This window comes from Streptomyces sp. NPDC001108 (assembly GCF_053598535.1).
Genome location: NZ_JBSFKL010000007.1, coordinates 226,811 through 283,183, shown reverse-complemented (window position 1 = coordinate 283,183; position 56,373 = coordinate 226,811). Strand labels below are relative to the sequence as shown.

The 56,373-nt window shown below is 73.7% G+C and carries 51 protein-coding genes and 1 tRNA gene (2 of these 52 only partly in view); 26 read left to right on the top strand and 26 right to left on the bottom strand.

Annotated features, from left to right (window positions below; all coding sequences use genetic code 11):
• The 7 genes from ACWC97_RS18540 to ACWC97_RS18510 all read left to right on the top strand — a co-directional run.
• Positions 1-1,768, top strand: the 3' portion of a protein-coding gene (locus ACWC97_RS18540; RefSeq protein ID WP_450650306.1) for a right-handed parallel beta-helix repeat-containing protein. Its footprint begins 293 nt before the window's first position; 1,768 of the gene's 2,061 nt are visible here — the last part of the coding sequence; its start codon lies off the left edge, out of view; its stop codon occupies positions 1,766-1,768.
• Entirely contained in the window at positions 1,765-2,580 is an 816-nt protein-coding gene (locus ACWC97_RS18535) for a hypothetical protein (RefSeq protein ID WP_450650305.1), read from the top strand. Before ACWC97_RS18540 ends, ACWC97_RS18535 begins: the two co-directional genes overlap by 4 nt.
• Complete coding sequence (locus ACWC97_RS18530) at positions 2,577-3,860, top strand: hypothetical protein (RefSeq protein WP_352279256.1); 1,284 nt, start codon at positions 2,577-2,579, stop codon at positions 3,858-3,860. The genes ACWC97_RS18535 and ACWC97_RS18530 overlap by 4 nt, the downstream gene beginning before the upstream one ends.
• Before the next feature lie 51 nt (positions 3,861-3,911).
• Positions 3,912-4,535, top strand: a complete 624-nt coding sequence (locus ACWC97_RS18525) for a TetR/AcrR family transcriptional regulator (RefSeq protein ID WP_352279254.1) — start codon at positions 3,912-3,914, stop codon at positions 4,533-4,535.
• Positions 4,536-4,608: 73 nt separating this feature from the next.
• Positions 4,609-6,531, top strand: a complete 1,923-nt coding sequence (locus ACWC97_RS18520) for an ABC transporter ATP-binding protein (protein WP_352279253.1) — start codon at positions 4,609-4,611, stop codon at positions 6,529-6,531.
• A gap of 64 nt (positions 6,532-6,595) precedes the next feature.
• Positions 6,596-7,984 (top strand): aldehyde dehydrogenase family protein, encoded by a 1,389-nt coding sequence (locus ACWC97_RS18515; protein WP_450650302.1) that lies wholly within the window; start codon positions 6,596-6,598, stop codon positions 7,982-7,984.
• A 74-nt stretch (positions 7,985-8,058) separates the two neighbouring features.
• Positions 8,059-9,144: a zinc-binding dehydrogenase gene (locus tag ACWC97_RS18510; RefSeq protein WP_352279251.1), complete on the top strand. Its 1,086-nt coding sequence runs from the start codon at positions 8,059-8,061 to the stop codon at positions 9,142-9,144.
• 14 nt (positions 9,145-9,158) lie between these two features.
• Here ACWC97_RS18510 and ppk2 read toward each other — a convergent pair whose 3' ends face one another.
• The 4 genes from ppk2 to ACWC97_RS18490 are packed head-to-tail and all read right to left on the bottom strand — an operon-like array spanning position 9,159 to position 12,543.
• The gene (gene ppk2, locus ACWC97_RS18505; RefSeq protein WP_352279249.1) at positions 9,159-10,145 is read right to left on the bottom strand and encodes a polyphosphate kinase 2; all 987 of its coding nucleotides are present in this window, start codon (positions 10,143-10,145) and stop codon (positions 9,159-9,161) included.
• Positions 10,108-11,082, bottom strand: a complete 975-nt coding sequence (locus tag ACWC97_RS18500; protein WP_352279248.1) for a DMT family transporter — start codon at positions 11,080-11,082, stop codon at positions 10,108-10,110. The genes ppk2 and ACWC97_RS18500 overlap by 38 nt, the downstream gene beginning before the upstream one ends.
• Positions 11,083-11,131: 49 nt before the next feature.
• Complete coding sequence (locus ACWC97_RS18495; protein WP_385210489.1) at positions 11,132-11,854, bottom strand: ArsR/SmtB family transcription factor; 723 nt, start codon at positions 11,852-11,854, stop codon at positions 11,132-11,134.
• Positions 11,855-11,868: 14 nt separating this feature from the next.
• The gene (locus ACWC97_RS18490; protein ID WP_352279246.1) at positions 11,869-12,543 is read right to left on the bottom strand and encodes a TetR/AcrR family transcriptional regulator; all 675 of its coding nucleotides are present in this window, start codon (positions 12,541-12,543) and stop codon (positions 11,869-11,871) included.
• 64 nt (positions 12,544-12,607) lie between these two features.
• Between ACWC97_RS18490 and ACWC97_RS18485 the strand changes: the two genes are divergently transcribed.
• The 3 genes from ACWC97_RS18485 (at position 12,608) to ACWC97_RS18475 (ending at position 14,865) form a co-directional block, all read left to right on the top strand.
• On the top strand, positions 12,608-13,759 hold the full coding sequence (locus ACWC97_RS18485) for an acyl-CoA dehydrogenase family protein (RefSeq protein WP_450650299.1): 1,152 nt from the start codon (positions 12,608-12,610) through the stop codon (positions 13,757-13,759).
• Positions 13,760-13,857: 98 nt separating this feature from the next.
• The gene (locus ACWC97_RS18480) at positions 13,858-14,148 is read left to right on the top strand and encodes a YiaA/YiaB family inner membrane protein (protein WP_352279242.1); all 291 of its coding nucleotides are present in this window, start codon (positions 13,858-13,860) and stop codon (positions 14,146-14,148) included.
• 90 nt (positions 14,149-14,238) lie between these two features.
• Positions 14,239-14,865, top strand: coding sequence for a TetR/AcrR family transcriptional regulator (locus ACWC97_RS18475; RefSeq protein WP_450650296.1), 627 nt, complete (start codon positions 14,239-14,241; stop codon positions 14,863-14,865).
• 41 nt (positions 14,866-14,906) lie between these two features.
• Here ACWC97_RS18475 and ACWC97_RS18470 read toward each other — a convergent pair whose 3' ends face one another.
• Positions 14,907-15,368, bottom strand: a complete 462-nt coding sequence (locus tag ACWC97_RS18470; protein ID WP_352279238.1) for a MaoC family dehydratase — start codon at positions 15,366-15,368, stop codon at positions 14,907-14,909.
• Between the two features lie 132 nt (positions 15,369-15,500).
• On the opposite strand from ACWC97_RS18470, the gene soxR reads away from it, so the two are divergent.
• Positions 15,501-15,974: a redox-sensitive transcriptional activator SoxR gene (soxR, locus tag ACWC97_RS18465; protein ID WP_352279236.1), complete on the top strand. Its 474-nt coding sequence runs from the start codon at positions 15,501-15,503 to the stop codon at positions 15,972-15,974.
• Between the two features lie 47 nt (positions 15,975-16,021).
• Here the strand turns inward: soxR and ACWC97_RS18460 are convergent, their stop codons facing one another.
• A complete protein-coding gene (locus ACWC97_RS18460; protein WP_352279234.1) occupies positions 16,022-16,633 on the bottom strand; it encodes a hypothetical protein in 612 nt (203 codons plus the stop codon).
• A 229-nt stretch (positions 16,634-16,862) separates the two neighbouring features.
• On the opposite strand from ACWC97_RS18460, the gene ACWC97_RS18455 reads away from it, so the two are divergent.
• Positions 16,863-19,694 (top strand): penicillin acylase family protein, encoded by a 2,832-nt coding sequence (locus ACWC97_RS18455; protein ID WP_352279233.1) that lies wholly within the window; start codon positions 16,863-16,865, stop codon positions 19,692-19,694.
• 67 nt (positions 19,695-19,761) lie between these two features.
• Here ACWC97_RS18455 and ACWC97_RS18450 read toward each other — a convergent pair whose 3' ends face one another.
• Positions 19,762-21,021 (bottom strand): exo-beta-N-acetylmuramidase NamZ family protein, encoded by a 1,260-nt coding sequence (locus ACWC97_RS18450; protein WP_450650293.1) that lies wholly within the window; start codon positions 21,019-21,021, stop codon positions 19,762-19,764.
• Between the two features lie 184 nt (positions 21,022-21,205).
• Between ACWC97_RS18450 and ACWC97_RS18445 the strand changes: the two genes are divergently transcribed.
• Genes ACWC97_RS18445 through ACWC97_RS18435 form a run of 3 tightly spaced genes read left to right on the top strand, consistent with a single transcriptional unit; the run spans position 21,206 to position 24,248 of the window.
• Complete coding sequence (locus ACWC97_RS18445) at positions 21,206-21,970, top strand: SDR family oxidoreductase (protein WP_450650291.1); 765 nt, start codon at positions 21,206-21,208, stop codon at positions 21,968-21,970.
• Positions 21,967-23,625, top strand: a complete 1,659-nt coding sequence (locus ACWC97_RS18440) for a class I adenylate-forming enzyme family protein (RefSeq protein ID WP_450650289.1) — start codon at positions 21,967-21,969, stop codon at positions 23,623-23,625. Before ACWC97_RS18445 ends, ACWC97_RS18440 begins: the two co-directional genes overlap by 4 nt.
• Before the next feature lie 29 nt (positions 23,626-23,654).
• A complete protein-coding gene (locus tag ACWC97_RS18435; RefSeq protein WP_352279226.1) occupies positions 23,655-24,248 on the top strand; it encodes a TetR/AcrR family transcriptional regulator in 594 nt (197 codons plus the stop codon).
• On the opposite strand, the gene ACWC97_RS18430 is transcribed toward ACWC97_RS18435, so the two are convergent.
• Positions 24,187-25,116 (bottom strand): LysR family transcriptional regulator, encoded by a 930-nt coding sequence (locus ACWC97_RS18430; protein WP_450650287.1) that lies wholly within the window; start codon positions 25,114-25,116, stop codon positions 24,187-24,189. The genes ACWC97_RS18435 and ACWC97_RS18430 overlap by 62 nt on opposite strands.
• Positions 25,117-25,190: 74 nt before the next feature.
• On the opposite strand from ACWC97_RS18430, the gene ACWC97_RS18425 reads away from it, so the two are divergent.
• A complete protein-coding gene (locus tag ACWC97_RS18425; protein ID WP_450650285.1) occupies positions 25,191-25,370 on the top strand; it encodes a hypothetical protein in 180 nt (59 codons plus the stop codon).
• Positions 25,371-25,437: 67 nt separating this feature from the next.
• Complete coding sequence (locus ACWC97_RS18420) at positions 25,438-30,117, top strand: HEAT repeat domain-containing protein (RefSeq protein ID WP_450650283.1); 4,680 nt, start codon at positions 25,438-25,440, stop codon at positions 30,115-30,117.
• A gap of 93 nt (positions 30,118-30,210) precedes the next feature.
• On the opposite strand, the gene ACWC97_RS18415 is transcribed toward ACWC97_RS18420, so the two are convergent.
• A complete protein-coding gene (locus ACWC97_RS18415) occupies positions 30,211-31,425 on the bottom strand; it encodes an acyl-CoA dehydrogenase family protein (protein WP_450650281.1) in 1,215 nt (404 codons plus the stop codon).
• 3 nt (positions 31,426-31,428) lie between these two features.
• Positions 31,429-32,478, bottom strand: coding sequence for a phosphotransferase family protein (locus ACWC97_RS18410; RefSeq protein ID WP_352279217.1), 1,050 nt, complete (start codon positions 32,476-32,478; stop codon positions 31,429-31,431).
• Positions 32,479-32,642: 164 nt separating this feature from the next.
• Between ACWC97_RS18410 and ACWC97_RS18405 the strand changes: the two genes are divergently transcribed.
• Positions 32,643-33,932, top strand: coding sequence for a glucarate dehydratase family protein (locus tag ACWC97_RS18405; protein WP_450650279.1), 1,290 nt, complete (start codon positions 32,643-32,645; stop codon positions 33,930-33,932).
• A 28-nt stretch (positions 33,933-33,960) separates the two neighbouring features.
• On the opposite strand, the gene ACWC97_RS18400 is transcribed toward ACWC97_RS18405, so the two are convergent.
• From ACWC97_RS18400 to ACWC97_RS18375, 6 genes are all read right to left on the bottom strand, one after another.
• Positions 33,961-34,272 carry a DUF202 domain-containing protein gene (locus ACWC97_RS18400; protein ID WP_450650277.1) on the bottom strand — a complete coding sequence of 104 codons (312 nt, stop codon included), beginning with the start codon at positions 34,270-34,272 and terminating at the stop codon, positions 33,961-33,963.
• Positions 34,269-34,664 carry a YidH family protein gene (locus tag ACWC97_RS18395; protein WP_352279212.1) on the bottom strand — a complete coding sequence of 132 codons (396 nt, stop codon included), beginning with the start codon at positions 34,662-34,664 and terminating at the stop codon, positions 34,269-34,271. Before ACWC97_RS18395 ends, ACWC97_RS18400 begins: the two co-directional genes overlap by 4 nt.
• A 46-nt stretch (positions 34,665-34,710) precedes the next feature.
• Positions 34,711-35,232, bottom strand: a complete 522-nt coding sequence (locus ACWC97_RS18390; protein WP_450650275.1) for an NUDIX domain-containing protein — start codon at positions 35,230-35,232, stop codon at positions 34,711-34,713.
• A gap of 34 nt (positions 35,233-35,266) precedes the next feature.
• Positions 35,267-36,040 carry a glucose 1-dehydrogenase gene (locus tag ACWC97_RS18385; protein ID WP_352279209.1) on the bottom strand — a complete coding sequence of 258 codons (774 nt, stop codon included), beginning with the start codon at positions 36,038-36,040 and terminating at the stop codon, positions 35,267-35,269.
• Between the two features lie 62 nt (positions 36,041-36,102).
• On the bottom strand, positions 36,103-36,732 hold the full coding sequence (locus ACWC97_RS18380; protein WP_352279208.1) for a TetR/AcrR family transcriptional regulator: 630 nt from the start codon (positions 36,730-36,732) through the stop codon (positions 36,103-36,105).
• A 57-nt stretch (positions 36,733-36,789) separates the two neighbouring features.
• A complete protein-coding gene (locus tag ACWC97_RS18375) occupies positions 36,790-37,683 on the bottom strand; it encodes a DMT family transporter (protein ID WP_352279206.1) in 894 nt (297 codons plus the stop codon).
• A 200-nt stretch (positions 37,684-37,883) separates the two neighbouring features.
• On the opposite strand from ACWC97_RS18375, the gene ACWC97_RS18370 reads away from it, so the two are divergent.
• A complete protein-coding gene (locus ACWC97_RS18370) occupies positions 37,884-39,539 on the top strand; it encodes an FAD-binding dehydrogenase (RefSeq protein WP_352279204.1) in 1,656 nt (551 codons plus the stop codon).
• A 9-nt stretch (positions 39,540-39,548) separates the two neighbouring features.
• Here the strand turns inward: ACWC97_RS18370 and ACWC97_RS18365 are convergent, their stop codons facing one another.
• The 3 genes from ACWC97_RS18365 to ACWC97_RS18355 form a co-directional block, all read right to left on the bottom strand.
• Positions 39,549-40,046, bottom strand: a complete 498-nt coding sequence (locus tag ACWC97_RS18365; RefSeq protein ID WP_352279202.1) for an ASCH domain-containing protein — start codon at positions 40,044-40,046, stop codon at positions 39,549-39,551.
• A 184-nt stretch (positions 40,047-40,230) separates the two neighbouring features.
• On the bottom strand, positions 40,231-41,628 hold the full coding sequence (locus tag ACWC97_RS18360) for a GntP family permease (RefSeq protein WP_352279200.1): 1,398 nt from the start codon (positions 41,626-41,628) through the stop codon (positions 40,231-40,233).
• A gap of 11 nt (positions 41,629-41,639) precedes the next feature.
• Positions 41,640-42,149 (bottom strand): gluconokinase, encoded by a 510-nt coding sequence (locus ACWC97_RS18355; protein ID WP_352279198.1) that lies wholly within the window; start codon positions 42,147-42,149, stop codon positions 41,640-41,642.
• A gap of 143 nt (positions 42,150-42,292) precedes the next feature.
• Between ACWC97_RS18355 and ACWC97_RS18350 the strand changes: the two genes are divergently transcribed.
• Entirely contained in the window at positions 42,293-42,994 is a 702-nt protein-coding gene (locus tag ACWC97_RS18350) for a FadR/GntR family transcriptional regulator (protein WP_352279196.1), read from the top strand.
• 76 nt (positions 42,995-43,070) lie between these two features.
• Here the strand turns inward: ACWC97_RS18350 and phsA are convergent, their stop codons facing one another.
• On the bottom strand, positions 43,071-44,960 hold the full coding sequence (phsA, locus tag ACWC97_RS18345; protein WP_450650271.1) for an O-aminophenol oxidase PhsA: 1,890 nt from the start codon (positions 44,958-44,960) through the stop codon (positions 43,071-43,073).
• Between the two features lie 273 nt (positions 44,961-45,233).
• Between phsA and ACWC97_RS18340 the strand changes: the two genes are divergently transcribed.
• Positions 45,234-46,319 (top strand): S-(hydroxymethyl)mycothiol dehydrogenase, encoded by a 1,086-nt coding sequence (locus ACWC97_RS18340; protein ID WP_450650269.1) that lies wholly within the window; start codon positions 45,234-45,236, stop codon positions 46,317-46,319.
• On the top strand, positions 46,319-46,948 hold the full coding sequence (locus ACWC97_RS18335) for an MBL fold metallo-hydrolase (RefSeq protein ID WP_450650267.1): 630 nt from the start codon (positions 46,319-46,321) through the stop codon (positions 46,946-46,948). The genes ACWC97_RS18340 and ACWC97_RS18335 overlap by 1 nt, the downstream gene beginning before the upstream one ends.
• Before the next feature lie 16 nt (positions 46,949-46,964).
• Here ACWC97_RS18335 and ACWC97_RS18330 read toward each other — a convergent pair whose 3' ends face one another.
• From ACWC97_RS18330 to ACWC97_RS18315, 4 genes are all read right to left on the bottom strand, one after another.
• Complete coding sequence (locus tag ACWC97_RS18330) at positions 46,965-47,900, bottom strand: RluA family pseudouridine synthase (protein ID WP_385210569.1); 936 nt, start codon at positions 47,898-47,900, stop codon at positions 46,965-46,967.
• A 205-nt stretch (positions 47,901-48,105) separates the two neighbouring features.
• A complete protein-coding gene (locus tag ACWC97_RS18325) occupies positions 48,106-49,299 on the bottom strand; it encodes a hypothetical protein (protein WP_450650264.1) in 1,194 nt (397 codons plus the stop codon).
• Entirely contained in the window at positions 49,296-50,381 is a 1,086-nt protein-coding gene (locus tag ACWC97_RS18320; protein ID WP_450650262.1) for a hypothetical protein, read from the bottom strand. The genes ACWC97_RS18325 and ACWC97_RS18320 overlap by 4 nt, the downstream gene beginning before the upstream one ends.
• Positions 50,382-50,511: 130 nt before the next feature.
• Positions 50,512-50,599, bottom strand: a tRNA-Leu gene (locus tag ACWC97_RS18315).
• Positions 50,600-50,783: 184 nt separating this feature from the next.
• Between ACWC97_RS18315 and ACWC97_RS18310 the strand changes: the two genes are divergently transcribed.
• The 3 genes from ACWC97_RS18310 (at position 50,784) to ACWC97_RS18300 (ending at position 53,388) form a co-directional block, all read left to right on the top strand.
• A complete protein-coding gene (locus ACWC97_RS18310) occupies positions 50,784-52,109 on the top strand; it encodes a M20/M25/M40 family metallo-hydrolase (protein WP_352279187.1) in 1,326 nt (441 codons plus the stop codon).
• A 164-nt stretch (positions 52,110-52,273) separates the two neighbouring features.
• On the top strand, positions 52,274-52,507 hold the full coding sequence (gene chpH, locus ACWC97_RS18305) for a chaplin ChpH (protein ID WP_450650260.1): 234 nt from the start codon (positions 52,274-52,276) through the stop codon (positions 52,505-52,507).
• 137 nt (positions 52,508-52,644) lie between these two features.
• Positions 52,645-53,388 (top strand): chaplin, encoded by a 744-nt coding sequence (locus ACWC97_RS18300; RefSeq protein ID WP_450650258.1) that lies wholly within the window; start codon positions 52,645-52,647, stop codon positions 53,386-53,388.
• 69 nt (positions 53,389-53,457) lie between these two features.
• On the opposite strand, the gene ACWC97_RS18295 is transcribed toward ACWC97_RS18300, so the two are convergent.
• The gene (locus ACWC97_RS18295; RefSeq protein ID WP_352280641.1) at positions 53,458-53,646 is read right to left on the bottom strand and encodes a DUF5703 family protein; all 189 of its coding nucleotides are present in this window, start codon (positions 53,644-53,646) and stop codon (positions 53,458-53,460) included.
• A 47-nt stretch (positions 53,647-53,693) separates the two neighbouring features.
• Here ACWC97_RS18295 and ACWC97_RS18290 point away from each other — a divergent pair, with 47 nt between their 5' ends.
• Entirely contained in the window at positions 53,694-54,347 is a 654-nt protein-coding gene (locus tag ACWC97_RS18290; protein WP_352280639.1) for a hypothetical protein, read from the top strand.
• Positions 54,348-54,447: 100 nt separating this feature from the next.
• On the opposite strand, the gene ACWC97_RS18285 is transcribed toward ACWC97_RS18290, so the two are convergent.
• Positions 54,448-56,373 carry the 3' portion of a helix-hairpin-helix domain-containing protein gene (locus tag ACWC97_RS18285; RefSeq protein WP_450650256.1) on the bottom strand. The gene runs 279 nt beyond the window's last position, so only the last 1,926 of its 2,205 coding nucleotides appear in the window; its start codon lies off the right edge, out of view; the stop codon is at positions 54,448-54,450.

Here is a 56,373-nt window from a genome sequence, read left to right as displayed (position 1 = left end):
CGACCGGCCCGGCATGAACATCGCCGTCCTGCCCGGCCTGTACGAGGAGGAGCCCTCGCTGCCGAAGCCGACGGGGGAGTGCGCCCGGCTGAAGGCCCCCAACTCCCAGCTCGGCTACCAGATCCTCACGTACGCGCAGCAGAAGCGCTGCCCGCACAACCAGAACCTGGTGGCGATCCTCGGCAAGAAGGACCTCCAGATCGAGGGCACCGGCGCCGAACGCACCGACGTGATCATCGACGCCAAGTACCAGAAGCTCAACGCGATCCGCTCGGACGCCTCCGACGGCATCTACTTCAAGAACTTCACCGCCCAGCGCACCACCTTCAACTCCCTCTACGTCCTCGCCCAGGACGGCTTCGTCATCGACGACGTCCTCACCCGGTGGAACGACGAGTACGGCTTCCTGACCTTCGCCAGCGACCACGGCCTGTACAAGAACTGCGAGTCGTACGGCAACGGCGACTCCGGCATCTACCCCGGCAGCGCCTCCAACATCAACGACCGCTACGGCTACGACGTACCGCGCTACTCCATCGAGATCACCGGCTGCCGCAGCCACCACAGCATGGTCGGCTACTCCGGCACGGCGGGCGACTCCGTCTACGTCCACGACAACGAGTTCGACCACAACATGGGCGGCGCCTCGATGGACAGCGCCTTCCCCGGCCACCCCGGACTGCCGCAGAACCACGCCCGCTTCGAACGCAACCTGATCCACGACAACAACGCCGACTACTACCCCAACGTCGCCGACGGCACCTGCGCCAAGCCGCCCGTGGACCGGGGCTACGAACAGGGCGTCGTCTGCCCGCAGATCTCCATGCCCCCCGGCTCCGGCATCATCACCGCCGGCGGCAACTGGAACCTGTACGAGAACAACTGGATCTACGGCCAGAAGCGCGCCGCCTTCGTCCTGACCGCCGTCCCCGCCTTCATCCGCGGCGAGGGCGCGCTCGCCAAGCAGGCCGACACCTCCCACCACAACCGCTACGCGGGCAACCACCTCGGCGTCGACAAGGCCGGCAACCCCCGCCCCAACCGCACCGACGTCTGGTGGGACGGCCAGGGCGAGGCCAACTGCTGGCAGGGCGACACCAAGGCCTCCACCCCGCGCACCCTGCCCGTCTGCGGCGACGAACGCGGCGACGTCTCCGTCCGCACCGACCGGCTGATCGGCGAACCCGTCAAACTCGCCCAACTCCTGGTCTGCGCCGACTACAACGTCCAGGCGCGCCGCCTCCCGGCCGGCTGCGACTGGTACGGGGCCACGGGCATCGAACGGATCGAGATGCAGGCGGCCCTGGTCGTCGCGGTGGTGCTCGTGCTGGTCGGCGGGGTGCTGTGGTGGCGCCGACTGCGCGGCAGCCGGCTCGCCACCGCGGCCGCGCTCCTCGGCGTGACCGGGCTCGGGCTCGACGTGGCCGGGGCGACGACGGGGCTCACCCCGACCCATGTGCCCGCGCTGGCGCTGCTGCTGACGGGGCTGTGGTGGATCGGCACCGGGCTCGTGCTCCGCGGGGAGCGCCCGTGGCTCGGCCGGACCACGGTGGTGCTGGGGGCGCTGACCCTGCTCGACGCCGTGGACAAGGCCGTGTACATGATCCCGTGGACACCGGTCGGCCCGGCCTGGATACGCGGACTGCTCGGCGTGGTCTGGGTGGTGTGGGCGGTGATCGCCGCCGCCCGCCACGGGGACCGCGAGGACCCGGCACCGGCCGCCGCCCCGTCCCCCGTCCCCGTCGCCCCGCAAGGAGGCACGGCATGACCCGCGCCCGCACCCGGCCCGCCCTCGCCCTGCTCACCGCGGCCGCCCTCGCCCTCGGCGCGGGCGCCTGCGGCGGGCGGGCCACCACCCACCACAAGCCCGGCACCAGCCACGAACAGGCCGGCGGCAGCGTCGGCCGGCTGCTCACCGCCGACGACGGCTCCGGCAGCCGCCTGCGCCAGGTCGACGCCGACGGCGCCCCCTCGCTGACCCTCGCCGTGCGACCCGACTCGGAGGACGGCTGGAACGTCCACCTCGCCGTACGGAACTTCCGGTTCACCCCGGACAGCGTCGGCGGCGCCGCCCTCCTCGGGCGCGGTCACGCCCGGCTGTTCCTGGACGGCCGCCCGCTCGCCCGCCTCTACGGACCCTGGTACCACCTCCCCGCCGCCCTCGTCCGCGCCGCCGGCGGCGGCGACGGGCTCACCGCCCGCCTCTACGCCGACGACCACACCGCCTGGGCCGTGGACGCCGCCCCCGTCCAGGCCACCGCCTCCCTCGCCGCCCCGGCCGGCAGCCCCGCACCCGACCGGAGCCCGAGCCCCCGGCCCGGCACCACGGTCACGATCGAGGTCGACGAGGGCAGGGTCAGCCCCCGCCCCGGCCGCACCGAGGTCGACAAGGGCACCACCGTCGAACTCCGCGTCCGCAGCGACCGCGCCGACACCCTCCACGTCCACGGCTACGACAAGGAGGCCCGGCTCCCCGCCGGAAAGACCGTCACCCTCGCCTTCACCGCCGACCGGACCGGGCTCTTCGAGGTCGAGACCCACGAGTCCGACCTGCTCCTGACCCAGCTCGTCGTACGGTGACCGCCCTCGCCCACGGCATCGGTGCCCAGCACGACCTGCCGCTGTCCCCCTTCTACGCCTTCGCCGGGGCCTTCGCGGCGCTCTTCGTCTCCTTCCTGGCGCTCGGACTGCTCTGGTCCGCCTCCCGGTTCCGCGGCGACGCGGCCGGACGCCCGCTGCCGCACGCCCTCCAGCGCCTCGCCGACGCCCGCCCCACCCGGACCGCGCTGCGCGCCCTCGGGCTCGCCGCCGCCCTGTACGTCGCGCTCTTCCTCCTCCTCGGCCCCGACGACCCGGACCGCAACCCGGGGCCCGGAGCCGTCTACGTACTGCTGTGGGTGGGGCTCGTCCCCGCCTCGCTGCTGCTCGGGCCCGTCTGGCGGGCCCTCAACCCGCTGCGCACCGTCCACCTCCTCGCCTGCCGGGCGCTGCGGCGCGACCCCGCCGAGGGCCGCCCGCTGCCCGCCCGGCTCGGCCTGTGGCCCGCGGCCGCCGGACTCCTCGCCTTCACCTGGCTCGAACTCGTCTCGCCCGACCCCGCGTCCACCGGCCACCTGCTGCTCTTCCTCGCCCTCTACGCCGCACTGCACCTCGCGGGCGCCGCCCGCCACGGCGCCGGATGGTTCGACCGGGCCGACGCCTTCGAGGTCTACTCCGCGCTGCTCGCCCGGCTCTCCCCGCTCGGCCGCCGCCCCGCCGACCACCGCCTCGTGCTCCGCTCACCGTTCAACGGACTCGACGCCACCCCGCAGACCCCCGGACTCGTCGCCACCGTCTGCGTCATGCTCGGCTCCACCGCCTACGACGGCTTCTCCGACTCCCCGTCCTGGATCACCACCGTCCAGACCTCGCCCCTGGGCCGCACCACCGCGGCCACCCTCGGACTCCTCGGCGCCGTCGCGCTCGTCGCCGCCCTCTACGCCCTGTGCGCCGGGGCCGTCCGGCTGATCTCCGGGCGGATCGACCACCCGCTCACCGCCTTCGCCCACTCCCTCGTCCCGATCGCCCTCGGCTACCTCGTCGCCCACTACTTCACGCTCTTCGTCACCGAGGGCCCCCGGACCCTCATGGTGGCGGCCGGCGCCGACGGCCCCGCCCCGCCCGAACCGCTGCTCGGCCCCGGCGGCGTCGCCACCCTCCAGGTCGCCTCGATCGTCGTCGGACACGTCCTCGGCGTCGTCGCCGCCCACGACCGGTCCGTACGGCTCTTCCCGCCCGGCCGCGCCGTCGCCGGCCAGCTCCCGCTGCTGGTCCTGATGGTCACGTACACCATCGGCGGGCTGTCGCTGCTCATCGCCTGACCACCGCGCCACGACCACCGGCCGACCGCCGCGGAGGAGGCCCACGGCATCATGGAGCCCGTGCCCCATGCGAACACGAACCTCCGCCGCGCCCCGGTACAGCAACGCAGCGCCGAACGGCTCGCCCGGATACTCGACGCCTGCGCCGAACTCCTCGACGAGACCGGCTACGACCAGCTGTCCACCCGGGCCGTGGCGCTGCGCGCCGGGGTGCCCATCGGCTCCGTCTACCGCTTCTTCTCCAACAAGCGCGCCCTGGCCGACGCCCTGGCCCGGCGCAACCTGGACAGCTATGCCGAACGCATCACCGCCCGGCTCGCCGAGATCCCGGGGGACGACTGGCGCAGCGCCATCGACGCCGTCCTGGACGAGTACCTGGCGATGAAGGGCTCCGTGGCCGGCTTCGCCCTGGTGGACTTCGGTGCCCCGCCCCCCGACGACCAGGACGACGACCCCAACCTGCGGGTCGCCGGCCGGCTCACCGAACTGCTCTGCGGCCACCTCGGCCGCACCTCCGACGAGGCCCTGACCCGCACCGTCCTGGTCTGCGTCGAGGCCGCCGACGCCCTCCTGCGGCTCGCCTTCCGCACCGACCCGGCCGGCGACCGGGCCATCGTCGACGAGACCCGCGTCCTGCTCCGCGCCTACCTGGCCCGCGCCCTGGACGGAACCTGAACCGTCCCGGAGTCGTGGCACCGCGCCGACCGGCCGTTGACCTCAAGCCCACTGGAGGTCGTACGTTCCTCGCATGAGCATGGAAACCACGGCATGGACGCAGCTCCACAACGTCATGAACGCCCAGGCGGACAGACGTCCCTTCGACCGGAACACCCTGCGGCGCATCGCGGCCTTCGCCCGCCCGCACCGCCGCAGGGTCGCCCTCTTCCTGCTGGTCGGCGTGGTGACGGCGCTCCTCGCCGTCGCCACCCCCGTCCTCGCCGGACGGGTGGTGAACGCGATCGTGGCCGGCCGGGACCCGGGCGCCGTCACCCGGCTCTCCCTCCTCATCGCCGTCATCGCCGTCGCGGAGGCCGCCCTCGGGCTGGTCGGCCGCTGGCTCTCGGCCAACCTCGGCGAGGGCCTCATCCTCGACCTGCGGACCGCCGTCTTCGACCATGTGCAGCGGATGCCGGTCGCCTTCTTCACCCGGACCCGCACCGGCGCGCTCGTCAGCCGCCTCAACAACGACGTGATCGGCGCCCAGCGCGCCTTCAGCAACACCCTGTCCGGCGTCGTCAGCAATGTGGTGACCCTGCTGCTGACCCTCGTGGTCATGCTCTCCATCTCCTGGCAGATCACCGTGCTCGCCCTGGTGCTGCTGCCGGTCTTCGTCCTGCCGGCCCGGCGCACGGGCGCCCGGATGGCACGGCTCCAGCGGGAGGCCGCGGCCCACAACGCCGCGATGGGCAACCGGATGACCGAACGCTTCTCCGCCCCCGGCGCCACCCTGATCAAGCTCTTCGGCCGCCCCGCCGACGAGTCCGCCGAATTCGCCGTCCGGGCCGGGCGGGTGCGCGACATCGGTGTCCGTACCGCCATGGCCCAGTCCACGTTCATCACCGCCCTCACCCTGGTCTCCGCGCTGGCCCTCGCCCTGGTCTACGGACTCGGCGGCTACTACGCGCTGCACGGGAGGCTGGACGCGGGCGCGGTCGTCGCCCTGGCCCTCCTGCTCACCCGGCTCTACGCCCCGCTCACCGCGCTCGCCGGGGCGCGCGTCGAGGTGATGAGCGCCCTGGTCAGCTTCGAGCGGGTCTTCGAGGTCCTCGACCTCGAACCGCTCATCGCCCAGAAGCCGGACGCGCGGACCGTCCCGGACGGCCCGGTCTCCGTCGAGTTCGACGGGGTCCGGTTCGGCTACCCGTCCGCCGACAAGGTCTCCCTCGCCTCCCTGGAGGACGTCGCGAGCCTGGACACCCGGGGCGGCGACGAGGTGCTGCGCGGCATCTCCTTCCGCGCCGAACCCGGTCAGACGGTCGCCCTCGTCGGCTCCTCCGGCGCCGGGAAGTCGACCATCGCCCAGCTCCTGCCCCGGCTGTACGACGCCGACGAGGGCGCGGTACGCGTCGGCGGCGTCGACGTACGCGACCTGACCGCCGACACCCTGCGCGACACCCTGGGCATGGTCACCCAGGACGGCCACCTCTTCCACGAGTCGGTCCGCGCCAACCTGCTGCTCGCCCGCCCCGGGGCCGGCGAGGAGGAACTCTGGGACGCGCTGCGCCGCTCCCGGCTGGACGGCCTCGTCGCCTCGCTGCCCGACGGGCTCGACACCGTCGTCGGCGAACGCGGCTACCGGCTCTCCGGCGGCGAGCGCCAGCGGCTGACCATCGCCCGGCTGCTCCTGGCCCGGCAGCGCGTCGTCATCCTCGACGAGGCCACCGCCCACCTCGACAACACCTCCGAGGCGGCCGTCCAGGAAGCCCTCACCGAGGCCCTCGCCGGACGCACCGCCGTCGTCATCGCCCACCGGCTCTCCACGGTGCGCACCGCCGACCTCATCCTGGTGGTGGAGGACGGCCGGATCGTCCAGCGCGGCACCCACGACGAACTCCTCGCCGCCGGCGGCCGGTACGAGGAGCTGTACCGCACCCAGTTCGCGGACCCGGAGGGCGGGGAACCCGACCCCCGGCCTCTGGAGCGACAGGTCTCCCTGGCGCCCGAAAACTAACAGCGCTAGTTTGGTCGCGGACGGCGGCGACCCCCGTCCGCAACGGCGTTCGGGAGGCACAGCGATGAAGGCGCACGACGGCATGTACCTCGACGGGGCCTGGCGGCCCGCCGTCGGGAAGGACACGATCGCGGTCGTGAACCCGGCGGACGAGCAGGTCATCGCCGAGGTCCCGGCGGGCACCGCCGAGGACGTCGACGCCGCGGTACGGGCCGCCCGCGCCGCCCTCCCCGGCTGGGCCGCCACCGCGCCCGGCGAGAGGGCGGCCAGGATCGCCGCCCTGCGCGACGCGCTGGCGGCCCGCGAGGACGAGATCGCCGAGACCGTCACCGCCGAGCTGGGCGCGCCGCCGCGCTTCGCCCGGGCGGTGCACACGGGCCTGCCGATCGTGGTCGCGGGCTCGTACGCCGAGCTGGCCGCGAGCCACCCCTTCGAGGAGCGGGTCGGCAACTCCACGGTCTACGCCGAGCCGGTCGGCGTCGTCGGTGCGATCACCCCGTGGAACTACCCGCTGCACCAGATCGTCGCGAAGGTCGCCCCGGCCCTCGCGGCGGGCTGCACCGTCGTCCTCAAACCCGCCGAGGACACCCCGCTGACCGCCCAGCTCTTCGCGGAGGCGGTCCACGCGGCGGGCGCCCCCGCGGGCGTCTTCAACCTGGTGACCGGTCTCGGGCCGGTCGCCGGACAGGCCCTGGCCGAGCACGAGGGCGTCGACCTGGTCTCGTTCACCGGCTCCACCGCCGTCGGCAGCCGGATCGGCGCCGTGGCCGGGGCCGCCGTCAAGCGCGTCGCCCTCGAACTGGGCGGCAAGTCCGCCAACGTCATCCTGGAGAGCGCGGACCTGGCCCGGGCCGTCGCGGTCGGCGTGGCCAATGTGATGGGCAACTCCGGCCAGACGTGCAGCGCCTGGACCCGGATGCTGGTGCACACCTCCCGGTACGACGAGGCGGTCGCGCTCGCCGCCGAGGCCGCCGCCACGTACGCCGACCGCATCGGCCCGCTGGTCAGCGCCAGGCAGCGGGACCGGGTGCGCGGCTACATCGAGCGGGGGATCGCCGAGGGCGCCCGGCTCGTCGCGGGCGGTCCTGGGGCCCCGCGCGAACACGGTTACTTCGTCAGCCCCACGGTCCTCGCCGACGTCACCCCGGAGATGACCGTCGCCCAGGAGGAGATCTTCGGCCCGGTCCTCTCGATCCTCCGCTACGAGGACGAGGAGGACGCCCTGCGCATCGCCAACGGCACCGTGTACGGCCTGGCCGGGGCGGTCTGGGCGGGCGACGAGGCGGAGGCGGTGGCGTTCGCCCGGCGGATGGAGACCGGCCAGGTCGACATCAACGGCGGCCGGTTCAACCCGCTCGCCCCGTTCGGCGGCTACAAGCGGTCCGGCGTCGGCCGGGAACTCGGCGCGCACGGGCTCGCGGAGTACCTCCAGACCAAGTCCCTCCAGTTCTGAACCCGCTTCCCCCCTCCGAAGCCCCACGCCCCGCCCCGCCCCGCCCCCGCCGTCGTCCGTCAAGGAGTCCGCTCGTGGTCCGCGCCGCCGTACTGCCCGCCGTCGGAGCCCCGCTGGAGATCACCGGCATCGAGCTTCCCGAGCCCGGCCCCGGCCGGGTGCGGGTCGCCCTCGCCGCCGCCGGGGTCTGCCACTCCGACCTCTCGCTCAGCGACGGCACCATGCGGGTGCCCGTGCCGGCCGTCCTCGGCCACGAGGGCGCGGGCACCGTCCTCGCGGTCGGCGAGGGCGTCGGCCATGTCGCACCCGGCGACGGCGTCGTCCTCAACTGGGCTCCCTCCTGCGGAAGTTGCCACCACTGCGGGATCGGCGAGGTCTGGCTGTGCGCCCACGCGCTGACCGGCGCGGGATCCGTGCACGCCCGGCGCGCGGACGACGGCACCCAGCTCCACCCCGGGCTGAACGTGGCCGCGTTCGCCGAGGAGACCGTCGTCCCCGCCGACTGCGTCCTGCCCGCCCCGGACGGCATCCCGCTCACCGACGCCGCCCTGCTCGGCTGCGCCGTCCTCACCGGATACGGCGCGGTCCACCACAGCGCCCGGGTGCGCGCCGGGGAGTCCGTCGTCGTGTTCGGCGTCGGGGGCGTCGGCCTCGCGGTGCTCCAGTCGGCCCGGATCGCGGGCGCCGGAAAGGTCATCGCGGTGGACGTGTCGCCGGAGAAGGAGGAGCTGGCCCGGCGGGCCGGTGCCACGGACTACGTCGTCGCCTCCGACACCACCCCGCGCGCGATCCGCAGGCTCACCGGCGGCCAGGGCGCCGACGTGGCGATCGAATGCGTCGGCCGGCCGGTCACCATCCGGGGCGCCTGGGAGTCCACCCGCCGCGGCGGCCGCACCACGGTCGTCGGCATCGGCGGCAAGGACCAGACGGTCTCCTTCAACGCCCTGGAGATCTTCCACTGGGGCCGCTCGCTGACCGGCTGCGTCTACGGCAACAGCGACCCGGCCCGGGACCTCCCGGTCATCGCCGGACACATCCGCTCCGGCGCGTTCGACCTCTCCGCGATGGTCACCGGCCGGATCGGCCTGGAGGACATCCCGGCCGCCTTCGACGCCATGCTCGCGGGCCGGGGCGGCCGCGCGCTCGTCGTCTTCGACTGACGTCCGTACGGTTCTCAGCCCGTCGTCGGCCCCGGCTCCGCCCGCTCCGTGGTGAGCAGCCGGGCATCCATCTCGCCCCGCTCGAAGAGCCGGGAGGCCGGGCCGACGATCAGCGGGTCGGGCTCGCCCGCCACGTCCACGTCCTTGTCCGGGTAGTCGAAGCGGTGCAGCACGTGCCGGATCGCCTCCAGCCGGGCCCGCTTCTTGTCGTTGCTCTTCACCACCGTCCAGGGCGCGTCCGCCGTGTCGGTGTGGAACAGCATCAGCTCCTTGGCCTCGGTGTACGCGTCCCACTTGTCCAGCGAGGCGAGGTCCACCGGGCTCAGCTTCCACTGCCGCACCGGGTCGATCTGCCGGATCATGAACCGGTTGCGCTGCTCGTTGCGCGAGACCGAGAACCAGAACTTCACCAGGTGGATGCCGTCCCGGGCCAGCATCCGCTCGAACCCCGGCGCCTGGTGCATGAATTCGAGGTACTCGCGGGTGGTGCAGAAGCCCATCACCCGCTCCACGCCCGCCCGGTTGTACCAGGACCGGTCGAACAGCACGATCTCCCCGGCGGACGGCAGATGGGCCGTGTACCGCTGGAAGTACCACTGGGTGCGCTCGCGTTCGGTCGGCTTCTCCAGGGCCACCACCCGGGCGCCACGGGGGTTGAGGTGCTCGGTGAACCGCTTGATCGTGCCGCCCTTGCCCGCGGCGTCGCGCCCCTCGAAGAGGATCACGATGCGCTCGCCGCGCTCCTTCACCCAGTACTGGAGCTTGAGCAGCTCGATCTGGAGGGAGCGCTTGGACTTCTCGTACGCCCGCCGGCCGAGCTTGACCGAGTACGGGTAGTCCTCGCGCCAGGCGTCCCGGGGCCGCCCCTCGGGCGTCACCAGGACCGGGTCGTCGTCGCCGCTGTCGGTCACGCGGAACCCTTCGAGCCCGGACGCGTCGGCCCCGGTCGCCGCCCGCTTCGCGCTACCGCGACCGCTCGCCCGCCTGGCGCTCCGTGTCATCTCGGCGTCCTTCCACCGGCTGTGCCCGACCCCCGCGTGTCCGCCCAGTCTGCTCACCCGACCGGGAGACCGCCACCCCGGCCAGGCAGAGCAGCCCCCCGCCCACCGCGAGCGGCGCGGGCACCTCGTCCAGCAGCAGCCAGGACATCACCACGACCAGCGCGGGCACGGCGTACGTGGTGGCCCCCAGCCGCCCGGCGGTCGTCCGGGCGAGTGCGTAGGCCCAGGTGGTGAAGGCCAGCGCGGTCGGGAAGAGCCCCAGGTAGACCATGTTCAGGGTGGCGGACAGGGGGGCCTCGGCGGCCTCGGAGACCAGCGTTCCGGCGAACGGCAGACAGGCCGCCGCGCCGATCAGGCAGCCGAAGGCCGTGACCTGGAGCGCCGAGCCGTGCCGCAGCGCCGGCTTCTGGGAGACCACCCCCGCCGCGTACGCCGCCGCGGCCAGTACGCACAGCGCCACCCCGAGCACCGAGGCGTCCCCCTGCCCCGACAGCGAGAGCCCCACCACGACGGCGCCCGCGAACGACACCGTCATCCCCGCGACCAGCCGGCCGGGCAGCACCTCGCCCAGCATCCGGGCCCCGAGCAGCGCGATCAGCAGGGGGCCGATGTTCACCACCATCGCGGCCGTACCCGCGTCCACCTCCCGCTCGCCCCAGTTGAGGACCACCATGTAGAGCCCGAACCAGAGCAGCCCGGACCACAGGATGCCCGGCCACGCGGCCCGCGGCGGCAGCCCCTCCCGCCGCAGCACCAGCAGGGCGCCCAGCGCCAGGCCGCCCGCCAGCAGCCGGCCGAGGGCGAGCGCCCCGGGGGAGTAGGCGTCCCCGGCGCTGCGGATGGACACGAAGGCGGAGGCCCACAGCAGGACGCTGGTGCAGGCCGCGGCGGGTGTCCGCCAGTCACGGGCCGCCGCGGGGGCGGGTGTCGTCGTCATGCGTCGACCGTAGGGCCGGGACCGTTCGGCGCCCGCCGAACGGTCCCGGTCACCGCAGGGCCTCCGGCTCGATGCCGAGGTGCGCGCGCAACTCCCGTTCGCCCTGCCCGGTCGCCTTCACCGCGCGCCCGGAGCCGATCCGCACGCACCACCCCGACTCCAGCACGTGCCGGCACAGCGCGGCGCCCGCCGTGCCCGCCAGATGCGGCCGGCGTTCCGTCCAGTCCAGGCAGCCCCGCGCCAGCGGACGCCGCGACGACGGCTCCAGGGCGATGCCCAGCCCGGCGAACCAGCTCAGCCCGTCCTCGGTCAGGGCGAATCCGGTGTCCTGCCGGAGCAGCCCCCGCGCGGTCATCGCGTCGGTGACGGCCAGGCCGAGCCGCCCGGCGAGGTGGTCGTAGCAGGTGCGGCCGCGGGCCGTCGCGCGGTCGGCGCCCGACGCGCCCAGGCTCCGGGGGCGCACCGGTACGGGGCCGGGGACGGCGTGCGCCGCCAGGTCCTCGACCAGTTGCGCGGCCCGTGCGTCGGCGAGCCGCAGATAGCGGTGGCGGCCCTGCCGCTCCTCGGCGAGCAGCCCGCCGGCGACGAGCCTGCCCAGATGCTCGCTGGCGGTCGACGGGGCCACGGAGGCGTACCGGGCCAGCTCCCCGGCGGTCCAGGCGCGGCCGTCGAGCAGGGCCAGGCAGAAGGCGGCGCGGGTCTCGTCGGCGAGGAGCGCCGCCAGGGCGGCCAGCCGGGGCGCGGCCGGATCGGGGTGTGCCATGCGTGCCATGCACCCAGGATGCGTCAGGGACGGTTCGGCCCCCGCCGAACCGTCCGGTCGGACGCCAGCAGCTCGTACTGGGCCGACAGGCCGTCCACCAGGGCCCGCAGCCCGGTCTCGAAGGCCCCGTCGTCGATCCGCCGCCCGCGCTCGGCCAGCAGATGGGCCTGGCCGAGGTGCGGGTAGTCGGCCGGGTCGTACGCCGTCTCGTCGTCCACGAAGCCGCGGGCGAAGGAGCCCAGCGCCGAACCGGTGATGAAGTACCGCATCAGGGCCCCGATGTACGTCGCCTGGGCGGGCGGCCAGCCGGCCCGGACCATCGCGCCGAACACCGCGTCGGCGACCCGGAGCCCGGCCGGTCTGCGGCCCGGTCCCCGGGCGAGCACCGGGACGATGTGCGGGTGCTCGGTGAGTGCCGCACGGTAGGAGACGGCCCAGTCGTGCAGGGCGGCCCGCCAGTCCCGGGTGTCCGACTCCTCGAACATCGACAGGTCGACCTGGGCGGAGACCGCGTCCGCGACCGCGTCCAGGATCTCGTCCTTGTTGCGGAAGTGGTTGTAGAGGGAGGGGCCGCTGACCCCGAGCTCGGCCGCGAGACGGCGGGTGGAGACGGCGCCGAGTCCCTCGGCGTCCACGAGCGCGCCCGCCGCCTCGACGATGCGGTCTCTGCTGAGGAGGGGCTTGCGCGGTCGGGCCATGCGGCACATAGTAGGGCCTGCGAACTGAAAACTAGCAGTGCTAATTAATGCGGGGAGCCGAAGGATGAACCTGGAACTCGGTGAGGAGCAGGAAGCCGTCCGGCGGCTCGCCAGGGACTTCGTCGCCCGGGAGATCTCCCCGCACGTGGTGGCCTGGGACCGCGCGGAGAGCGTCGACCGGTCGATCGTGAGGAAGCTCGGTTCCGTCGGGTTCCTCGGGCTGACCGTGGACGAGGAGTACGGCGGCTCGGGCGGCGACCACCTCGCGTACTGCCTGGTCACCGAGGAGCTGGGGCGCGGAGACTCCTCGGTGCGCGGCATCGTCTCCGTCTCCCTCGGCCTGGTCGCCAAGACGATCGCCGCCTGGGGCGACGAGCGGCAGAAGCGCCGCTGGCTGCCCGCGCTCACCTCCGGCGAGGCGGTCGGCTGCTTCGGCCTCACCGAGCCCGGCACCGGCTCGGACGCCGGGAACCTGACGACGAGGGCGGTCCGCGACGGCGACGCGTACGTCATCGACGGCAGCAAGATGTTCATCACCAACGGCACCTGGGCCGATGTGGTGCTCCTCTTCGCCCGCACCGGCGAGGCCCCGGGCCACCGGGGCATATCGGCCTTCCTGGTCCCCGCCGACACCCCCGGCCTCACCCGCCGCCCCATCCACGGCAAGCTCGGCCTGCGCGGCCAGGCCACCGCCGAACTCGTCCTCCAGGGCGTCCGGGTGCCCGCGTCGGCCCTCATGGGGCCGCCCGGCAAGGGCTTCTCCGTCGCCATGTCCGCCCTGGCCAAGGGGCGGATGTCGGTCGCGGCCGGCTGCGTCGGCATCGCGCAGGCCGCGCTGGACGCCGCCGTGGGCCACGCGACCGAGCGCGAGCAGTTCGGCAGGCCCATCGCCGGCCACCAGCTCGTCCAGGAGCTGATCAGCGACATCGCCGTGGACGTCGACGCCGCCCGGCTGCTGACCTGGCGGGTGGCCGACCTGATCGACCGGGGCCGGGACTTCGCCACCGCCGCCTCCCAGGCGAAGCTCTTCGCCTCCGAGGCCGCCGTCCGCGCCGCCAACAACGCCCTCCAGGTCTTCGGCGGCTACGGCTACATAGACGAGTACCCGGTCGGCAAGCTGCTGCGGGACGCCCGGGTGATGACGCTCTACGAGGGCACCAGCCAGATCCAGAAGCTGATCATCGGCCGCGCGCTGACGGGGGTCTCCGCCTTCTGAGCCCGGACGGGTGCGGCGTCGCTCGAACGGGCGTATGAGTACCTGCTGAGTATGCGAACGGATGTGGTGTGCGCCACGTCCCCGCGATGCTGGGCGCCATGAGTGAGACACCATCGGTCAAGCAGCAGGGCACCGCGGCCTTCTACGGCCAGGCCGTCGCCTCCTTCGGGGTGGCGATCGGCGCGGTGACCCTCGGCATCTACTGTCTGGACGCCGACGCCTGGGTCCGCGGATTCCTCGCGATCGGCGTCCTCTACCTCGTCACCTCCTGCTTCACCCTGGCCAAGGTCGTCCGCGACCGGCAGGAGGCCGGGCAGCTCGTCAGCCGGGTCGACCAGGCCAGACTGGAGAAGATCCTCGCCGAGCACGACCCCTTCCAGAAGCTCTGACGGCCCCGGCCCGACCGCCGGACGCACCCTAAGCGCTTGCTCAGGTTCGGGGTATGGTGTTCGTCCTGCCGAGGAGAGGGGCGAGCGACGATGAGCACGGCGGAGGAGAGCGACGACGGCGCGCCGTGGGCCGAAGTGACGCCCGAGGCCGCCCGGCGGCTGCTCGTCGCCGCCGTCGACGCCTTCGCCGAGCGGGGCTACCACGCCACCACCACCCGTGACATCGCGGGCCGGGCGGGCATGAGCCCCGCCGCCCTCTACATCCACTACAAGACGAAGGAAGAGCTGCTCCACCGGATCAGCCGGATCGGCCACGACCGCGCCCTGTCCGTCCTGGAGGCGGCCGCCGACGGCGACGGCACGGCGGGGGAGCGGCTGGCCGAGGCCGTCCGGTCCTTCGTCCGCTGGCACGCCGAGCGGCACACCACCGCCCGCGTGGTCCAGTACGAGCTCGACGCCCTCGGCGAGGAGCACCGCGCCGAGATCGTCGAACTGCGCCGCCGGAGCGACGCGGTGGTCCGGCGGATCATCGGCGAAGGGGTGCGGGCGGGGGAGTTCGACGTGCCCGACGTCCCGGGCACGACGCTCGCGGTGCTCTCGCTCTGCATCGACGTGGCGCGCTGGTTCAACACCCGGGGCAGCCGGACGCCGGACGAGGTCGGCGAACTCTACGCCGGTCTCGTCCTGCGCATGGTCGGGGCGGACCCGTGCGCGTGACGGGCCGCCGGAGGCGATGAGGGGCCGCCGGCGGCGCGCGGTCAGAAGTAGTAGCGGGACACCGACTCCGCCACGCACACAGGCTTGTCGCCGCCCTCCCGCTCGACCGTGACGACGGCGGTGACCTGCACCCCGCCCCCGGCCTCCTCGACGCTCTTCAGCACGGCCGTCGCCCGCAGCCGTGAGCCCACCGGCACGGTGGCGGGGAAACGCACCTTGTTCGTCCCGTAGTTGATGCCCATCCGCATGCCCTCGACCCGCATGATCTGCGGTACGAACGTGGGCAGCAGCGACAGCGTCAGATAGCCGTGCGCGATCGTCGTGCCGAAGGGTCCGGCGGCGGCCCGCTCCGGGTCCACATGGATCCACTGGTGGTCGCCGGTGGCCTCCGCGAACAGGTCGATCCGCTTCTGCTCGACCTCCAGCCAGTCGCTGTGCCCCAGCTGCTCGCCCACTCCGTCGCGCAGCTCCTGCGCGGACGTGAAGATCCTCGGCTCCGCCATGTCCCTGGTCCCTGCCTTCCGCTCCGGCCCGTCTCTCGGCGCATCCTGTCTAAGCGCTTGCTCAGGATGGTCGGCGGTGCGGTTCCTGTCAACGATGGATCGGCCGGGGTGCGGGCCAGTAGGGTGGGAGGGGTGCCCCAGATCCCACAGACACTCCATGAGCTCACGGTCGGGCAGCTCTCCGCGCGCAGCGGCGCGGCGGTCTCGGCCCTGCACTTCTACGAGGCCAAGGGCCTGATCAGCAGCCGTCGCACCAGTGGCAACCAGCGCCGCTACACCAGGGACGCCCTGCGCCGGGTCGCCTTCATCCGCGCGGCGCAGCGGGTCGGCATCCCCCTCGCCACCATCCGGGAGGCCCTCGCGGAACTGCCCGAGGAGCGCACCCCGAACCGGGAGGACTGGGCACGGCTCTCCGCCGCCTGGCGCTCCGAACTCGACGAGCGCATCGAGCAGTTGGGGCGGTTGCGGGACCACCTCACCGACTGCATCGGCTGCGGCTGCCTCTCCCTGGAGACCTGTGTGCTCTCCAACCCGGACGATGTCTCCGGCCGGCGGAGCAGCGGTTCGCGCCTGATGCCGGAGCGGCCGCGGTCCGAGCGTACCTAGCCGGGGCGCCCCGGTCCGTGCGGGCGCGGTGAGGCCGGTGGCGTCGCTCAGCCCACCGGGGCGAGGTCCCGCCGCCGCGCTCCCCGCGCCCTGGCCAGTGCCTCCGGGGTGAGCACCGGTCGGGGCACCACGATCCCGCACTCCGCGCAGACCGGGCCCGTCCAGGGTTCGTGCGACAGGTCCCGCCGCCAGTGGACCTCGGTGCCCGCGCACACCGGGCAGGCCGTGCCGGGCGCCGACTCCAGTGCCGTGATCAGCCGGTGCAGCACCTCGGCGAGCGGGGCCGACGGATGCACCGCCGGGTCCTCGCACCGGGCCACCCCGTTGCCGCCCCAGGTGAGCCGGTGCCAGTCGTCGAAGCTGCCGGGACGGCGTCGGCCGCCGTGCTTCTCCCGCCTGCGGCGCTCGGCGAACCCGGCCTCGTAGCCGAGCCAGACAGCCCGTGCCGCCTCCAGCTCCTCCAGCGCGCGCACCAGGCGCGCCGGGTCGGGGGACCGGTCCTCGGGGTCCAGTCCGTGCCGGACGCACAGATGGTCCCAGGTCGCCCGATGGCCGTAGGGGGCGAACCTCTCCAAACACTTGCGCAGCGAATACCGCCGCAGCGCCAGATCGTTCCTCGGATCGCGCACCTGTCTCGCAAGACTCCGGAATCCTGCCACCGCTCCGTCACCTCCGTCGCTCGTACTTCGGCGTCATGAAAGGGACGTACGGCCGCCTCCAGAGGATCCCGTGAGGCGGGACGTTGTCCGGAATTAGACCGTCCGCCGGTCGGTACAGCCGTCGCGAACCTGCTCATGTGATGATTCGGAAAAAGTGACGGATGTTCATCTTACCGAGGAGTCCTACCGCCAGTAACCTCCGGCGCACCGGCCTCCCCGAGGAGCATCCATGCCCCCACGCACCGTCCTGTCCAGAGCCGCCACCGCCGCGGCGGTCCTCGCGCTCGGCGCCACCCTGCTGGCGGCCGCGCCGCAGGCGTCCACCGCCGCCGCGGCGGAACCCGCCCCCGTCACCGACTACTGCCGAGGGCAGTGCGACGACATCCTGCCGCCCGGCGAGAACGGCAACGCCACCCTGGTCGAGATCCTCGGCAACAAGACGGTCGGCACGCACCCCGCCCACAGCGACGACCAACTCGACCGCTACAACGGGCTGGTGGCCGGGTACTCCGGACTCACCGACCAGAAGCTGACCGACTTCTTCAACGACGCCTCCTTCGGGGTCCCCGCGGACCAGGTCGAGTCCGTGACCTCGCCGCGCGACGACGTCACCATCACCCGCGACAAGGCGTCCGGCGTCCCGCACATCAAGGGCACCACCCGCTACGGCACCGAGTTCGGCGCCGGATACGCGGCCGGGCAGGACCGGCTCTGGCTGATGGACCTCTTCCGGCACATCGGGCGCGGCGAACTGACCTCGTTCGCCGGCGGCGCGTTGGCCAACCAGGGTCTGGAGCAACAGTTCTGGCCACAGGCCCCGTACACCGAGGCGGATCTCGAAGCCCAGGTCGAATACATCCGGACCCACGAGGGCGAGCGCGGAGAGCAGGCCATGGCGGACGCGCAGGCGTACGTCGACGGCATCAACGCCTACCGCGAGAAGTCCAAGAAGGGCCGCTACTTCCCCGGCGAGTACGTGCTCACCGGAAAGATCGACGCCATCACCAACATCGGTGAGATCCAGCCCTTCAAGCTGACCGACCTGATCTCCATCGCCTCGGTCGTCGGCGGCCAGTTCGGCGGCGGCGGTGGCGGCGAGGTGCAGGCGGCGCTCTCGCTGCTGGCCGCCCAGCAGAAGTACGGGGTCGTCGAGGGCACGAAGGTCTGGGAGTCCTTCCGCCAGCGCGAGGACCCCGAGGCCGTGCTGACCATCCACGACGGCACCGCCTTCCCCTACGCCGGCAAGCCCGGCCAGGCGCACGGCACCGCCCTGCCCGACCCCGGCTCCGTCACCGCCGAACCCCTCATCTACGACCGCACCGGCTCCGCGGGCACCGACCGCAAGGCCCCCGTCAAGGCCCCGGCCCGGCTCAAGAAGGCCCAGGGCATCTACGACGACGGCGTCATCCCCGAGGGCTCGCTGCCCGGCTCCGGCTCCGGCGCCCAGAAGCGCGGCATGTCCAACGCCCTGCTGGTCTCCGGCAAGCACACCGCGAGCGGCAACCCGATCGCCGTCTTCGGTCCGCAGACCGGCTACTTCGCCCCGCAGCTGATGATGCTCCAGGAGCTCCAGGGGCCCGGCATCAGCGCCCGCGGCGTCTCCTTCGCCGGGGTCGGCATGTACATCCAGATGGGGCGGGGCCAGGACTACGCCTGGAGCGCCACCTCGGCCGCCCAGGACATCACCGACACCTACACCGTCGACCTGTGCGAACCCGACGGCTCCACGCCCACCAAGGACTCCACGCACTACCTCTACCGGGGCACCTGCACCGCCATGGAGACGCTGGAGCGCACCAACTCCTGGAAGCCGACCGTCGCCGACTCCACCGCGGCCGGCTCCTACCGGATGCAGGCGCGGCGCACCAACTACGGCATCGTCACCCACCGCGCCACGGTGGACGGCAGGCCCGTCGCGTACACCTCGCTGCGCTCCACCTACCGCCACGAGGCGGACTCGATCATCGGCTTCCAGATGCTCAACGACCCCTCGTACGTCACGGACGCCGCTTCCTTCCAGCGGGCGGCGAGCAACATCGACTACGCCTTCAACTGGTTCTACGCCGACTCCCGCACCGCCGCGTACTACAACAGCGGGCTGAACCCGGTCCGTCCGGCGGACGTCGACCCGGCCCTGCCGATCAGGGCCGAACGGGCCTACGAGTGGCAGGACTTCGACCCGGCGGCCAACACCGCCGCGTACACCGCCTTCGCCGCGCACCCGAACTCCAGCGGCCAGGACTACTACGTCTCCTGGAACAACCGGCAGGCCAAGGGGTACGCGGCGGCGGGCTTCGGTCTCAGCGCCGTGCACCGGGGCGATCTGCTGGACCAGCGGGTGGCGAAGCTGGTCGAGGACGGCGGGGTGACGCGGGCCTCGCTGACCCGCGCCATGGCCGAGGCGGCCGTCACCGATCTGCGGGGCGAGCAGCTGCTGCCCGAACTGCTGAAGGTGATCCGCGCCAAGCCCGTCACCGACCCCGCGCTGAACGCCGCCGTCCAGCAGCTGGACTCGTGGCGGGCGGCCGGTTCGCAGCGCAAGGAGACCGGCCCCGGCTCGCACACCTACACCCACGCCGACGCGGTGCGGATCATGGACGCGTGGTGGCCGAAGCTGGTCGAGGCCGAGTTCCGGCCGGGGCTCGGCGACGACCTGTACGGGGCGCTCACCGCGAGCCTGGCCACCGACGAGTCCCCGGCCGCCAGCCACGGGCCGAGCGGGGCGCACAGCGGCTCCGCCTTCCAGTACGGCTGGTGGGGCTTTGTCGACAAGGACCTGCGCCAGGTCCTGGGCCAGTCGGTCAAGGGGCCGCTGGCCCGGACGTACTGCGGCGGCGGTGACGCGGACAGCTGCCGCGACGCCCTGCTCGGCGCCCTGAAGCAGGCGGTGGCCGAACCGGCCACGGCGGTCTACCCGGGCGACGGAAGCTGCAAGGCCGGCGACCAGTGGTGCACCGACTCGATCATCCACCGGGCGCTCGGCGGGATCACCCAGAAGGCGATCCACTGGCAGAACCGCCCGACCTACCAGCAGGTGGTGGAGTTCCCCGCCCACCGGTAGGCCCGAACCGGGCGGGTCCGCACGCGTGGACCCGCCCGGCTCCGTCAGCCGTGAGCGGTATCGCCGGTCAGTACTGGAGGTACCGCTTGCGGACCGCCCGGAACGCGGCGAGGTCGGCCGACCACGCCCCCACCACCTCGTCGGTGTCCGCACCCGCGTCGATCATGGTGCGGACCCGGGTGTTGCCGGTGAGCTTGTCGATCCAGTTGTCCGAGCGCCAGGCGAAGCCGTCCCAGCTCCGCTTCGCCGTCACCAGCAGCCCGATGCCGGTGCGCACCGGGTCGAAGACCTCGCGGTCCTGGACGTGCAGCTGCACCCCGCCGACCGTCTTCCCCTGGAACTTGGAGAACGTCGGCGCGAAGTACGCCTCCCGGAACGCGACCCCGGGCAGGCCGAGCGCGTTCGCCGCCTCCGCCCAGCGGTGGCCGATGCCCTCCGCGCCCAGCAGCTCGAACGGGCGGGTGGTGCCGCGCCCCTCGGAGAGGTTGGTGCCCTCGAACAGGCAGGTGCCGGCGTAGACCAGCGCGGTGTCCGGGGTCGGCATGTTGGGGCTCGGCGGCACCCACGGCAGCCCGGTCGCGTCGAAGAAGTCCGTGCGCTTCCAGCCGGACATCTTCACGATGCGCAGATCGATCGGACGGTCGGCGAGGAAGCGCGCGTTGAAGAGCAGCGCCAGCTCGGTGACGGTCATGCCGTGCGCCTGGGCGATCTCCCGGCGGCCCACGAAGGTGCCGAAGGCCGGATCGAGGACCGGGCCGAGCGCCGCCCGCCCGGTCACCGGGTTCGGCCGGTCCAGGACGACGAACCGCTTGCCCGCCAGCGCCGCGGCCTCCATGCAGTCGTACAGCGTCCAGATGTACGTGTAGAAGCGGGCGCCCGCGTCCTGGATGTCGAAGACCACGGTGTCGACGCCGGAGGCGGTGAAGACGTCGGCGAGCGGTTGACCGCTCTTCAGGTACGTGTCGTAGACCGGGAGTCCGGTCGCCGGGTCGTCGTACCGGCCCTCCGAGCCGCCCGCCTGCGCGGTGCCGCGGAAGCCGTGCTCCGGGCCGAAGACGGCGATCAGGTCCACCCGTTCGTCCGGGTGCATCACATCGACGATGTGGCGTACGTCGGAGGTGACCCCCGTCGGGTTGGTGACGATGCCGACCTTCTCGCCCTTCAGCAGGGCGTAGCCGTCCGCCGCCAGCCGGTCGAAGCCGGTCCGGACCCTGCGCCCCTTGCCCGGAGGGGGTGAGGCGGCCGCCGTCCCGGCCCCGGAGGCCGTCGCGGCGAGGGCCCCCACCGCGCCGCCCGCGGCCAGCAAACCACGTCTGGACAGGCTCATCCGGCAACCTCCATGATCGCGAAGCATGTCATGGCCACGCACGGTAGCGCGGGTTCCGGCCGTACGGAACGAGCCGGACGGGACTGGTGCGACAGGAGTGTCCGCCACCTGGGTCCGGTCCCTTCCGCTCCGGCATACCGACTGGTTAGTCTGCCGGTGGAGTCGGCTGAGAGAGGCGGAACCGATGGGCGTGGTCAAGGGTGCGGGCGTGGTGGTCACCGGGGCCGGCGGCGGGATCGGGGCCGCGCTGGCCCGCCGGTTCGCCGCCGAGGGCGCCCGGGTCGTGGTCAACGACCTCGACGGGGCGCGGATCGAGGTGCTGGCCGGGGAGATCGGTGCCACCGCCGTCGCCGGTGATGCCTCCGGGATCGTGGCCGAGGCGCGCGACGCGCTGGACGGCACGGTCGACATCTACTGCGCCAACGCCGGACTGGCCTCGCCCGGCGACGCCCTCGCCGGCGAAGAGGTCTGGGCCGCGGCCTGGGACGTCAACGTGATGGCCCACGTGCGCGCGGCCCGGGAACTGCTGCCCGACTGGCTGGAGCGCGGCAGCGGCCGGTTCGTCTCGACCGCCTCCGCCGCCGGGCTGCTCACGATGATCGGCGCCGCCCCGTACAGCGTCACCAAGCACGGGGCCGTCGCCTTCGCCGAATGGCTCTCGCTCACCTACCGCCACCGCGGCATCAAGGTGCACGCCATCTGCCCGCAAGGGGTGCGGACGGACATGCTCACCGCCGCCGGATCGGCCGGGGAACTGGTCCTCGCCCCCAGCGCCATCGAGCCGGAGACGGTCGCCGACGCCCTCCTCGACGCCATGGCCCAGGACCGCTTCCTGGTCCTGCCGCACCCCGAGGTCGCCGGCTACTACCGGGCCCGCGCCAAGGACACCGACCACTGGCTCGACGGCATGAACCACCTCCAGCGCACCTGGGAGGGGACCGGCGCATGACCGGATCGATCTACGCCGCCAGGCCCTGGCTCGCCCTCCTCAGCGAGGCCCAGCGGGCCCCCGTCCACCCCGCCCCGACCCTGGTCCACGCCTTCCGGGAGTCCGCCGCCCGCGCTCCCGACCGGCCCGCCCTCGCCTACTTCGACGGCCGCCTGGGCTACCACGGGACCGACGCCCTCTCCGACGCGGTCGCCGGCCACCTCGCCGCGAAGGGGCTGGAGCCCGGCGACCGGGTCGCGCTCATGCTCCAGAACAGCCCGCAGTTCGTCCTCGCGCTGCTCGGCGCCTGGAAGGCCGGGGCCGTCGTCGTCCCGCTCAACCCGATGTACAAATCGGCCGAGGTCGGCCACGTCCTGAAGGACGCCGGGGTCACGGCGGTGATCTGCGCGGACCGGATCTGGGAGGCGTTCCTGCGGGAGACCGCCGCCGGGGCCCCGTCCGTACGGATCGCCCTCACCACCAGCGAGCTCGACCTCCAGACCCGGAACGACGAACGGGTCCTCGCCCCCGAACGGCTGCCGGTGCCCCGGGACACCGAGGACCTGGTCGCCGTCGCCCGCCGGGGCGGCGGGGCCCCCGAGGGGCGGCTGCCCGGCGCCGACGACGTGGCGCTGATCAGCTACACCTCCGGAACCAGCGGCACCCCCAAGGGCGCCATGAACACGCACCGCAACATCATGGTCAACGCCGAGCGCCAGCGCGCCGGCCACCCGGTCCCCGAGGGCTCCGCCTACTTCGCGCTCGCGCCGCTCTTCCACATCACCGGCGTGGTGTGCCAGCTCGCCGCCTGCCTCGCCAACGCGGGCACCCTCGTCCTCGCCCACCGCTTCCACCCCGGCGTCGTCCTCGACGCCTTCGCCGAGCACCGCCCCGCCTACACCGTCGGCCCGTCCACCGCCTTCATGGCGCTGGCCGCCCACCCCGGCGCCACCCCCGGGCACTTCGCCTCCTTCCGGATCATCTCCTCGGGCGGCGCACCGGTACCGCCCGCCCTGATCGAGAAGTTCCGCACGGAGTTCGGCCCCTACCTCCACAACGGCTACGGGCTCACCGAGTGCACCGCCCCCTGCGCCGCCGTACCACCGGAGCGCGAGGCCCCCGTGGACCCGGCCTCCGGGACGCTGTCCGTCGGCGTCCCCGGCCCGGACACGGTGGTCCGGATCCTCGACGAGAACGGCGCGGAGGTCCCCTTCGGCACGCACGGCGAGATCGCCGTGCGGGGTCCACAGGTGGTCCCCGGCTACTGGGGCCTGCCCGAGGCCACCGCCGCCGCCTTCCCGGACGGCGAACTGCGCACCGGCGACATCGGGTTCATGGACGAGGCGGGCTGGCTCTACGTCGTCGACCGCAAGAAGGACATGATCAACGCCTCCGGCTTCAAGGTCTGGCCGCGCGAGGTGGAGGACGTCCTCTACACCCACCCGGCGGTCCGCGAGGCGGCCGTCGTCGGCGTCCCCGACCCCTACCGGGGCGAGACCGTCCGCGCCTGCGTCAGCCTGCGTCCCGGAGCCACGGTGGCGCCCGAGGAGTTGACGGCGTACTGCGCCGAGCGGCTCGCGGCGTACAAATACCCCCGGGAGGTGGAGATCCTCGCGGAACTGCCGAAGACGGCGAGTGGGAAGATCCTCCGGAGGGAACTGCGTTCCCCCCGATGACGGATCCACGCGGAAGGCAGGTGGCGGCAATGGCCAAGGCGACGGACGGGGAGCAGGCCCCCGTCCCCCGGCGACTGCTGGCCGCCGCCACCCGGCTCTTCGCCGAGCGGGGCTACGACCGCACCTCGGTCCAGGACATCGTCGAGGCCGCAGGTGTCACCAAGGGCGCGCTCTACCACTACTTCGGCTCCAAGGAGGACCTCCTCCAGGAGGTCTACTCCCGGGTGCTCCGCCTCCAGCAGGAGCGCCTGGACGCCTTCGCCGGCGCGGACGCCCCCGTCGAGCAGCGGCTGCGCGACGCGGCCGCCGACGTGGTCGTCACCACCATCGAGAACCTGGACGACGCCTCGATCTTCTTCCGGTCGATGCACCACCTCAGCCCGGAGAAGAACAAGCGCGTCCGGGCGGAGCGCCGCCGCTACCACGAGCGCTTCCGGGCGCTGGTGGAGGAGGGGCAGCGCAGCGGGGTGTTCTCCACCGCCACCCCGGCCGACCTGATCGTCGACTACCACTTCGGCTCGGTCCACCACCTCTCCACCTGGTACCGGCCGGACGGCCCGCTCAGCCAGCAGGAGGTCGCCGACCACCTGGCCGATCTGCTGCTGCGGGCGCTCCGCCCGTAGTAGTCGTCAGCCGGTCGAGGAGCGCCGTGGCGGCCGGGTTGCGCGGCCGGGGCGCCCGGCCGGCGAGGACCACCGTCCGGCCGGGCTCCGGCTGACGGATGCTCACGCACGGCAGCCCCGCCTCCGTGCCGATCCGCCGGGGCACGATCGCCACCCCGATCCCGGCCCGTACGAGGTCCACGAGCAGCCGGATCTGGGTGACGTCGCAGGTGATCCGGCGCTCCAGACCGCAGTGCGCGGCCAGTCTGCGCACCGCGGTCTCCAGGCCCGTACCCGCCCGGAAGTCCACGAACGGCTCGTCGGCGAGGTCCGTGATCAGGGTGCGCCCGGCGTCCGCCAGCCGGTGGCCCGGCGCGGTGATCAGCACCAGGTCCTCGTGCCAGGTCGCGAAGGCGGCGATGCCGTCCGGGAGTTCGGCGGCGTCCGGCGCGAGGAAGGCCAGGTCCAGCTCGCCGGCGCGCAGCCCCGCCACCAGCTCCGGCGTCGTCGCCTCGCGCAGCGAGATCTGCACCCCCGGCCAGGCACGGTGGTAAGCGGCCAGCTCGGCCGCCAGGTCCACGCAGGTCAGCGTCTGGATCGTGCCGATCCTGACCCGGCCGGTCACCAGCCCCGAGACGGCCGCCACCGCGTCCCGCGCCGCCTCCGTACCGGCCAGCACCGACCGGGCCGACGGCAGCAGCGCCCGGCCCGCCTCGGTCAGCACCACCCGGCGGCCGGTCCGGTCGAACAGCTCGGCCCCCAGCTCCCGCTCCAGATTCCGTACGGAGGTGCTCAGCGCGGACTGCGCGATCGGCTCGGCACGGGCGGCGGCGGTGAAACTGCCATGGGTGACCACCGCCATGAAATGGCGGAGTTGGCGAAGCTCCATCCATCCACGATAGCGATGGGAGGTAGCTGAATCATCTGTTGGACCGATCGCGCGGGCGGTCCGAAGCTGGTCCCATGACCCAGATCCAGCAGTCCGCGCCCCAGCGGTCCGCGCACGTCCCCGTGCTCTGGACGGCGGCCCACGGCCCGCACCACCCGGCGGCCGTCCGGCTGTTCGCCCGCTGCCTGCTGCGGGTCCGTGCCTTCGCCCGCGAACTGGCGCTGGCGGACCACGTGGGCTCCGGCGGCTACTGAGCGCCCGCACCGCTGCCGGGCCCGAATCCGTTGGTGGGGCCGGTGCCCGTCCCGTTAGCATCCGACGATGCGGACCCCGGCCGACGACCAGTTCCCCACCATCACGGACCTCGTGGAACTCCCGCCCCGGGAGCTGGGGCGGCTGATCCGCCATCACGACCCCGCCTCGCGCCACCTGGGCCTCGCCCTGCTCACCGAGCGCCTCGCCGCCCGCCCGCCGTCGGACGACGCGGAGGCGGCCGGACTCGCCGCGCTGCTGCCCACGACGCTCACCGGACCGCCGGAGGCGGACCTCCTGCTGGCCGGACTCCACGAAAGGGCCGGGCACGACGAACGGTTCGCCCGCGCCCTGGAGGGCCGCCCCCGCCCGCCCTGGCGCGCCGCCGGAACGCTGCCCGCCTCGGTACGCACCGCCTGGCTGCGCGCCGATCTGCTGCACGACCCGGCGGCGGCGCTGCGCGAGGAACCCCCGGGCGAGCCGCTGTACCAGGCGGTCCGGGGCGCGGACATCACCGCCGCCCGCCACCCGGCCCGGCTGGTGGCGGAGCTGGCGGCCGGCACCGACCCGGTGCTCCGGGCCGAGGCCGTGCGGCTGGCCCGGCAGGGGCTGTACGCCGGACTCCTGGCCCCCGCCCAGGCCCGGGCCGCCCTGACCGGACTGCTGGGCACCGGCGGCGCCGAGGCCGTCACCGCCGCACTGGACGGGCTGGCCGAGCCGTGGGCGGCGCTCGACCCACTGCCGCCCGGCCTCCTCGCCCCGTTCCTCCGTACCGGTGCGCGACCCGATCCCGCCGCCGGGGCCGATCCCGGCACGGAGCCCGCACCCGTACCCGAGTCCGTGGCCGGTGCCGCGCTCACGGTCGCCGCCCGCCACGGCCACCGGGACCTGCTGCGCCGGGCCGCCGAGGACCCGGCCCTGGCGCCCGCGCTGCGGCGGCGGGCGATGGAACTCCTCGGGGATCTCGCCGGACGCGCGGACATCGGCGCCCTGACCGCCCTCGCCGCGCGCGATCCGCTGCTGCTCGGCGCCCCGGCCGTGGCCTGCCTGCGCGGCCTCCACCGGCGCGGCCACTTCCCGGACGGGCCGGACGTCCCCGTCGTCGTCGGCCTCGCCCTCACGGACCACTCCATCGCACCCCACGACGTGGCGACGGTCCTCTTCACCGTCCGCCGGGACGCGATCCGGGTCCTCACCGGCGCCCCCGCCGACGACCCGGACTGGCCGCGCCGGCTCGCCCTGCTGACCGCCCTCGCCGCCCAGGGCGCCGGGGACCTCCCGGTCGGGGCCGCCGTCACCCGGCTGCTGCCCGCCGCCCCCGCACCCGGCCCGTTCCTCGACGCGATCCGGGAACTGCGCCACACGGACGCCGAGGAGGCGGTGCTCGCCCTGCTGCCCTCGGCACCGGACGCGGCCCTGGAGACCCTGGAGGCGATCGGCGGCGACCGGACGGTCCTGGCCCTGCGCGAAGGCCTGGGCCTCGACACGGCGACCGGCGGCCAGGTGGCACCCCCGCTGCGCCCGGTACGCCACCGCGCCCTCGAACTGCTCTGGCAGCTCGACCGCGACCCGGAGCGCCGCCGCGCCCTGCTCGCCCGGCTCGACCCCGTCGACCTGCCCCCGCGCATCGCGGCCGGCCTCGGCCGCCCGGACCCCGGGGAGCTGGCGCTGCTCCGTTCCCACCTCGACCCGGACCGGCCGGACGCCGCACTGTGCCGGCTGGCGGCCCACGGCGACGCCGACACCCTCCCGGCCCTCGCCGACCTGCTGCTGCGCGTCGTCTCCGCACTGGCCACCGCGCGGGAGCCGGGCGCCCCCGACCGGACCGGCGAACACGGGCGGCCCGCCGGGGAACCCGTGGTGCCCCAGGAGGTCCTGGACGCGCTCCACGGCCTCGGCCGCCGGCTCCACGGGCGGGGCGCGATCAGACCGGTCTGCCTGCTCACCGCCACGGACGCCGACGGAGCCGGGCACGCCCTCGTCGCGAACCTCGCCCTGGAGCTGCTGGACCGCCCCGGACTCCTCGACCACGAGCGGGTGATCCTGCTCGAACTGCTGCTCAGGACCCCCTGGACGGGCACCCGGGCCCGGGTGCACCGGCTGACCCGCCACCGGGACCGGCACGTCCGCAAGCACGCCATCGCCCTCCTCGCCCGCGACGCCACGGGAGAGGACGCCCAGGCCCTCTCGGCGACCCTGATCGCGCTGACCCGGGCCCGGGACGTCCAGACCGTACGGCAGGCCCTCCTCGCCCTGGGCCACGCCCGGGCCCACTGGGCGGGCGCCGCGATCGCCGACCGCCTGGACCACCCGAACATGAACATCCGCAAGACGGCGGCCGCGGCCCTGGTCCGCACCGGCGGCCGGGCGGCGGTCCCCGGACTCCTCGACCGGCTCGGCCGCGAGGACAACCCCGCCCTGCGCGACACCCTCGTCGAAGCGCTGCGCACGGTACTCGGCGAGGCCCACGCCGCCACCCTGCTGGCCGCCGCCGAGCACGCCCGCCCCGCCTCCGTCCGCGAGCGCCTCCTCCTCGGCCTCTCCGGCGCCCTCGGCACCCGCGCAATCCGCGCCCTGGCCGAACAGGAGTCGCCGGTGGCGCCCCCGCTGCTCGCCCTGCTGGCGTCCGGCCGGGTCCGCCCGGCCACCGGCACCCTGGACGACCTCGCCGCGGCCCTGGCCCGCCACGGCATCACCGTCCCCTCCGCCGGGCCGCCCCCGCCCGCGCCCCGGGCGGCCGACCGGGACGCCGGGACCCTGCTGGCCGGCGGCTGGGACGCGGCCGTCGCGCTGCGCCTGGCCGGGCGGGACGAGATGCCCGCCCCGGGCCGGACCGAGGCGCTGCGGCCGCTGCTGGCCGACTGGCTCCGGCTCGCCGCGTCCCCGCCGGTGCGCCGGGACCCGGCGCTGCGGAACCGGGTGGTGCGGTACGCGCTGCGGATCTGCCCCGGGCCCCGGAGCACGGCGGAACTCGGCGTGTACGCGCGCTTCGCCCCGGTCCTGCTGGCCGCGCTGGCCGACGCCCGCGACCGGGACCGGCACGACCTCGTCGCCGTACTCGAAGCCGCCGCGCCGCTGCTGACGGCCTCCGCCCGGACCGCCGCGACCATCGCCGTCCGGGCCCTGCGCCCCGCCCCGGCCGCCCCCGCCCGCTCCACGGTGCCGCTGCTGCGCCTGCTCGGCGCGGTCCCGGTCCGCGCCGACCTCGACCGGGACCTCGCCGCCGCCCGGCTCGGCGCCGACCCCTGGCGGGGAGCGACCACCGTGCTCCGGGCCGCCTTCGCCGTACCGGAGGACGACGCGCCGCTCCCGGCCGGGGCCCGGGCCTGGCGGGAGGCGCTGGAGGAGGCGGCCCGCACCCCGGAGGAGCTGGCCCGGTTCCGTGCCCGGGACGACGGAACGGTCCCCTCCAGGGACCGGCTGGCCGCGCTCGCCGAGGCCCACCAGACCGCCGGTCCCGGGGTCCGGACCGCGCTCGTCGACTGGATGACGCTCCTCCAGCCCCTCGACGCACCGCCCTGGACCCTCGCCGAGACCGCCCGTGTCCCGGCCCCGCCCCCACGCCGGATACGCGGGGACGACCTCGACCAGCCCCGCTCGGCGGCCCAGCGGGAGCGGCTGCTGGCCCTGCTGGACGCGCCCGGCGAGGACCGCCGCCGCACCGCCGCCCTGACCCTGGCCCGCTGGCCCGAGCCGGGGGCCCGGCTGCCGGTGCTCCGCGCGTATCTGCGCGGCCGGGTCGACCTGCCCGTCGACACCGGCCTGGCCCGCGCGCTGCCCCTGCTCGACCCCGCCGAACTGCGCGCCGGAGACGTCCTGCGCGACCGGGTCGCGCACACCGCCGCCCGGCTCGGCCCCCAGGACCTGGAGCGGCTGGTGCCGCTGCTGCTGGAGTGGTGGCGAACGGCTCCGCCCGCGGGGGCCGGGGCGATCCGCGACGCCCTGCGCGCCTGCCCGGCCGACGCCCTCGCCACGCTCCTCGCCGACCGGCCGGACGGCGGCGACCGCGGCTCCCTGGAACTGCTCGCCGGCCGCCCGCTGCTGCGCACCAGGGCCCTGGAGCGGGCCCGGCGACGGCTGCGCGAAGAGGGCCACGGCGACCTGGCGGACCGGCTGCTGCTCGTCGACGGCCCCCTGCGCGGCCCGGACGCGGCCCGGCACGACGCGGCCGCCCTGGCAGCGCTCCGCGAGCGCCGGGAACCCGCACCCGCCGCGAGCGGTGCCGGCCCGTCCCGCCAGGAGCTGCTGGAACTGGCCGCCACCGGCACACCGGAACAGATCTGCCGGGCGCTCACCGCACTGGCCGAGGCGCACCCCGGCCCCGCACCCGACGACGACCCGCGCCTGTCCGGCCTGCTGGCCGGGCTGCTCACCCACCCCCGCGCCCGGGTCCGGCTGCGCGCCCACCGCACCTCACGGGCGATGCTCGACCGGCCGGCCCACCTCGACCACACCCGGACCCTGCTGGACGACCCCAGCCCCGACGTGGTGCGCATGGCGGTCCGCACCCTCTGCCGCGCGGCCTGGACACCCGCCCTGCCCGCCGTGACCGGGCTGCTCGGCCACCCGCACCCGGCGGTCCGCGACGCGGCGGCCGAGGGGCTGGCCGCCCTGGGCACGACGGCCGTCCCCGCCCTGCGCGCCGCCGCCGCCCGAGCCCGCCCCGACCGGCGCGCCCGCTACACCGACGTACTGGACCGGATCGGGGCGGGCGGAAGCCGACCCGGTGCGCCGCGAGACGTCCGGTGATCCCCGGGTACGCGGACGTGTCCGGGCGTCCCTCCGCCTCGCGGCGCACCGCGTCAGGCGCCGGACGCCGGTCCAGGGACTACCGGGCAGCCGTCACACGTACCGCTTGATCTCGCGCCGGGCCAGCGACCGCTGGTGCACCTCGTCCGGGCCGTCCGCCAGCCGCAGCGTCCGGGCCGCCGCCCACAACTCGGCCAGCGGGAAGTCCTGGCCGACGCCGCCCGCGCCGTGGAGCTGCACGGCCTGGTCGAGGATGGCGACCACGGCACGCGGGGTGGCGATCTTGATGGCCTGGATCTCGGTGTGCGCGCCCCGGTTGCCCACCGTGTCCATCAGCCACGCGGTCTTCAGCACCAGCAGACGCAGCTGCTCCACCGTGACCCGGGCGTCCGCGATCCAGTTCTGCACGACGCCCTGCTGGGCGAGCGGCTTGCCGAAGGCGGTACGGGACACCGCCCGCCGGCACATCAGCTCGATCGCCCGCTCCGCCATCCCGATCAGCCGCATGCAGTGGTGGATGCGGCCCGGGCCCAGCCGCGCCTGGGCGATGGCGAAGCCGCCGCCCTCCTCGCCGACCAGGTTCGTGACGGGGACCCGGACGTCGGTGAAGTCCACCTCGGCGTGGCCGCCGTGGTAGTGGTCCTCGTACCCGTAGACCCGCATGGCGCGGCGGACCTCGACGCCCGGGGTGTCGCGCGGGACCAGGACCATCGACTGCTGACGCCTCATGTCGGCGCTCTCGGGGTCGGTCTTGCCCATCACGATGAAGACCGCGCAGTCAGGGTTCATCGCCCCGGAGATGTACCACTTGCGCCCGTTGATGACGTACTCGTCGCCCTCGCGCGCGATCCGGGTCTCGATGTTCGTCGCGTCCGAGGAGGCCACCTCGGGCTCCGTCATCGCGAACGCCGAGCGGATCTCCCCGGCGAGCAGCGGCTCCAGCCACCGCTTCTTCTGCTCCTCGGTGCCGAACTGGTGGAGCACCTCCATGTTCCCGGTGTCCGGGGCGGCGCAGTTGACCGCCGTGGGCGCCAGCTGCGGGGAGCGGCCGGTGATCTCGGCCAGCGGGGCGTACTGGAGATTGGTCAGCCCGGCCCCGTACGCGGGATCGGGGAGGAAGAGGTTCCACAGCCCCTGCCGCCGGGCCTCCGCCTTCAGCTCCTCCACGACCCGCGGGGTGTCCCAGGGCGAGGCCAGCAGCGCGCGCTGTTCCTCGGCCGTCGCCTCGGCGGGGTACACGTGCTCGTCCATGAAGGCGAGCAGCCGGGCGCGCAGCTCCTCGGTGCGGGCGTCGAACGCGAAGTCCATGGGTCAGCCTTCCTGGAGGGTGGTGAGGCCGTGCTCGATGAAGACGGGGACGAGGCCGCCGATCCGGTCGAAGCCGGTTCCGACGGTCTGGCCCAGGGTGTAGCGGTAGTGGATGCCCTCCAGGATCACGGCCAGCTTGAACCAGGCGAACGCGGTGTACCAGGAGAGGGCGGAGGTGTCCCGGCCGGAGCGGGCGGCGTAGCGCTCGATCAGCTCGGCGGGGGAGGGATGGCCGGGGGCACCGCTGGTGGTGGAGACCGGTGACTCGGCCAGGCCGAGGTCCGAGCTGTACATGACCAGCAGCCCGAGGTCGGTGAGCGGGTCGCCGAGCGTGGACATCTCCCAGTCCAGTACGGCCTTGATCCGGTCGTCGTCGCCGATCAGCACGTTGTCCAGCCGGTAGTCGCCGTGGACGACGGTGGGCGCGGGCGAGGCGGGCAGCGCGCGGCCGAGCGCGGTGTGCAGCGCGTCGATGCCGGGCAGTTCGCGGTTGCGCGAGGCGTCCAGCTGTTTGCCCCAGCGGCGCAGCTGCCGCTCCAGGAAGCCCTCGGGACGCCCGAAGTCGCCGAGCCCGACGGCTTGCGGGTCCACCGCGTGCAGGTCGACCAGGGTGTCGACGAGCCCGAGGACCGCCTCCCGGGTGCGCCCGGGGCCCAGCGGGGCGAGCTGCTCGACCGTGCGGTACGGGGTGCCCGCCACGTACTCCATGACGTAGAACGGCGCACCGTTCACCGACTCGTCCTCGCAGAGCAGCACCGGCTCGGGCACCGGCACACCCGTCGGGTGCAGGGCGCTGATCACCCGGTGCTCCCGCCGCATGTCGTGCGCGGTGGCCAGCACATGACCCAGCGGGGGCCTGCGGACCACCCACCGGCCGGTGCCGTCCGTGACGACGTACGTGAGGTTCGAGCGGCCGCCCTCGATCAGCCGGGCCCGCAGCGGTCCGCCCACCAGCCCCGGCCGTTCCCGGTCGAGATGCCCGCGCAGCCGGTCGAGGTCGAGACCCGGCGGGGAGACGTCGGGGCCGGTGCCCGGCGGGGGGACTGAGCTCATCGTGCGCACCTCCGGAGGGGAAGAAAGACGGGAACCATCATGCCGACCAGTCGGTATGTCGTCCAGTGTCCGGCGGCGGGTCGTCCGTGATCCCTGGGGCGGGGCGGTGTTCCCGCCCCCTCCGGAGTCTGGTGCTCAGTCGTATCCCTGAATAGAGTTCACGTATGAATACAGAGCTGCTGATCGACGATGTCCGGCTGACCCCGATCCTGATAGCCGACCCGCCCCTGCTCAACACCCAGGGCGTCCACCAGCCGTACACCCCGCGGCTCGTCGTGGAGGTCGTCACCCGTGGTGGGGTCACCGGTGTCGGCGAGACGTACGGGGACGGGAAGTACCTGGAGCTCGCCCGGCCGCTCGCCGAGGCGCTCCGGGGCCGCCCGGTCAGCGATCTGAACGGCCTCTTCGCGCTGGCCGACGCGGTGTGCGGCGATTCGGGCGCGGCCGACGACCGGATCGAGGCCGGTGGCCTGCGCGGTGTCCAGACCGCCGACAAGCTCCGGCTCTCCGTCGTCTCCGGCTTCGAGGTCGCCTGCCTGGACGCGCTGGGCAAGTCCCTCGGCCTGCCCGTGCACGCCCTGCTCGGTGGAAAGGTCCGCGACCGGGTCGAGTACAGCGCCTATCTCTTCCACCGCTGGGCCGCCCACCCCGAGGGCGGCGAACGGGACGACTGGGGCGCCGCCCTCGACCCGGCCGGCGTCGTCGCCCAGGCCCGCCGCTTCGCCCGCGCGTACGGTTTCTCGTCCTTCAAGCTGAAGGGGGGCGTCTTCGAGCCCGACCGGGAGATCGCCGCGATCCGCGCACTGGCCGAGGAGTTCCCCGGCCGGCCGCTGCGCCTGGATCCCAACGGCGCCTGGTCCGTGGAGACCTCGCTGTACGTCGCCGACCAGCTCAAGGACGTACTCGAATACCTGGAGGACCCGGCGACCGGTACGGGGCCGATGGCAGAGGTCGCCGCGGGCACCGACGTACCGCTGGCCACCAACATGTGCGTGACCACCCTCGCCGAGGTGCCGGAGGCCTTCGCCCGGGGTGCCGTGCAGGTCGTCCTCTCCGACCACCACTACTGGGGCGGGCTGCACCGGACCCGGGAACTGGCCGCGATCTGCCGCACCTTCGGCGTCGGCCTCTCCATGCACTCCAACACCCACCTCGGCATCAGCCTCGCCGCGATGACCCACGTCGCCGCCACCGTCGCCAACCTCGACTACGCCTGCGACAGCCACTACCCCTGGCAGACCGAGGACGTCATCACCACCCGCCATGTCTTCGAGGACGGACACCTCACCGTCTCCGACACCCCCGGCCTCGGCGTCGAACTCGACCGTGAGCGGCTCGCCGCGCTGCACCGGCGCTGGCTCGACGACGACGGCACGATGCGCGAGCGCGACGACGCGGCCGCGATGCGCAAGGCCGAACCGGAGTGGCGGACCCCGGCGATCCCCCGCTGGTGACCGGCGCGCGAGGAGTGCGGCGGCCCGCTCAGAACAGCATGGCCGTCGCGCACCCCGCGAGCACCACCGCACACCCGGCCACCGCCAGCGCCCCGCGCACTGTCATCGGCCGGGGCCGGGCGCTCCGCATCCGCAGCACCCGCCGGTGCGCCACCACCAGCATCCCCAGCCAGGCCAGCGCGCCCACCGCCACCGCCACCACCGCGGCCGGGCCCGCCCCGGCGTGCAGCGCCTGCTTCGCCGCCAGCGCCAGCACCACCGTGCAGGACAGCGTGGTCCGCCGCCAGGCCAGCCGGGTCCGCTCGGGCTGGAGCCCGGGATCGCGCGGCACGCCGCTCACCGGCCCTCCCAGCCGAAGAGGACCACCACCACCATCGCCACCGCCACCACGGCGACCGCCAGACCGAGCAGCGTCGGGAACCGCGAGACCGGCAGGTCCTCCCCGCGCCGCATCGCCCGCTCGCACCGCACCCAGTGGTTGACGGCCCGCAGCGCGCACAGCACCCCGGCCGCCAGCAGGGCCAGCGCCAGCCCCGCGCGCACGCCCCAGGCCAGCTCCGGCAGGAACTGGTCGACCGCGAAACCGCCGCCGATCAGCGCCAGGGCCGTCCGGATCCAGGCGAGGAAGGTGCGTTCGTTGGCGAGCGAGAACCGGTAGTCGGGCGTCGCGCCCTCCTCGCGGACGCGTTCCGGCGCGAACCACAGCCGCAGGCCCCGCACGAATTCGATCACGTCCGGACCCTATCCGCCGCTTCCCCGGGACGGGCGCCGACCGGACTCAGGAGCCCGCCCCGGCCGCCCGGAAGGCGCGCAGCCGCCGGTAGGCCGCCAGCCCGTCCGGCACCCACGGCCAGTCGTCGATCCGCGCGTCCAGCTCGTCGTCGGTGAGGAAGGTGTGCCAGGCCACCTCCTCCACCTGCGGGCTGACCGGCAGCTCGCACCGCACCCGGTAGACGTACGACCACCAGGAGTGCGCGGCGCTCTCGTAGAGGAACTTGAAGAGCGGCTCGGGCCGGGGGAGTCCGGACACCCCCAGCTCCTCCTCGGCCTCCCGCAGCGCGGCCTCGTCGTACGACTCCCCGGCACCGACCACCCCGCCGACGAACATGTCGTAGTGGGACGGGAAGACCAGCTTCCCCGGGGTCCTGCGGTGGACGAAGAGCCGCCCCTCCGCGTCCCGGGCCTCGATGAAGACGCAGCGATGGCGAAGGCCCCGCGCGGTCGCCTCACCGCGCGGGGCCTGCCCCACGACCTGGTCGTTCTCGTCGACGATGTCCAGGATCTCGTCAGAAGGAGTCATGCTCCCCATCCAACATCAGGACACCGCCGCGGGATCACTGGCCCATGACGTACTTGACGGTCGGACCGGTGGTCCAGCCGCCGTCCACGGCCAGCTCGGCACCGGTGATGTACGAGGCGGCGTCCGAGAGCAGGAAGGTGACCGCGGCGGCGATCTCCGGGGCCTCGCCGACCCGGCCCATCGGGGTGTTCGGGTAGTTGCCCTCGCCCTGCTGGATGCCGACGGAGGCGGTCATCGGGGTGTACGTCATGCCGGGGTGCACCGAGTTGACCCGGATCCGGGACGTGCCGAGCTCCACCGCGCCGACCTTCGTCAGCCCGCGCACGGCCCACTTCGAGGCGCCGTAGCTGGAGGTCAGGGCGAGGCCCATCAGGCCGGCCGCCGAGGAGATGTTGACGATCGAGCCGCCGCCGTTCTCCTTCATCAGCGGGATCACCGTCTTCATGCCGATGAAGACGGCGGTCAGGTTGATGTCGATGACCTTGCGGAAGTGCTCGACGCTCTCGGTCTCCAGCGGCATCCCGGTCGACACCCCGGCGTTGTTGACCAGGCCGTCTATTCGGCCGAACTCGGCGACGGCGAACTCGGCGACCCGCTGCCAGTCCTCCTCGGAGGTCACGTCGTGGTGGACGAAGCGGGCCTTCCCGCCCAGCTCGGCGGCGGTGGCCGCACCCTCCTCGTCGAGCAGGTCGGTGATCACCACGTTGGCGCCGCCCGCCACCGCGAGGCGCGCGGCCTCGGCGCCCAGGCCCCGGGCGCCGCCGGTGATGATGACGGTCTTGTCGCTGAGGTTGCTCGTGTCAGTCATGGTGTTTCCTCTGTGCGGTACGGAAGGGTGCGTGATGCGGTGGCCCCGGCGGTACGGGCCCCTCAGGGGGTGCCCGGCACCGGGGCGCGCAGGAACGCGGTGGTGGTTTCGACGAGATCGGCGAGGAAGAACGCCTCGCCGGTCAGCGGCTCGATCCCGTCGAGCCGCTGGCGCGCGCGGTCGGCGAACGCCGCGCCGATCAGGGTGAGCGCCAGGTCCAGGCGCTCCAGGCGGACCGGGGCGGGCAACGCGCCCAGACGGTCCTTGAGCAGGGCGATCAGCCGCCCGTAGTGGGTGTCGTCCAGGACGGGATGCGGGGTGCCGGTCCGCAGCCCGGTCTCATGGGTGAGCCGGACCGAGATCCGCAGGCAGCGGCAGCCCCGGTCGTCGGCGAGCAGGCTCGCCTCGGCCGTCACCAGCGCGGCGACCAGCTCCCGTACGCCGCAGTCCGCGTCCAGCGCGTCCAGCAGCCGGGCCATCACCCGCTCGGTGCGGTCCTGGCGGCCCGCCATCACCGCGTCCAGCAGCCCGGCCCGGGAGCCGAAGTGGTACTGGACGGCGGAGGGGTTGCTCTGGCCGGCGAGCCGGACGATGTCGCGTAGCTGTGCGCCGTCCGGACCCTGGGCGGCGAAGATCTCCTCGGCCGCGCGGATCAGCTTCTCCCGGGTCTCGGGACCGGACGTTCGCGCCATACCCGCACTGTAATACTGGCCATTATTAAAAACCAGTGGAGGGGCGTCCGGAGCGGCTCAGTTGGGCTGGAGGCTCTTCTCCCGGCGCCCGCCGACCGGCCCCTCCGGCATCGCCGGATGGAGCCCGAGCAGCACGATCCCGACGACGATCGCGGCGAGCCCGACGGCCTGCCAGGCCAGCGCCCCGGCGTCGGTGCGCAGCCGGTCGCCGAGGAAGCCGATCCCGCAGGCGATCCCGGCCAGCGGCTGGGCGGCGGTCAGCGGGGGCAGCGAGACCCTGAGCGGCCCGGTCTCGAACGCGCTCTGCACCAGCAGCAGTCCCGTCACCCCCAGCAGGACGACGGCGTACGGCTGCCACGCCGTGAGCAGCGCCGTCCACCCGCCCCCCGTGATGAGCTGGCCGCTGACCCGGGTGAGCGCGTCCTGGAGCCCGTAGAGCAGCCCGGCCGCCACCGCGAGCAGCGCGGGGGAGGCGGCGGTGACGGCGCGTTTGGCGACGGTGGTCAGCAGCAGCGCGGACCCCACCACCACCCCGACCACCAGCCAGTGCCGCAGTACGCCGGTCACCGCCTCGCCGCCCTCGGGCCGCCCCGCCAGCAGGAAGGCCGCGACCCCGCCGGCCAGCAGCCAGAGCCCGGCCCAGCCCTGGCGGCCGAGCCGCTGGCCGGTGCGGTGGCGGGACAGGGTCATCGCGAAGAGCAGATTGGTGGCCAGGAGCGGTTCGACGACGGAGACCTCGCCGTTGGCCAGGGCCAGGGCGCCCAGCACCATTCCGCAGACCATCAGCCCGACCCCGGCCAGCCAGCTCCGCACCCGCATCAGGTCGAGCAGCAGCCGGGGCGAGAGGTAGTCGCTCCTCGGGGCGTGCGAGGCGGCGGCCTGCTGGAGGACGAAGCCGAATCCCAGGCAGCAGGCGGCACTCATGGCGAGCGCGACGACCAGCACCGACATGCCGCTACCTCGTACAGGGCCGGAAATGGGGTGATGTGTACCGACGATAGCGCCGGTGTGCCCCGGGTGCGGCCGGAACGGGGCCGACCGGGCGGTTGACGCCGTGGCGGCCGGTGCAGAAGATCTGACGCACGAGTAACTTCCGGCTCCGGCAGGACCGCATGCCCCGGTACCGGACCGCCCCGACAAGGATGGAACCCATGGCGTACGACGCTGATGTGATCGTGATCGGGGCGGGGCTGGCCGGGCTGGTGGCCACCGCCGAACTGGCCGAGGCGGGGCGCTCGGTGATCCTGCTCGACCAGGAGCCCGAGCAGTCGATCGGCGGCCAGGCGCACTGGTCCTTCGGCGGCCTCTTCCTGGTCGACTCGCCCGAGCAGCGCCGGATGCGGGTCAGGGACAGCCACGAGCTGGCGCTCCAGGACTGGTTCGGCACGGCGGGCTTCGACCGCGAGGAGGACCACTGGCCGCGCAAGTGGGCCGAGGCGTACGTCGACTTCGCGGCCGGCGAGAAGCGCTCCTGGCTGCGCGCCCAGGGGCTGCGGCTCTTCCCCGTGGTCGGCTGGGCCGAACGCGGCGGCTACGACGCCACGGGCCACGGCAACTCCGTACCCCGCTTCCACATCACCTGGGGCACCGGCCCCGGCGTCGTCGCCCCCTTCGAGCGCCGGGTCCGCGCGGGCGTCGCCAAGGGGCTCGTGCGCTTCGCGTTCCGGCACCGGGTCACCGGCCTCGGCCGCACCGGGGGCACCGTCGACACCGTGACCGGCGAGGTGCTGGAGCCGAGCGCCGCGGCCCGGGGCACCGCGAGCAGCCGGGTGGTGGCCGGTTCCTTCGAACTGCGGGCCCAGGCGGTGATCGTCACCTCCGGCGGCATCGGCGGCAACCACGACCTGGTCCGCAAGCAGTGGCCCGCCCGGCTCGGCACGCCGCCCGCGAAACTGCTCTCCGGCGTCCCCGCCCACGTGGACGGACTGATGCTCGGCATCGCCGAGGAGGCGGGCGCCCACCACATCAACCGCGACCGGATGTGGCACTACACCGAGGGCATCGAGAACTGGAACCCGATCTGGGCCAAGCACGCCATCCGCATCCTGCCCGGACCGTCCTCGCTCTGGCTGGACGCCCGCGGCAAGCGGCTCCCGGTCCCGCTCTTCCCGGGCTTCGACACCCTCGGCACCCTCGAACACATCATGCGGTCCGGCCACGAGTACACCTGGTTCGTCCTCGACCGGAGGATCATCGGGAAGGAGTTCGCGCTCTCCGGCTCGGAGCAGAACCCGGACCTCACCGGCAAGTCGATCCGGGACGTGATCGGCCGGGCCCGCGCCGACGTACCGGCGCCGGTGAAGGCGTTCATGGACAACGGGGTCGACTTCGTCGTGGAGAAGGACCTCTCCGCGCTCGTCCGGGGCATGAACAAGCTGACCGGCCAGGAGCTGATCGACGAGGCCGAGCTGCGCCGCGAGATCGTCGCCCGGGACCGCGAGATCGCCAACCCCTTCACCAAGGACCTCCAGATCACCGCGATCCACGGCGCCCGCGCCTACCTCGGCGACAAGCTGATCCGGACCGCCGCACCGCACCGCATCCTCGACCCCAAGGCCGGTCCGCTGATCGCCGTACGGCTGAACATCCTCACCCGCAAGTCGCTCGGCGGACTGGAGACGGACCTGTCCTCCCGGGTGCTGACCGAGGACGGCACCCCGCTGGCCGGGGTGTACGCGGCGGGCGAGGCGGCCGGCTTCGGCGGTGGCGGGGTGCACGGCTACCGCTCGCTGGAGGGGACCTTCCTCGGCGGCTGCATCTTCTCCGGCCGGGCGGCGGGCCGGGCGGCCGCGAAGGCGGTCGGCTGAGGCGCCCGGCTACCGCTCCCGCGCCTCCGCGGGCGGGGTGAGCCGTTCGACGACGCGGAACCGCTCGGCGACGACCATCGTGTCGTCGTCGACGGTGAAGCCCGGGTCGCCGAGCGCCTCCCGCATCTCGTCGCCGTGCCAGAAACGCTCGTGCGCCGCACGCCACTCGGCGACCGAGGAGTAGCCCTCGCCCTCGTCGATCGCGTGCTGGAGACCGACGTCGCCCAGGCGCAGCACCCGTACCTCCGTCACCTCCAGTACGGCGACCTCCCGGCCGTCCGAGTCGATCAGCGCGGACCGCTCGCCCACCGGCGGCAGCTCCTCGTCCTCCGCCTCGTACTCGGCGAGCAGCCCGGTCGTCGAGACCTTCGCGCCGGTGAGGACCGCCTCGACCAGCTGATCGCGCAGCGGTCCCGGGAAGGCGAGCAGAAAGGGTTTGAGGGGGGTGCTGGCGGGGCCTTCGGGCCGCGCCCCGAGGGTTTCGTCAAGAGGCTCGTGATTTCCCATGGCGGCAAGTCTGGCACGGACCGTCCGGTCCGGCGGCGAAACGGTCGAAAAGCCGCTGTTTGGTCAACAGGTGCCGAACGTAAGGCAGTTGGACACCGGTTCCGGCCGGTACGACGACGGCGCCCGCCGGGCCGGGCGTGAGCCGGGCCGGCGGGCGCCGTCGGGGCGGGTCCCCGGGCGGGACCTAGATGATCAGTGACAGCAGCAGGACGAAGACCAGCGAGACCACGGAGATGATCGTCTCCATCACCGACCAGGTCTTCACCGTCTGGCCGACGCTCATTCCGAAGTACTCCTTCACCAGCCAGAACCCGGCGTCGTTGACATGGCTGAAGAAGAGCGAGCCCGCGCCGACCGCCAGCACCAGCAGCGCGGCGTGGGAGGTCGACATGTCGGCCGCCAGCGGGGCGACCAGACCGGCCGCCGAGATGGTGGCCACCGTCGCCGAGCCGGTCGCCAGCCGGATCGCCACCGCGATCAGCCAGCCCAGCAGCAGCGCCGGGATCGACCAGTTCCTGGAGAAGTCCAGGACCATCTGGCCCACGCCCGCGTCGATGAGGGTCTGCTTGAAGCCACCGCCCGCGCCCACGATCAGCAGCACACCGGCGATCGGCGCGAGCGACTTCTCGACCGTGGTGGAGAGCCGGCCCTTCGAGAATCCGGCCGCCCGGCCCAGTGTGAACATGCCGACCACGACCGCCGCCAGCAGCGCGATCAGCGGCGAGCCGATCACGTCGGTGATCTTCTGGAGACCCTGTTCCGGATCGTCCACGACGATGTCGACCAGGGCCTTGACCAGCATCAGCACCACCGGCAGCAGGATCGTCGCCAGCGTGGCGCCGAAGCCGGGACGGCGGTCGAGATCCTCCGAGGGCCGCTGCGGGACCATCCGCTCCGGCACCGGGACGTCCACCCAGCGCGCCGCGACCCGCGAGAAGAGCGGCCCCGCGATGACCACGGTGGGGATCGCCACCAGGACGCCCAGCGCCAGGGTGACCCCGAGGTTGGCGCCGAGGGCGTCGATCGCCACCAGCGGTCCGGGGTGCGGCGGGATCAGCCCGTGCATCACGGAGAGGCCGGCCAGGGCCGGGATGCCGATCCGCATCAGCGACTGGTTGCCGCGCTTGGCGACCAGCAGCACCACCGGGATCAGCAGCACGATGCCGACCTCGAAGAAGAGCGGCAGGCCGATCACCGAGGCGATCAGCACCATCGCCCACGGCATGGAGCGCCCCCTCGCCCGGGCGAGGATGGTGTCGACGATCTGGTCCGCGCCGCCGGAGTCGGCCAGCAGCTTCCCGAGGATCGCGCCGAGCGCGATCAGCACGCCGACGCCCGCGACGGTCGAGCCGAGACCGGCGGTGAAGCTGGCGATCGTCTTCGCCGGGGCCGCCCCGGCGAAGGAACCGAGCGCCAGCGACCCGATGGTCAGCGCGAGGAACGCGTGCATCTTGAACTTGGTGATGAGCAGGACGATGACGGCGATGCCCGCCAGGACGGCGATGCCCAACTGGGCGTTGCCGGCCGAGGTGATCGGTTCGACGGCGTCCGCTGCCAACATCTCGACGCTGAGACTGGTCACGGTGGAGGTCCTTAGTCCTCGAGCCGGCGCAGGGCCGCGACGGCTCGCTGGGTGATTTCTTCAGGGGTGCCGGACACGTCGACGGAGACGCCGGCCTCGTCCTCCTGCAGGGGCTGCAGGGTGGCGAACTGCGAGTCGAGCAGGGCGGTGGGCATGAAATGGCCCGTACGCCCCGCCATCCGGGCCTCGATCAGCGCCCGGTCGCCGGTCAGATGGAGGAAGAGGACCCCGGGCGCCTCGGCGCGCAGCCGGTCGCGGTACGACCGCTTCAGCGCCGAGCTGCTCACCACCCCGCCGAGCCCCGCCCGGCCGTGCGCCCAGCGGCCGATCGCGTCGAGCCAGGGCCACCGGTCCGCGTCGTCCAGCGGGACGCCGGCCGACATCTTGGCGATGTTGGCCGCGGGGTGGAAGTCGTCGCCCTCCGCGTACGGAACGCCGAGTCCGGCGGCGAGCAGGGGGCCGATCGTGGTCTTGCCGGTCCCTGCAACGCCCATCACCACGACGACGTGGGGAGTGCTCATGGGGGTGCCTCGCAGTCTTCCGCGATGTCTTCCTCGACATCGGTCCGTCGCGCTACTGAAACCCATACGTACGACTTATTCAAGATGTTGTGACGTAAACGTCGTACTTTTCGTCGTCGAAGGACGCCCCGTAGGCTTTGCCCATGACCACACAGGGCCCCGGGCTCCATACCCATGTGCTGGACACCCTGGGACTGGAGATCGCCGCCGGCACGCATCCGCCGGGGGCGGTCCTGCGGACCGACGAGCTCGCCCGGCGCTTCGACGTCTCGCGCACCGTCGTGCGCGAGGTGGTCCGGGTCCTGGAGTCCATGCACCTGGTCGAGTCCCGGCGCCGGGTCGGCGTGACCGTACGGCCGACCGGGGCGTGGAACGTGTACGACCCGCAGGTCATCCGGTGGCGGCTGGCCGGGGCGGACCGCCCGCGCCAGTTGCGCTCGCTGACCGTGCTGCGTTCGGCGATCGAGCCCGTGGCGGCCGGTCTCGCCGCCCGCAACGCCACCCCGGAGCAGTGCGCCGCCCTCACCGAGCGCGCCCTCGGCATGGTCGCCACCTCGCGCGGCCAGCAGCTGGAGGGCTACCTGGAGCACGACATCGCGTTCCACCGGATCGTGCTCGACGCCTCCGGCAACGAGATGTTCGCGCGCCTCGGCGACGTGGTCGCCGAGGTGCTGGCGGGCCGTACGCACCACCAGGTCATGTTCGAGGACCCCGACCCGGCCGCCGTCACCCTGCACGTCCGGCTCGCCGAAGCGGTCCGCGAGGGCGACGCGGCGGCGGCGGAGCGGCTCACCAGGGAGATCGCCGTGGGCGCCCTGCACGAACTGGACGTCCTCGCCCCCTGAGCCCCGCCCGCACGCGCGACGGCCCCCGCGGAAGTCCCTCCGCGGGGGCCGCCGTGCGTGCGGGTGTGTGTCCGGGTCAGCCGCCGTGTCCCTGGTGGCCACCGCCATGCCCGGCGCCGTGGTCGAACCTCATCGCCTCGGACGGCATCACGACGAACGGCCGCATCATGCCCATGTCCTCGTGCTCCAGCAGATGGCAGTGGTACATGAACCGCCCGTACGCCCCGTCGAACGTCCCGAGCACCTTCACCAGCTGCCCGGCGGGCACCCGGAAGACGTCCTTCCAGCCGTGCTCGTTGGGGGCGGCCGGGATCTTGGTTCCGTGGTCGAACTCCACCGGGGAGCGGGTCCCGCCGAGCGCCGGGTCGAAGCCGTCGAGCACGTACGCCTCCCGGCCCATCACCTGGAAGTCGGTCAGATGGATGTGCATCGGATGCGTCGGGCCGCCCAGGTTGAGGAACGACCACTGCTCGAACGTGCCCTCGCCGATCGTGAAGCCGAGACCGTCGTTGAAGGTCCGCGAGATCCTGCGGTACGTACGCACCGTGCCGTCCTCGCCCCGGACCTGGAGGACCCCGTCCGAGGGCACCGTCACCGTCGACGGGTCCTCGACCTCCGCCATCTCCCAGATCTCCGGATGGCCGCCGCCGCCGACCGTCCCCGGCACCGTCAGCACCACGAGCCGGTGCCCGTGCTCCACCAGGCCGTGCTCGTACCGCCGGAAGGAACCCGACAGCACCTCGGGCAGCTCGAAGGTGTCCCGCCGCCCGGTCTCCCGCACCCGGAACTCCATCACCTGCGGGAACGGCACGTTCGACGCCGGGTCCGCGACCCCGGGGGCGAGCTTGCCGCGGTTGACCAGCCGGACCCGGCGGCCCGCCAGCGCCGAGAAGTCGACCAGCAGGTCCATCCGCTCGGCCGGGGCGATCGTCAGCTGCGGCAGCGAGGCGTCGAAGTCGACCGGCACCGGGCGCGGCAGCAGGCCGCCGTCGCTGCCGATCTGCCGGATCACCCCCGGCACCGGGTTGTTCCCGTCGTCCACCAGCACCAGGTCGTAGATCCGCGCGTTGGACGCGTTGACCAGCCGGAACCGGTACCAGGCGTCGTCCACGTCCAGATGCGGCCAGATCCGCCCGTTGACCGTCGTGTACGGGCCGAGGAACGGCAGCGACACCGGCTTCCCGGTCTCCGGGTGGGCCTTGGTGAGCACCGTCGTCTTGTGCAGCAGCCGCCCGTTGAGCCGGCCGTCCTCGTCGGTGTCGAGATTGCGGTCGGCGAGGATCAGCGGCAGCTCCCGGTCGCCGGACGGCAGGCCGAGCGCGTCCTCCTCGTGGTCCCGGACCAGATACGTGCCGACCAGCCCGGCGTACACGTTCCACCGGGTGATGTTCATCGCGTGGTCGTGGTACCACCACTGCGCCGCCTGGTGGTCGTTCGGGTACTCCGACAGCTGCGCGTCGCCGAAGCCGACCGCGTTGTCCGCCCAGCCGTCGTTGCCGCCACCGGTCTGGGCGCCGTGCAGATGCGTCACCGTCCAGGCGGGCAGCGCGGCGACGTCCGGGTTCGGCTCCACCCCGTCCCGGCCGGGGCTGTTGTGCGGGGCGGGCTCGCCCGGCGCGACCGGGCCGACCTCCACCGCCGTGACCGGGTACTCGCTCCCCTTCGGGACCCGGTTGGTCCACGCGATCCGGACCCGCTCCCCGCGCCGCACCTCGATGGTGGGCCCGGGCACCATGCCGTCGTACCCCCACATCAGGGTCGGCGGCAGTTGCGCGTGCAGCCGCACCCAGGTGGGTGACACGGCGATCTCGGTCTCCCGCAGCACGTCGCCGCTCCGCGGACGGAGCACCGGCGGAACGGGCAGCGCGTCGACGTACGGCACGAGCCCGCCGACCGGTGCCGCCAGCACGGCAGGCTCGTCCCCCGATTGACTGATCTTCTCCGTGGCCTCGATGATCTCGGTCAAGGTACTTCCCCCATGATCAGTGATTCCCCTGTCGCGGGGGGAGAACGACCCCTGCCCCCGCAGGTACCGGCCGATCTCCCCCTACGTATCAAAGGACCGCGGAGAATCCGACAAGGTTCTGCATCGCACACCATCTGACTGGAACCGGTACATCCCGCCGGGGGAGCGGCAGTCGTTTCCCGCCAACGCGGCGCGCCGCCGTGACACCCTCACGGGGGCGTACGGTTGTTCGCGTTCGATCTTCGCGAAACGACGGAAAGAGGAGACCACGGTATGGCGCAGCAGGTGCAAGGGGTCATCGCACCGGGGAAGAACGAGCCGGTACGGGTCGAGACGATCGTGATCCCGGATCCCGGGCCCGGCGAGGCCGTGGTCAAGATCCAGGCATGCGGTGTCTGCCACACGGACCTGCACTACAAGCAGGGCGGCATCAACGACGAGTTCCCCTTCCTCCTCGGCCACGAGGCCGCCGGGGTCGTGGAGTCCGTCGGCGAGGGTGTCACCGACGTCGCCCCGGGCGACTTCGTCGTCCTCAACTGGCGTGCCGTGTGCGGGCAGTGCCGCGCCTGTCTGCGCGGCCGCCCCTGGTACTGCTTCGACACCCACAACGCGAAGCAGCGGATGACCCTCCTCGACGGCACGGAGCTGTCCCCGGCCCTCGGCATCGGCGCGTTCGCCGAGAAGACCCTGGTCGCCGCCGGCCAGTGCACCAAGGTCGACCCCGAGGTCTCCCCGGCCGTCGCCGGACTCCTCGGCTGCGGCGTCATGGCGGGCATCGGCGCCGCCATCAACACCGGCCAGGTCGGCCGGGGCGACTCGGTCGCCGTGATCGGCTGCGGCGGCGTCGGCGACGCCGCGATCGCCGGGGCCCGGCTGGCCGGCGCGTCGAAGATCATCGCGGTCGACATCGACGACCGGAAGCTGGAGACCGCGAAGACGATGGGCGCCACGCACACCGTCAACTCCCGCTCCACCGACCCGGTCGAGGCGATCCGCGCCCTGACCGGCGGAAACGGCGCCGATGTCGTCATCGAGGCGGTCGGCCGCCCGGAGACGTACCAGCAGGCGTTCTACGCCCGGGACCTCGCGGGCACCGTCGTCCTGGTCGGCGTCCCCACCCCGGAGATGAAGCTGGAGCTCCCGCTCCTCGACGTCTTCGGCCGCGGCGGCTCGCTCAAGTCCTCCTGGTACGGCGACTGCCTGCCCTCGCGCGACTTCCCGATGCTGATCGACCTGCACCAGCAGGGGCGGCTCGACCTCGGTGCCTTCGTCACCGAGACCATCGGACTCGGCGACGTCGAGCAGGCGTTCGCCCGGATGCACGACGGCGACGTGCTGCGCTCGGTGGTGATCCTCTGATGGCCGCCCGCATCGACCACCTGGTCACCTCCGGCACCTTCGCCCTCGACGGCGGCGAGTGGGAGGTCGACAACAACGTCTGGATCGTCGGCGACGACACCGAGGCGATCGTCATCGACGCCGCCCACGACGCCGCCGCCATCGAGGCCGCCCTCGGCGGCCGTACGCTGCGCGCCATCGTCTGCACCCACGCGCACAACGACCACATCGACGCCGCCCCGGCCCTCGCCGACGCGACCGGCGCCCCCGTCCTGCTGCACCCGGACGACCTGCCGCTGTGGCGGCAGACCCACCCGGACCGCACCCCGGACGGCGAACTGGCCGACGGCGGAACGCTGGAGGTCGCCGGTACGACCCTCCAGGTCCTGCACACCCCGGGCCACGCCCCGGGCGCCGTCTGCCTCTACGCCCCCGAGCTGTCCACCGTCTTCACCGGGGACACCCTCTTCCAGGGCGGCCCCGGCGCCACCGGACGGTCCTTCTCGCACTTCCCGACCATCGTCGAATCGATCCGGGACCGGCTCCTGACGCTCCCCGCGGAGACCGCCGTCCGCACCGGGCACGGCGACTCCACCACCATCGGCGCGGAGGCCCCGCACCTGGACGAGTGGATCGCCCGGGGCCACTGAGCACGCCCCCGGGGTTTCACCGGTCCGGCCACGCGGAAAGCCGCAGGCCGCTCTCGAAGCGGCGCGGCCCGCCCGTGACCGGATCGGTGAACTCCAGTACCCGGGCGAGCAGTTGGAGCGGGCGCGAGAAGTCGTCCGGCGCCCCCTCCGCCTCGACCACCGGATAGACCGGGTCGTTCACGAGCGGCAGTCCCAGGGCGTTCATATGGACCCGCAGCTGGTGGGTCCGCCCGGTGGCGGGCAGCAGCCGGTAGCGGCCGAGGCCCGCCCGGTGCTCCAGCAGTTCGATCCGGCTCTCGCTGTTCGGCTCGCCGGGCTCCTCGCGGGCGGCGACGACCCCGCGCTCCTTGACGATCCTGCTGCGCACCGTGCGCGGCAGCACCAGCCCCGGATCGTACGGGGCCACCGCCTCGTACTCCTTGCGCACCCGGCGGTCCCGGAACATCGTCTGGTACGCGCCCCGCTCCCCGGGCCGCACCACGAACAGGACGAGCCCCGCCGTCAGCCGGTCCAGCCGGTGCGCGGGCTGGAGCTCCGGCAGGTCCAGCTCCCGGCGGAGCCGGGCCACCGCCGTCTCGGTGATGTGCCGGCCGCGCGGGGTCGTCGCCAGGAAGTGCGGCTTGTCGGCGACGACGAGGTGCTCGTCGCGGTGGACCACCCCGACCGGGAACGGCACCGGCTCCTCCGGCGCGAAGTCCCGGTGGAACCAGACGTACCGGCCCGGCTCGTAACGGTCACCGGCCGCGACCGGGCCCCGCAGCGACACGAACCGGCCCTCGGCGACCATGGCGTCCACCCGGGCCGCCCCGATCGCCCCCGCGAACCGCGCCACCAGATGGTCCCGCACCGTCGCCCACGCGCCGTCCGGGTCCTCGGGCAGCCGCAGCCGGACCGGATCGATCCCGGCCCGCTGGGGCAACGGCGCCGCCGGGGGCCGCCCGCGCCCCCTCACCGGCCCGCACCGCCCGCCGCGCCGCCCATGACTCTCCGTTCCTCGCTCCGCCGTACCGAACCCGCAGCGTAACGCCGGACCGGGAAGCGAAGACCGTGGCCCCGGCCCGCGAACCGCCGCCCGCCGGATGGTCCGGCGCGCTCGCCGCGCGGTCGGAGCCGCCCCGCGACCGCTCGCACCGGACACCGGCACTCCGAGGCGGCCCCTACGCCTCCTGCCCGGCCACCCGCTCCGGGCCGCAGCCGATCCGCTCGGCCTCGGCGGCCACGTAGCCGGGCAGCAGCCGGCCGGCGAGGTCCGCGGAGGCGTGCTCGATCCGGTCCAGCTGATCCACCACGAAGACCACCGGCCCGGTCTGGCAACGCGCCCGGTAGACCGCCCGGGAGCCGTCCACGCTCCCGGACCCCTTGGTGCCCTTGACGGTCCGCCCGGCCTTCAGCATCCGCGAGGCGAAGACCTCGGACAGCACCGGGTCCGTCACCGTCGTCAGCCGCACCGCCGGATCGAAGGACCCGCCCGCCTCGCAGACCCGGGCGGGTCCACCGTCCCCGCCGACCCGCGTCCGGGGCAGCTCCTTGCGGTATGCCGCGGGCAGTGTGAACCCCTCGATGCCGCAGAAGGCGTCGGCCCGGGTGTCCTGCCGCGCCACCGGGCCCGGCACCGGGTCCGGCATCCGGTACGCGCCGGAGCACCCGAAGTCGCGGACGACCCCGTTGGCGGCCTCCACCACGGTCCGGGTCAGCGCAGCGAGGTCCTCCCGGTCGTAGTCGGTCGCACCGTCGTACCCGGCCGGGCCCATCGCGACGTCCACCACCGTGGGCCCGGTGAACTCGTGGCGCCCGACACAGCTCTGCGGGAGCGCCAGCCAGGCGCGCGAGGGCGAGACCAGGCCGGGCAGCCCCTCGCCCGGCGGCACCATGCCCGCCGTGAGGAACTCCCGGGGCCAGTCCCCCTCGTCGGTGCCCCGCAACCCGTCCAGCTGGTGCACCCGCACCGTGACCTGCCGACGGGCCCGGTCGTCCCGGTAGCTCGTGATCCGGCACTGCCCGTACGCGCCGCCCCTGCCCAGCGGATCGCCCTGGAGCACCTGCTCCTCGACCTCCGTCCGGCGGTCGCCGAAGAGTTCCGACAGCGTGGTGCCGCTCAGCGAGTCCCAGCACGGCGCGGGACCGACCAGCGGAAGCGTGTCCGTGCGCCAGGCCACCGCGCCCGCGCCGAGGAGCGCCCCGACCAGCCCGGCGGCGGTGACGGCCAGCGCCGTACGGTGCCGCAGCAGCCGCCGGAACCCCGGCACCCGCTCCGGGCCGCCCTCGGTGGACGCCTCCCGCCCCGCGGCCGCCGTGTCCTGGTCCTCCACCGCCGCCACCCGGTCCTCTCCGATGCCGCTCTCCTCGCTCACGCGTCCTCACCCGGCCCGCAGCCGATGCGGTCGCCCACCGACGCGGCGAACCGGCCGAACACCGTCCGGTCGTCGGGCACGCCCGCCCCCTCCAGCGAGGTGCCGGGGTGCGCGTAGAACACCGTCCGCCGCCCCGCGCAGTCGGTGCGGGTCAGCCCCTCGCCGGCCCCTTCCGGAAGACCGTCGAAGAGCGCGGCCAGCCGTGGCTCGGACGTCATCACGTACTGCGCCGCCGGTTCGTCCGGCACCCCTCGCGCCCGCCACACCACCGAACACGTCTGGAGCCGGCCGTCGACCACCCCCACCTGCTGCCGGTAACCGGAGCCCTTGCCGAGCTTCACCCGCACCCCGGGGATCCGGCACAGCGGGTCCTGGGCGCTCTCGTCGTCCTCCGGGACCGTTACGACGGGCGACGACGTGCGCAGCGGCTCGGCCGGGGCGCAACCGGCCGTCCGCATCCCGGTGTTGGCCAGGTCCACCAGCATCCGGACCACCTCGGACCGGGTGCCGATCGAGAACGGCATGGCCACCTTGCCCAGGTGCCCGTCGCCGGTGCTCGCGCTGTGGATCGTCACGGCGGACGGCCTGCCGCCGACGTCGCACCCCTCGGGCAGGACCAGCATCGCCCGGTCGGGGGCGACCAGCCCGTCGAGCCCGTCCGGCAGCCGGGCCCCCGAACCGCCGAAGTACCGGGCGATCCAGTCGTGGCGCTCCCTGGCCCCGGACGGAACCGGGCCGTACTCGGCGGTGACCTGCTCCTTGAAGGTGAGAGGCCCGTCGGAGTCGTCGTCCGGGACGGTGGAGCCCACCGTCACCGTGCAACGGACGAGAGGGCCGCCGGCCGAGGGCGCGGCGGACTCGGTGGCGCTCCGTACCGATCCGGACTTGGCGAGCCCCTCGTCCCCCAGGAAGTCCGGGCCGCTGTCCTGCTGCCACGCCCCCCAGTAGTAGCTGTCCCGGAACGGCGGACTGTCCGTCGCCCACAGCCCGACCCCGCAGGCGACCACCGCCCCGAGGACCACCCCGCCCGATATCACCCAGCGCCGCCTGCGCCTGCCGTCCACCGCATGCCCCCGTCGCATACCAAGATCGCGTAAAGCGCCGATGGTACGGGGTGGCCCCTCGCGCCCCGGGAGCGGACCGGACGGACGGCCCGAGGTGTCCCCGGGGCCGGAAAAAACAGAAAAACCCCAGATCAACTGGGGTTTCTGCTGGTGTCCGAGGGGGGACTTGAACCCCCACGCCCGATAAAGGGCACTAGCACCTCAAGCTAGCGCGTCTGCCATTCCGCCACCCGGACAAGGTGTCTGTCTCGCGGGCTCCTGCCCGTTCCGACGTGGAAAACAATAGCAAACATCCGGGGGTGCTCGATCACGCCCCGGACTGCGTGAAGGGCGGATGACGAGGGGTGGGTGCCCTTGGGTGTCCGGGAGCGGCGCGGGAGGATGAGGGGGAGCACCACAGCGACGGTGGAAGGAAGCAGCGTGAGCGAGACCAACACGGCTCGGGCCGGCTCCGGCGAGGACGAGGTCGTGGACCTCTGTCGTGAGCTGATCCGGATCGACACCAGCAACTACGGGGACCACTCGGGACCGGGGGAGCGGCGCGCGGCCGAGTACGTCGCGGAGAAGCTCGCCGAGGTCGGACTGGAACCCCAGATCTTCGAGTCCCACAAGGGTCGTGCCTCGACCGTGGCGCGGATCGAGGGCGAGGACCCGTCCCGGCCCGCGCTGCTGATCCACGGCCACACCGACGTGGTCCCGGCCAATGCCCACGACTGGACGCACCACCCGTTCTCGGGCGAGGTCGCGGACGGCTGCGTGTGGGGCCGGGGCGCGGTCGACATGAAGGACATGGACGCGATGACCCTCGCGGTCGTCCGCGACCGGATGCGCAGCGGCCGCAAGCCCCCGCGCGACATCGTGCTGGCCTTCCTCGCCGACGAGGAGGCGGGTGGCACGTACGGCGCCCGCTACCTCGTCGACAAGCACCCCGGCCTCTTCGAGGGCGTCACGGAGGCGATCGGCGAGGTCGGCGGTTTCTCCTTCACGGTCAACGAGAAGCTGCGGCTCTACCTCGTCGAGACGGCGCAGAAGGGCATGCACTGGATGCGGCTGACCGTGGACGGCACCGCCGGGCACGGTTCGATGACCAACGACGACAACGCGATCACCGAGCTCTGCGAGGCGGTCGGCCGGCTCGGCCGGCACCAGTGGCCGGTCCGGGTGACCAAGACCGTGCGGTCCTTCCTGGACGAGCTGTCCGACGCGCTCGGCACCCCGCTCGACCCGGAGGACATGGAGACGACCCTCGCCAAGCTGGGCGGCATCGCCAAGATGGTCGGCGCCACGCTCCGCAACTCCGCCGCGCCCACCATGCTCGGCGCCGGCTACAAGGTGAACGTCATCCCCGGCCAGGCCACCGCCCATGTCGACGGCCGGTTCCTGCCCGGCTTCGAGGACGAGTTCCTGGCCGACCTGGACCGTATCCTCGGTCCGCGGGTGAAGCGCGAGGACGTGCACGGCGACAAGGCCCTGGAGACGAGCTTCGACGGCGCGCTCGTCGACGCGATGCAGGTCGCGCTGCAGGCCGAGGACCCGATCGCCCGTGCGGTGCCGTACATGCTCTCCGGCGGCACGGACGCCAAGTCCTTCGACGATCTCGGCATCCGCTGCTTCGGGTTCGCCCCGCTGAAGCTGCCGCCGGAGCTGGACTTCGCTGGCATGTTCCACGGCGTGGACGAGCGCGTACCGGTGGACGGTCTGCAGTTCGGTGTGCGGGTGCTCGACCGCTTCATCGACAACAGCTGACGTCCTGCCTGATCACGCCGACTTTGCCCACTCGCAATCGTCAGCGTGTACGGATCTGACCGGAACGGGTGAAAGGGGCCGCGTGCTCGTAGCCCCATTACTTCCTCCTCGTTACAGGTGGTGCGGTCCGCGGCTGGGACCGCACTGCCAAACTAGGAGGAAACATGATCAAGAAGGTCGTCGCTGCTGCGGCTGTCACTGGTGGTCTCGTGCTCGCGGGCGCGGGCATGGCTGTCGCGGACTCCGGCGCCGAGGGTGGCGCTTTCGGCAGCCCCGGCGTCGTCTCCGGCAACGTCATCCAGGTGCCCGTGCACGTCCCGGTGAACGTGTGTGGCAACACGATCAACGTGATCGGGCTGCTGAACCCCGCCTTCGGCAACACCTGCGTCAACGCCTGACGTTGTGCGTCAACCCGTAAGGGTTTGAGCCAGTTCGGCCCCGGAGTGCATTCCCTGCGCTCCGGGGTCGCTGGTGCTCCGCCCCCGCACGATCGAGTCCGGGGGTATTCCGGAAGGCTAGAAGGCAGGAAACACCTATGCGACAGGTCACGCGTAAAGGCCTGATCACCGTGGCGGCCGCAGGCGGCGTACTCGCGCTGAGCGGCGGCTACGCGCACGCCGACGCGGGAGCGTCCGGCGAAGCGACGAATTCCCCGGGGGTGCTGTCAGGGAATTCGGTACAGATCCCGGTCCATGTACCGGTCAACGTCTGCGGCAACTCCGTGGACGTCGTGGCGCTGCTCAACCCGGCGTTCGGCAACACCTGCGGAAACGGTTCGCAGGACTCCCACGGCAAGCACGCCTCCGGCAGCCAGGTCGACGGCGACCTGAGCCAGGCGAGCCGGCCGGGGAGCGGCAAGCACCGCGCTCCGCTCGGCGGCGGCGGTTCGACGGCCCAGGCCGTCACGGGGGGATCGCCGGGCGTGCTGTCCGGCAACACCATCTCCGCGCCCATCGACGTCCCCGTGAACGTCTGCGGGAACAGCGTCGACGTCGTCGGTCTGCTCAACCCCACCTTCGGCAACGACTGCCGGAACGTCTCGGAGGTCGTCCCGCCGCCGGTCGCACCGCCGGTCCACCCGCCGGTCACCCCGGTCACCGAGCACAAGCCGCCGGTACCGGAGAAGCCGCCGGTGCCCGAGGTGCCCGGGAAGCCGACCGCGCCGCAGCTCGCCCACACCGGGGCGGGCGGGCTCGACCTGTTGGTCCCGGCGAGCGCGGGACTGCTGCTCGCGGGCGCCGGCGCGGTGCTCTACCGCCGCGCGAGGCTCTCCGCCTAGGCCGGGAGTCCGGCGGCGACGCCGGTACGAAGGAAAGGGGCGGGTCCGCGGCCGCGGACCCGCCCCGACTCACCAGGTGGCCCGGATCTGGCGGATGATCCTGCGACGGAGCCGCGCTCTGCGGCTGCCGTCGCGACGCAGCGTCAGCCGGTCCAACTCCCAGTGACCGTACTCGGCGTGGTCGGTCAACAGGCGGGCCGTCTCCTTCCGGGAGACCCCGCGTGGCACGTACACATCGACAAATTCGTATTCCGGCATCGCATCTATTGTGCGGGCAGAGCCCGTGTACGGATAGCGTCTGCACTATGTCTGATGCTGCGCAGCCCACGGCTGCCGAGGTACGCGCCGCCGCCGAGGCGGTCAAAGCCGCGCTCGACCACCACCTCGCGGCCGTCGAACGCCGGACCGGCGACGACGACGCGGCCGTCTACGACGCGTTCAACGCACTGGCCGCTGCCGCCGAGTTCTACGACGAACTGCTCTACGACCGCTACGACGAAGTCACCCCCTTCGAGATCCCGGGTGCGGACGATTCGCTGCCGCCGTACACCGGTCCCGAGGAGCCGAACGCTCTCAGCGTGATGATCCGGCGCGACTACGCGGTGGTGGAGCCGCCGAGGCTGCTCGCACAGGCGCAGCGGATCGCCGATGCCGACCGGGACGGCGGGGGGACCGCCGCGGTGGTCGGCTCCAGCGTCCACGCGGCGCTCGGGGTGCTCTTCGGGGAGTACGAACCGGACGAGATCGCCTCCCGGCACACGGAATTCGGCCTGGAGGAAGGCGATTCCACGCTCTGGGTCACGGCCGCCGAGGAACTGCCCGAGGCGGGGGAGTGGCTCGGCGCGCCCTTCGACGACGCCGACCCGCAACTGGTCGTCTGCCGCTTCGACGTCAGCGCCGTCTTCGACGAGGACGACGACGAACCGGACGGGGAACAGGCCCGCCCGACCCGGGTCTGACCCGTCCGTCGGGTCCGTACGGCTCCGTCGGTACGGGGTCGTCGGTACGGCCGGGCCCGGGGCACCGAGTCCGGCCGTACCGACGGCGCCCCGGCGCCGCTCAGCGGGCCGGGGCTTCCAGCAGGGTGCGCAGCCTGGTCGTGCGGTCCTGGGCCGGCGGCTCGGCGACCGCGCGCGGAAGGGCCCGGTCCACTCCGTGGACCACCGACAGATGCCGCTCGCCCCGGCCGAAGGCGGTGTACACCCAGGAGCGGCTCAGCCCCTGCGCCGCGTCGCCGGGGAGGACGACGACCACCGCGGGCCAGCGCGTACCGGTCGCCTGGTGGGCGGTGAGGGCCCAGCCGTGGCGGACCCGGGACGCCACTTGTTCCTGCGGGACGACGACCGGGGTGCCCGCGCAGTCCAGCCGCAGCCCCTCGGCGTCGGCCGAGACGACCACCGCGCCCACGATCCGGCCGGGCGCCGGGACGTGGACGACACGGTCGCCCGGGTCGAAGCCGCCGAACCGGCCCGGTCCCGGGTTGAGCCGCTGCTTCAGGGCGGCGTTCAGCGCCCGGGTGCCCGCCGATCCGCCGTGGCCGACCGTGATCACCTGCGTCTCGGCCGAGGGAACGCCGATGGCGCGCGGCACCGAGTCGGCCACCAGCTGCACGGTGCGGTGGACCGCCTCGCCCGCGTCGCGCACCGGGACGATCACCACCTCCTTGCCGGGCGCCTCGACCTGGTTCAGCTCGCCGATGCCGATGCCCGAGACCAGCTCGCCGATCGGCCCGGGGTCGGGCGTACGGGAGACGACCTGGGGGCAGGCGCGGGCCGCGAGGACATCGGCGAACACCCGCCCCGCCCCGGCCGAACCCAGCACCCCGGGATCACCGCTGAGCACCAGGCGGGTGCCGTCGGCCAGCGACTCGACGAGGACCGCCGCGCTCTCGACGTCCAACTGCGGGGCGTCCAGCACGACGAGCAGGTCGACGGCGAGCGCGCCCTCCGCGTCCCGCCCCGGGCCCTCCGTCCCGGCGAGCAGACCGGCGAGGGTGACGGCGCTCTCCGGGACGTCGGTGGCCCCGGCCAGCCGACGTCTGCCGTCGGTTCCGTGGGTGGCGCCCACAGCGCGCAGGCCGAGGCCGCGGGCGGCGGTGATCAGGGCGGCGGGCTCCGCCCGGGCGGCCTCGCCCCCGGTGTGCGCCACGAGACCGTGGGCCGCGGCGGCGCGGATCAGCTCGGCCGCCGAGCCGGAGGCCCCGGCCGGGACCGCCTCCGACCAGTCGGCGTCCTTCTCGCAGGTGCTGACGAGCCGGGCGAGCCCCTCGGCGAGGCTCTCCTCGGCGAGGGCGTAGCGGTCGAGGCCGAGCAGCGTCCGCACCGGTCCGTCGGCCGCCCCGGTCTCCTCGGCGGAGGGGTCGGCCTCCCCGGGCCCGGAGGGCTCCTGGGCCTCCTGCCCGTCCTGCTCGTCCCGGCCGTCCTGGAACGCCAGGACGACGCCCTCGGCGACGGCGTGCTGGACGGCGGCCCCGGGGTCGGACACCGAACGCCCGGCGAGCGCCGCCCGCACCTCCGACGCGTCCAGCACCGTGTGGCCGCGCAGGGCGGCCCGCTCCAGCATCCAGACCACCAGGGCGGCCGTGCGCCGTTCGTCGTCCGGTCCGCAGCCGGCGCCGAGCAGGGCCCGCGCGAAGCCGTCCGCCTGCTCGGGCCCGACCCCCGGCACGGCCAGCAGCTGCCAGGGGTCCGCGCGCAGGGCGTCGGGCGCCTGGGCCCCGAGCGTCTCGGCCACGGCTTCGGCCAGCGCCGCCGGAGCCCCGCCCTCGGCCAGCACGGTGGCGGTGGCGGCGACCGCTTCCGGCGGGGCGCCGCGCGGGGCCACCGGCGGTGCCGGGACGCGGGGAGGTGCCGGAGCGGGCTCGGGCGCGGTGCGGCGCGGAGCGGCGGCGGGGGCGTCGAAGAACGCACCGGCGGACCGCTCGCCGCTCTCCACCGCGCGCACGGCCGCCATCAGGTCGGCCGCCGTGCCGCTCAGCTTCGCCCC

Excerpts from the sequence above, each read along its gene's own strand:
- ACWC97_RS18535 (WP_450650305.1), top strand. The coding sequence starts at position 1,765 with ATGACCCGCGCCCGCACCCGGCCCGCCCTCGCCCTGCTCACCGCGGCC.
- ACWC97_RS18525 (WP_352279254.1), top strand. The coding sequence starts at position 3,912 with ATGGAGCCCGTGCCCCATGCGAACACGAACCTCCGCCGCGCCCCGGTA.
- ACWC97_RS18520 (WP_352279253.1), top strand. The coding sequence starts at position 4,609 with ATGAGCATGGAAACCACGGCATGGACGCAGCTCCACAACGTCATGAAC.
- ACWC97_RS18515 (WP_450650302.1), top strand. The coding sequence starts at position 6,596 with ATGAAGGCGCACGACGGCATGTACCTCGACGGGGCCTGGCGGCCCGCC.
- ppk2 (WP_352279249.1), bottom strand. The coding sequence starts at position 10,145 with ATGACACGGAGCGCCAGGCGGGCGAGCGGTCGCGGTAGCGCGAAGCGG.
- ACWC97_RS18500 (WP_352279248.1), bottom strand. The coding sequence starts at position 11,082 with ATGACGACGACACCCGCCCCCGCGGCGGCCCGTGACTGGCGGACACCC.
- ACWC97_RS18495 (WP_385210489.1), bottom strand. The coding sequence starts at position 11,854 with ATGGCACGCATGGCACACCCCGATCCGGCCGCGCCCCGGCTGGCCGCC.
- ACWC97_RS18490 (WP_352279246.1), bottom strand. The coding sequence starts at position 12,543 with ATGGCCCGACCGCGCAAGCCCCTCCTCAGCAGAGACCGCATCGTCGAG.
- ACWC97_RS18485 (WP_450650299.1), top strand. The coding sequence starts at position 12,608 with ATGAACCTGGAACTCGGTGAGGAGCAGGAAGCCGTCCGGCGGCTCGCC.
- ACWC97_RS18480 (WP_352279242.1), top strand. The coding sequence starts at position 13,858 with ATGAGTGAGACACCATCGGTCAAGCAGCAGGGCACCGCGGCCTTCTAC.
- ACWC97_RS18475 (WP_450650296.1), top strand. The coding sequence starts at position 14,239 with ATGAGCACGGCGGAGGAGAGCGACGACGGCGCGCCGTGGGCCGAAGTG.
- ACWC97_RS18470 (WP_352279238.1), bottom strand. The coding sequence starts at position 15,368 with ATGGCGGAGCCGAGGATCTTCACGTCCGCGCAGGAGCTGCGCGACGGA.
- ACWC97_RS18455 (WP_352279233.1), top strand. The coding sequence starts at position 16,863 with ATGCCCCCACGCACCGTCCTGTCCAGAGCCGCCACCGCCGCGGCGGTC.
- ACWC97_RS18450 (WP_450650293.1), bottom strand. The coding sequence starts at position 21,021 with ATGAGCCTGTCCAGACGTGGTTTGCTGGCCGCGGGCGGCGCGGTGGGG.
- ACWC97_RS18445 (WP_450650291.1), top strand. The coding sequence starts at position 21,206 with ATGGGCGTGGTCAAGGGTGCGGGCGTGGTGGTCACCGGGGCCGGCGGC.
- ACWC97_RS18440 (WP_450650289.1), top strand. The coding sequence starts at position 21,967 with ATGACCGGATCGATCTACGCCGCCAGGCCCTGGCTCGCCCTCCTCAGC.
- ACWC97_RS18435 (WP_352279226.1), top strand. The coding sequence starts at position 23,655 with ATGGCCAAGGCGACGGACGGGGAGCAGGCCCCCGTCCCCCGGCGACTG.
- ACWC97_RS18430 (WP_450650287.1), bottom strand. The coding sequence starts at position 25,116 with ATGGAGCTTCGCCAACTCCGCCATTTCATGGCGGTGGTCACCCATGGC.
- ACWC97_RS18425 (WP_450650285.1), top strand. The coding sequence starts at position 25,191 with ATGACCCAGATCCAGCAGTCCGCGCCCCAGCGGTCCGCGCACGTCCCC.
- ACWC97_RS18420 (WP_450650283.1), top strand. The coding sequence starts at position 25,438 with ATGCGGACCCCGGCCGACGACCAGTTCCCCACCATCACGGACCTCGTG.
- ACWC97_RS18415 (WP_450650281.1), bottom strand. The coding sequence starts at position 31,425 with ATGGACTTCGCGTTCGACGCCCGCACCGAGGAGCTGCGCGCCCGGCTG.
- ACWC97_RS18410 (WP_352279217.1), bottom strand. The coding sequence starts at position 32,478 with ATGAGCTCAGTCCCCCCGCCGGGCACCGGCCCCGACGTCTCCCCGCCG.
- ACWC97_RS18405 (WP_450650279.1), top strand. The coding sequence starts at position 32,643 with ATGAATACAGAGCTGCTGATCGACGATGTCCGGCTGACCCCGATCCTG.
- ACWC97_RS18390 (WP_450650275.1), bottom strand. The coding sequence starts at position 35,232 with ATGACTCCTTCTGACGAGATCCTGGACATCGTCGACGAGAACGACCAG.
- ACWC97_RS18385 (WP_352279209.1), bottom strand. The coding sequence starts at position 36,040 with ATGACTGACACGAGCAACCTCAGCGACAAGACCGTCATCATCACCGGC.
- ACWC97_RS18380 (WP_352279208.1), bottom strand. The coding sequence starts at position 36,732 with ATGGCGCGAACGTCCGGTCCCGAGACCCGGGAGAAGCTGATCCGCGCG.
- ACWC97_RS18375 (WP_352279206.1), bottom strand. The coding sequence starts at position 37,683 with ATGTCGGTGCTGGTCGTCGCGCTCGCCATGAGTGCCGCCTGCTGCCTG.
- ACWC97_RS18370 (WP_352279204.1), top strand. The coding sequence starts at position 37,884 with ATGGCGTACGACGCTGATGTGATCGTGATCGGGGCGGGGCTGGCCGGG.
- ACWC97_RS18365 (WP_352279202.1), bottom strand. The coding sequence starts at position 40,046 with ATGGGAAATCACGAGCCTCTTGACGAAACCCTCGGGGCGCGGCCCGAA.
- ACWC97_RS18355 (WP_352279198.1), bottom strand. The coding sequence starts at position 42,149 with ATGAGCACTCCCCACGTCGTCGTGGTGATGGGCGTTGCAGGGACCGGC.
- ACWC97_RS18350 (WP_352279196.1), top strand. The coding sequence starts at position 42,293 with ATGACCACACAGGGCCCCGGGCTCCATACCCATGTGCTGGACACCCTG.
- ACWC97_RS18340 (WP_450650269.1), top strand. The coding sequence starts at position 45,234 with ATGGCGCAGCAGGTGCAAGGGGTCATCGCACCGGGGAAGAACGAGCCG.
- ACWC97_RS18335 (WP_450650267.1), top strand. The coding sequence starts at position 46,319 with ATGGCCGCCCGCATCGACCACCTGGTCACCTCCGGCACCTTCGCCCTC.
- ACWC97_RS18320 (WP_450650262.1), bottom strand. The coding sequence starts at position 50,381 with ATGCGACGGGGGCATGCGGTGGACGGCAGGCGCAGGCGGCGCTGGGTG.
- chpH (WP_450650260.1), top strand. The coding sequence starts at position 52,274 with ATGATCAAGAAGGTCGTCGCTGCTGCGGCTGTCACTGGTGGTCTCGTG.
- ACWC97_RS18300 (WP_450650258.1), top strand. The coding sequence starts at position 52,645 with ATGCGACAGGTCACGCGTAAAGGCCTGATCACCGTGGCGGCCGCAGGC.
- ACWC97_RS18295 (WP_352280641.1), bottom strand. The coding sequence starts at position 53,646 with ATGCCGGAATACGAATTTGTCGATGTGTACGTGCCACGCGGGGTCTCC.
- ACWC97_RS18290 (WP_352280639.1), top strand. The coding sequence starts at position 53,694 with ATGTCTGATGCTGCGCAGCCCACGGCTGCCGAGGTACGCGCCGCCGCC.